The organism is Porphyromonas sp. oral taxon 275, assembly GCF_018127745.1.
In the GTDB taxonomy this organism is placed as follows: Bacteria; Bacteroidota; Bacteroidia; order Bacteroidales; family Porphyromonadaceae; genus Porphyromonas.
The window spans coordinates 1,152,967-1,210,637 of record NZ_CP072333.1; the positions used below are offsets into that span (position 1 = coordinate 1,152,967).

A 57,671-nucleotide genomic window follows, 5' to 3' on the forward strand; every position below is an offset into this window, starting at 1 on the left:
CGCTCCCACCCGACGCGGGGTAGCCAGCGCCTCCACTCAGGAGGCCTACGATCTGGCGGGCTCCAACTTCTACAACCCCAACATCGGCCGCCAGGCAGGGGCGTGGCGCAATGCCCGTGTCCGAGACAGCCACGAGCCTATCGTGCAGCTCAGCCACTACTTCAACGACCTGCAGCGCCGCCTGCAGATCTCGACGACGATGAGCTACCGCTTCGGCTACAACAGCTACAGCGCCCTCAACTGGTACAACGCCCCCGACCCACGCCCCGACTACTACCGCTACCTACCCTCCTACTTCACGCGCATGGCTACCCCTGGGAGCCAAGACGCCGAGGCAGCAGCACGCTACGCCGAGCTCTGGCACAGCGATCCCAATACGCGCTATATCGACTGGGATCGTATGTATGCTATCAATAGGGGGAATATGGCGACCGTACGCAATGCCGCAGGTGAGGCATTGGCCACAGGACGTCGTGCTCTGTACATGGTAGAGGATAGGCACACCGATCAGCGGGAGTTCGCCTGGGCCAGCACGATGGCTTGGCAGCCGCTCAAGCAGCTGGAGCTCAACGGCGGCCTCAGCTACCGACACAACCGCACGGAGAACTTCGCCGTCGTCGGGGATCTCCTCGGGGCAGACTTCGTCTATGACGTGGACAAGTTCGCCGAGCGCGACTTCGGCGGTGACGCCTCCAAGAGCCAGGTCGACCTCAATCACCCCGACCGCATCGTGCAGCGCGGGGATCGCTTCGGGCACGACTACGAGGCGCAGACGAGTCGCTTCGTAGCCTGGGGGCAGGCCACCTATAAGCTCAGCAAGCTGGATGTCTACGGTGCTCTGGGCTATACCCACACGGCGATGCAGCGCGACGGGAAGCAGCGCCGCGGGCTCTTCCCCGACAACTCCTACGGCCTCTCTGACCGCGTGAAGTTCAATGACCTCACGGCCAAGGCTGGGGCTATCTACAAGCTCAACGGGCACCACTACCTGCAGGCCAACCTCGCCTACGTGGAGCAGGCGCCGACCTTCCGCAACGTCTTCATCTCGCCTCGCACACGCAATAGCTACGTGGAGAACCCTCAGTCCGAGCGTATCCTCAGCGCTGAGGCCAGCTATCAGGTACGCCTGCCGTGGCTGCGCGGACGCCTGACAGGCTTCTACGCGCAGATCGCTGACCACACGCAGGCGATGAACTTCTACGACGACAGCCAGGCCTCCTTCTCCAACTACATCCTCACCGGGATCAACACACGCCACCTCGGGATGGAGCTCGGGCTCGAGGCTAAGCTCAGCCCCACGCTGACGGCCAACGCCGCCCTCGCCCTCGGCCAGTACCAGTACGCCAGCAACCCCAGCTACGTGCAGACCATCGACAACTCGGAGAAGATCGTAGACCGTGACGTCATCTACTGGAAGGGGCTACAGGTCGGCGGCACGCCACAGACGGCAGCCACCGTAGGGCTCACCTACTACGCCCCCTGGTACGCCAACTTCGGGATCAACGCCAACTACTTCGGGCGCAACTACGTGAGCATGGCCCCCGCGCTGCGCACCGACCGAGCTCGTTCCGCCCTCGACCAGGCCTACATCCACCCCGAGCGTCTACGTGACGGCTTTACCGTCGACCTCTTCGCAAGCTACTCGTGGCGGATCAAGTACGGCACCTTCCTGCGCTTCAACCTCTCGGTGAGCAACGTGCTGAACAACAAGCAGCTCCCCAGCGGAGGCTTCGAGCAGCTGCGCGTGCGTACCCAGCGCGACGAGAGCGGCCAGCAGATCCCCTTCCGTCCCTTCGACTCGAAGCTGAGCTACGTCTATGGGACGACCTTCTTCCTCAACACCACGCTCCAGTTCTAATAGCCACCTACCGACATGACGCTTCATCATCTATATAGCCTACCGCTCATGGGACTGCTCCTCGTGGGGGCTGTGAGCTGCACGAAGTATAACGAGCCCGACCCGCCCAGCTTCGCCACCGAGCGCAGCGCGGACGAGCTCCCACGCCCTACGCACACCATCGCGCAGCTCAAGGAGCTCTACACGCAGGGCGGACTGACCCTCCAGCGCCCCATCGTCGTCGAGGCTATCGTCGCCTCGGACGACACCGAGGGGAATGTCTACCGCAGCTGCTACATCCAGGACTCCACGGGCGGCATGGAGCTGAAGTTCGCCCTCGGCAACCTCAGCACCATCTATCCGCAGGGAGCCCGTGTACGCCTGCTGTGCCAGGACCTACAGCTCGGCGCCTATGGCGGGCAGGTAGGCCTCGGTTACCGCAGTACGGACGCGCGCTACGAGACGGCCTTCCTCCCCGAGAAGTTCGTCCAGCAGCATCTCTTCATCGTCGGACGCAGCGAGCTACAGCCTCGTGAGCTAAGCCTCTCCGAGCTCAGCATGAGCTATGCTGGGACACTGGTCCGGGTTAAGGACGTACAGTTCGCCGCCTCCGAGCTAGGGCAGACCTACGCCTCCCCCGAGCAGCGTGCTAGCCTAGCGCAGGTCAATCGTACGCTCACCGACCGCACGGGGGCGCAGCTCGTCGTACGCACCAGTAGCTATGCCCGCTTTGCTGGCAAGCAGCTGCCCAAGGGCTCGGGCTCGGTGACGGGCATCCTGAGCTACTTCCGCACCACGCCCCAGCTCATCATCCTCCGCGAGCAGGATGTCCAGCTTACCGACGCTCGCTTCTAGTTCCTAGCCTTCATTCATCACCTCGAACTAATGACTAAGCATAAGTACAGTCGCTGGACGCTCCTCGCCGCAGCCAGCCTTTGCCTTACCCTTGGGATCACCTCCTGTAAGGACAACGACGACGCCTACACCAAGCCTGAGTACAGCATCACCGCTCCTAAGGCTCAGAACAAGACCTTCGCCATCCCCGAGGCTGGCGGCACGGCTAGCCTCCAGCTGACGAGCAATCGCTCCTGGAAGGCCGTCACCACCGCCGACTGGATCAACATCAGCCCCAGCGCAGGCGGCGCGGGCAGCGCAGAGATCAAGATCCAGGTGCTGCCCAATGCGGGCGCCAACCGCTCCGCTCAGGTCGCCCTACAGCTGGGCGGCAAGTCCGAGCTCTATACCATCACGCAGACGGGCAGCGGTACGAGCAGCGAGACCATCAAGTCCGATGCCCAGGGCCTCACCGCCTTCATCAAGAAGTACGACACGGGCAGCGAAGTCACCGTGAGCGAGGACGTGAGCCTCAAGGCTGCCCTCGTCTCGGACATCGAGGCCAACAATCTGACCAACAACCGCAACATCGTCCTGCAGGCAGGCCCCCAGGGCATCACGGTGCGCCTGGCCAAGCCAGCCAACAAGGCTTGGAAGCCTGGTACCGTCTTCGTCGTCAAGGCTAAGGGGGGTAAGGTGCAGCGCTTCAACGGCGGCTCGCTGCAGCTCGACCTCAGCGCCGTCACCGACGCCTCCGCAGTCACGGCCAGCGAGAGCCTCGAGACGGTCGAGCCCGTCCAGCTCAGCCTCTCCGATATCTACTCGGGCAAATATGACAACATCCTCGTAGCCGTGGATGGTGTACAGTTCGCCGCCACAGGCAAGGCGCTGAACCCTAATAAGCCCAGCGGCACGCGCGCCCCAGCCAGCTACTACCACCGCCTCAGCGACTGCGTCACCGAGCTACCTCAGGCAGTCGACGGGCTATCGGTCGCCATCTCGGGCTATGCCCCCGAGGCACTACGCACCCAGGCGAGCCCCGAGAGCAACGGCCGTGTCGTAGGCATCCTACAGATCAATACGCTCAAGACCCAGACGCCCGCCGAGCAGCCCAAGAAGACCTACAACCTCTGGCCCCGCACGGCAGCGGATCTCTCCGGGCTCACGGGCAAGCGCTGCAGCGAGTCGAGCACCCAGCCTAAGCCCACTCCTACGCCCGATCCTGGGCAGGGGACGCAGCAGGCGCTTAGCCTCAAGGACTTCATCGCCAAGTACCCCGCCTCCAGCACCAAGCACCAGATCACCGAGGACCTCAGCTTCGAGGCCACCCTCATCACCCAGCTCAGCGAGGGCAACAGCACGGCGCTGAACCTCACCCTGCAGAGTGGCGACCAGGGGATCATCGTACGCCTAGGGAAGGACCTCCCCGCGAGCCTCAAGGCTGGGACGGTATATAAGGTCAAGGCTAAGGGTGCGAGCATCGGCCTCTATAACGGCTCCCTACAGCTCGAGTTCGCCAAGGACACGGGCGCAGAGGCTGTCCTCGAGGACACAGGCCGCACACAGCAGATCCGCCCCAAGAGGCTGACGCTCGCCGAGGTCTATGCAGGCACCTACGACAACATCCTCGTAGAGCTCAGCGGCGTGCAGTTCAGCCAGCATGGCAAGGCGCTGAACCCCAACAAGCCCAACAATAAGGGCTCCATCCCCAGCTACTTCGCCACCCGCATCGAGGACTGCGCCACGAGCCTGCCCGCAGGCATCAGCGGTCTGAGCCTAGCCATCTCGGGTAAGGCCTCCTTCAAGGGTGAGACCACGAGCGACAAGGCAGGCACCATCATCGGTATCCTCAGCCGCTCCTTCCGCACGACCAAGACAGGCGAGGTCAAGGAGTTCAACCTCTGGCCTCGTAGCCTGAGCGACATCCGATTCGACGCTCAGCGCTGCACTAAGTAAATCAGTAAGCTCTACTAAGCAATGAAGACGCTACGCCAGCTCCTGGGACTACTCCCCCTCAGCCTCGTGCTGGGGGGCGTACTCGCGGGCTGTACGACCGAGCGCCAGGATAGGCCTCGTGACCTCGCAGCCTCCGCTCCGCACCTCAGCCTCGCCTCCACGCGCCTACGCACCAAGCTCCTAGGGTCGGAGGCCTCCAGCTTCTTCGCCCATCTGCAGAGCCCCGCCGCCTGGCGCCTCGAGCTCCAGCCCGAGAGCGCCCGCAGCTGGGTGAGCCTCTCGCAGACTACGGGTGAGGCCAATCCTGAGGGCCTCGGGATCAGCGTCTCCACCCAGAGCAATACGGGGGCTGAGCGTACGGCCCTGCTCATCGTACGTGCCGCGGGGCTAGCCGACACGCTGCAGCTGGTGCAGCAGGCCCAGACGACGCAGCCCGGGGGCACGACGGGGATCCACATCCTCGGCGATCCCACCCTGCTGGAGCTCCCCGCGCTGAGCAAGGGCGCGGAGAACTACTTCGTCACCCACTACGCCGAGGGGAGGGTCAACTACTCCCTAGAGTACGACACCCAGCTACGCCACGCGCGCTGGGTCGCCTTCTCCTTCGACGAGCAGAGCTCCCGCAAGGCTGTGAGCCGCAGCGGGGATGACGCCTGGGCCTGGGACCCACGTATCCCGGCCGAATTCTCGACGGCACGCCTCTTCAGAGGCAGTGGCTACGACCGCGGCCACCTGGTGGCCTCGGAGGACCGAGTGTCCAGCCGTGAGGCCAACCGCCAGACCTTCTACTACTCCAATATGAGCCCGCAGATAGGCGCGGGCTTCAACCAAAGCTATTGGAGCAAGATCGAGGAGCTGGTACGAGGCTGGGGGCGCAATAGCAAGCTGCGGGATGTGCTCTATGTCGTCAAGGGGGGTACGATACGCCCCGACCAAGTAGAGTCCTACAAGGCCAATAATGTGCTGCTCATCCCCAAGTACTATTGGGTAGCACTGCTCCGCCAGCAGGGATCGAGCTACCACGCCATCGGCCTCTGGGTCGAGCACAAGAAGTACAGCAATAGCCCAGCCTTCCGCAGCCTCGCGATCTCGATCGAGGAGCTCGAGAAGCGTACGGGGCTCAACTTCTTCCACCGTCTGCCCGACGGCGTTGAGACGGAGGTCGAGCACGAGAGCCCCAGTTCGCCCGCCATCCTCAGCCTCTGGCCTGGTCTCTAGCCTCGCCTAGGGCAGTCCCTCTATACGAAGAGCATCGCAGGATCCTCGGGAGCCTAGCTCCTAGCCTGCGATGCTCTTCGCTTATTCTCCCCTCATCCTTATCCCAAGACACTAAGACCCCATACAAGCATGCAAGTCGATCAGATGATCATTGGGCTGGAGCGTATGCGCTTCTACGCCTACCACGGCGTCGCCCCGCAGGAGCGCGAGGTGGGCAACTACTTCACCCTAGAGTGCCGCGTCGAGGCCGAGGTCTCGGCGGCGATGCAGCACGACGCCCTCAGCGAGACCATCAGCTACGCCGAGCTCTACGAGGTCATCGCCGAGGAGATGGCCCAGCCCTCGCTGCTGCTGGAGCATGTCGTGGGCAGGATCGCCGCGGCGCTCTTCGATCGCTTCCCGCGGATCAGTACCCTCGAGCTCTCGCTACGCAAGGATAATCCCCCCTTCCCGGGGCAGCTGGACTCGGCGAGCTTCTCCATACGGGCTCGCAGATAGGCTGAGCGACAGCACCACGCCCCACGAAGGGCAGGGATATGAAAAGAGCAGGGACGAGCGTCGGCGCGCTCGTCCCTGCTGCTTTCTGTGTGTCTGGATGGAAGGTGGTCCCACTTGGGCTTGAACCAAGGACTCCCTGATTATGAGTCAGGTGCTCTAACCGACTGAGCTATAGGACCTGAGAAATGGATGCTCCGAGGGAGCCTACCATTAACTTCGCTGCAAAGATAGCGATATTATCAAGACGCTCAAAATGCCCTAGAATAGGCTCCTTATGCCCTCCCCTAGCTGTCTTGAGGGCATTCGGAGCCGCCTTCGACCCGCCGTTTGCTCATCCTAGCGGCAGGATGCTCCCCTAGCTTCCCCCTTACGCTCTACCGAAGCGAAGCACAATCCAAACTAGATATAGGAAGGATGCCTTGAAGGTCGACCGAGAGGGTGTCAGCCTAGGGTCAACTAGCCTTATGAGCATCCTACGCAAGCAGCTAGGAAAAGCCCCAGCGGGGCGACCCCTGCAAAGCCCAGGGTGCGTAGCCCTGCAAGGGCAACCAAACCCTGGGTAGCTGGAATAAATAGGAATAGAGCCCTACAGGGGCAGCCCTCAAAAGCTTAGTTGAACCTTAGCTGCTCAGCAGCATACTCACTCCTGCCCGTTCTGAGGGTCGCCCCTGTAGGGCTCTTTACGCATGAGTATGCCTGACCCAGGGCTTCGTCACGCTTACAGCGTTCCCTCACCCTGGGCTTTGAAGGGGTCGCCTCGCTGGGGCTTGCCAAACTGTTTGTCCCTAACTGAGGCTTGAATATATACACGGTCGGAGCTCTAGTCGTCATCCCTGCTGCCCCCCCACTCTCTCCAACTCCTCGAGGCTAGTACTAGCGCTGAGCGCTGCCCTAAGGGGGAGGCAGGCTGAGGTATATCCGTCAAGGCGCTGGGGGATATCCCTCACGAGCCTGAGGGACGCCCGTCAGGAGGCTGAGGGATATCAGTCAGCGCCCCGATAGTTAGCTCCGCAGGCAGTCCTCCTCTAGAGGGACACTCCCCCCAAGCTGCCCAGGGGCTCTGAGGCAAGGCGCGTGGGGGGAAAGCCGTACCTTTGTAGCAGTAACGCTTTACCTAACTTAGACCTTGCCCTTCATGGCACGAATAGTAACCAAAACTGGCGACCGAGGTACGACAGGTATCTTCGGTGGCGAACGCGTCCCTAAGGATAATATACGTATCGAGGCTAACGGCACCCTCGACGAACTCAATGCCCACCTCGGGCTCATACGCTCCTACCTCGCCCTCGAGGACCCCCGCCACAGCTTCATCGGCCAGGTGCAGATGCAGATCATGCAGGCGATGAGCCTCGTGGCGACACGCAGCGAGCGCCGCGCAGAGAACCCTAATAACTTCGACCTCGCTTGGCTCAGCGCCCTCGAGGAGGAGACCGCCCGCCTGATGAGCGAGCTCAGTGAGAACGGCTTCTTCATCCTCCCAGGCGGTACCCCCCTCTCAGCTCAGATGCAGCTGGCGCGTACCGTAGCGCGCCGCGCAGAGCGCCGCCTGTGGACGCTCGACCGAGAGGACCCGCTGCCCGAGGGGCTCATCCCCTGGGTCAATCGCATGAGTGACTGGCTCTTCGTCCTGGCCAAGTGGGAGATGCAGCAGCAGAACTGGCCCGAGGAGCGCTGGCAGGCCTTCAGCTACAAGCGTAAGAAGAAGCCCACCCATGACTAAGCAGTGCCCCCTAGCCCCCCTAATGCTCGTCGGCACGGGGAGCGACGTCGGCAAGAGCGTACTGGCAGCGGGCTTCTGCCGTATCTTCCTCCAGGATGGTTACCACCCCGCACCCTTCAAGGCGCAGAACATGGCCCTCAACTCCTACGTCACCCCCGAGGGACTGGAGCTGGGACGCGCGCAGGCCGTGCAGGCTGAGGCCGCGGGCATTCCCTGCCATACGGATATGAACCCCCTGCTGCTCAAGCCCAGTTCAGACAAGACCTCCCAGGTCGTCCTCCACGGCCGTCCCATTGGGAACAAGGATGCCTACCAGTACTTTCGCACCGTAGGGCGTGGACACCTCCGCCAGGAGGTCTGCGCCGCCTATGACCGCCTCGCCGCGCGCTACAATCCTATAGTCCTCGAGGGCGCTGGGAGCATCTCCGAGCTCAACCTCCGTGACTCGGATCTGGTGAATATGCCCATGGCGCAGCACGCTGGGGCACGGACGATCCTCGTGGCCGACATCGACCGCGGGGGCGTCTTCGCATCGGTCTACGGCTCGGTGATGCTGCAGCAGCCCGAGCACCGAGCCCTGCTATCGGGGGTGATAATCAATAAGTTCCGCGGCGACATCCGCCTCTTCGAGGAGGGACGCCGCCTGATCGAGGAGCTCTGCGGACTGCCCGTACTCGGGGTCGTCCCCTACCTGACGGACGTCCATATCGAGGAGGAGGACTCCGTAGCCCTCTCCAAGCGTGCCCTACAGGCTCAGCAGGGCAAGGTCAATATCGCCGTCGTCCTGCTACGCTACATCTCGAACTATACCGACTTCGCCCGCCTAGAGCAGGACGAGCGCGTGCACCTCTTCTACACCAATAATGTAGAGGAGCTGCAGGAGGCTGACATCATCATCGTCCCGGGGAGCAAGAGCACCCTGGCTGACCTCTACGAGCTGCGGCGCAACGGCGTGGCGCAGGCCATCATCCGGGCCCACCGAGCAGGCAAGACCATCCTCGGCATCTGCGGCGGCTACCAGATCCTTGGGCTGGAGGTCTCCGACCCTGAGGGCGTGGAGGGCGACATCGCACGCCTCCCCGGGCTGGGGCTGCTGCCGATACGTACAGAGATGGCGGGGGAGAAGGTGACGACACAGGCACAGTTCACCCTCCTCGGGGACGAAACTCCCTGCACGGGCTACGAGATCCACATGGGACGCACCACACGGGAGGGCGAGACCGAGGCCCAGCCCCTGGTGCGTATGGCCGACGGCCGCGAGGAGGGCTGCGCGACGAGCCAGCACTGCATGGGCACCTACCTCCACGGCATCCTAGATAATGCCGTCTTCATCGAGCGCCTGCTCGCCCCCTTCGCCGAGCGTATCGCCACGGGTGCTCAGCCCCTAGACTACGAGGCCTTCAAGCAGGAGCAGTACGACCGACTGGCGGCGCACCTGCGTCAGCACGTAGACCTCGAGCGTATCTACCAAATACTCGGACGATGACAGACGGACACGGCGACGACCTCTACCGCTACACGGGGATCAAGGCTAACTTCAGCTCCAATGTCACCAGCCTCACCGACCCGACGCCTCTGAGACGCTATCTAGCGGAGCATATCGACTGCATCGGCAGCTACCCCGAGCCTAGAGCGCAGAGCCTAGGGCGAGCCCTGGCGAACTACCACGGCCTCGCCGAGAGCGAGCTGCTGGTCACCAGCGGAGCGACCGAGGCCATCTACCTCGTAGCTCAGGCGCATCGTAGGGCACGTGCCTACCTCCCCCCCAGCCCGACCTTCAGCGAGTATGCCGATGCCTCCCAGCTCTACGGGCTGGAGCTGGAGCGCCTCCAGAGGCTGGAGCCTCCTCAGGATGCACGCGGCATCTACTGGCTCTGCAACCCGAATAATCCCACGGGCGAGGTCTACCCCCTCGAGCGGCTCGAGCAGCTCTTCGCCACCCACCCCGCGCTACTCTTCGTCCTCGACAGCTCCTACAGCTACTTCACCGAGACCGAGCTCCCCGATCCGCGGGCCATACTCGCCTGCTACCCCAATGTGCTCTTCATCGCCTCACTGACCAAGCGCTTCGCCATGCCAGGCCTACGCCTCGGCTACCTGATGGGACAAACGGAGGAGATCGCCGCGCTGGCGCGCTACCGCCAGCCCTGGGGCGTCGGGGCTATGGCGCTCCAGGCGGGGCAGTGGATCGTCGGCGGAGGCTTCCCCGAGCTCCTCGACCGCGACATGCTGTGGAGCGAGACCGCGCGGCTACGCTCCGCCCTCTCCGCCCTCCCAGGCCTGCGTGTCGGGGAGACGGCCACCCACTTCTTCCTCCTCGAGCTGGAGCTGTGGGACGAGGGGCGCCTCCTCTCAGCCACAGAGCTCAAGGAGCGCCTCGCCCTAGACTACGGACTGCTGGTGCGGGACTGCACCAACTTCGGCTACCAGCGCCCCACGCTGCGTATCGCCACGCAGCGCCCTGAGCAGAGCGAGCTCCTCATCGCTGCCCTCAGCGAGCTGAGCGCCCGCTATGCCTTAGCTCGCTGAGGCGCTTCGGGGAGGACGTTCTTAGCTTTTTCCCTATCTTTATAAGTGCATTAGACAACACGCTCACACACCTAATACTTTAGACCGATGAGAAAATATGCTATCCTCGGGGCCTGTGCGCTGACGCTGGCAGCACTCACGCCCGAGCGCGCCGCAGCCTGCTCCGACCTGATTGTCGGCAAGAAGGCCTCCGCCGACGGCTCCATCATGGTCAGCTACTCCGCTGACTCGCACACCCTCTATGGCGACCTCGTCCACTACCCCGCCAAGAGCTGGGGCAAGGGGCTCATGCTCGAGGTACACGAGTGGGACACGGGCAAACCCCTCGGCTTCATCCCCCAGGCACCCATCACCTACAATGTCGTAGGCAATATGAACGAGCACCAGGTGGCCATCACCGAGAGTACCTGGGGCGGGCGCAAGGAGCTCTCCGACCCCAAGGGCATCATGGACTACGGCAGCCTAATCTACATCGCCCTGCAGCGTAGCCAGTCTGCCCGTGAGGCCATCCGCGTCATGACCGGTCTGGTACGAGACTACGGCTACTACAGCTCGGGCGAATCCTTCACTATCGCGGACAAGAACGAGGTCTGGGTGCTGGAGATGATCGGTAAGGGCCCGAAGAAGAAGGGCGCCACCTGGGTAGCTATCCGCATCCCCGATGACGCCATCAGCGCACACGCCAATCAGGCCCGCATCCACAAGATCCCCTTCGGCGACAAGGAAAACTGCATGTACGAGAAGGACGTCGTCAACCTCGCTCGCGAATACGGCTGGTTCAAGGGCAAGGATAAGGACTTCGACTTCCAGAAGGCCTATAATCCCTACGACTTCAGTGGGCTGCGCGCCTGCGAGGCTCGTGTGTGGAGCTTCTTCCGCGAGTTCGACAAGAGCATGGACAAGTACACCAAGCTCGTCAAGGGCGACGTCAACGAGGAGCCCATGCCTCTGTACATCATCCCTGAGCGTAAGGTGACGCTGGCCGACGTACGCAAGGGGATGCGCAATCACTACGAGGGTACGCCGCTCTCCATGACGCAGGACCCCGGGGCTGGCGCCTACCGCGTACCCTACCGCTGGCGTCCTATGACCTTCAACGTCAACGGGCAAGAGTACGTCAACGAGCGTGCCATCGCCACGCAGCAGACGGGCTTCGTCCTGATCGCCCAGCTGCGTAGCTGGCTGCCCGACGCTGTCGGCGGTATCCTGTGGTTCGGTGTCGACGATGCCAACACCGCCGTCCTGACGCCTATGTACGCCTCCATCACCAGCATCCCCGAGTGCTATCGCCGTGGCAACGGCAGCATGACGGAGTTCAGCTGGACGAGTGCCTTCTGGATACACAACTGGGTCGCGAACATGGCCTACCACAAGTACGAGCCCATGATCGCCGATATCCGCCCCGTGCAGCAGCAGCTGGAGAAGGGCTTCGACGAGCTGGTCAAGACGACCGACGCCAAGGCGCTGGAGCTGCTGAAGGCTAATCCTCAGCAGGCCATCAGCTACCTCACCGAGGTCTGCGCCAAGACAGCCAACGGCACGACGGAGCGCTGGAAGAAGCTCGGTGAGTACCTCATGGTCAAGTACATGGACGGCAACGTGAAGAAGGAGAAGGACGGTAAGTTCGAGGAGAACGGCTACGGTCAGATCGTCATGCCCTCCTTCCCAGGCTACGACAAGGACTACTACGAGCGCATCGCCACCAGCAACGAGGCAGGCCGCCTCGAGGTGCCGAAGGACAAGAAGTAGCCCGTCCTCGCCGCGCTCCGAGCAGCTAGCTAGGCAGGCCACAGCAGGCTTAGCAAGGCACTCCGAGCAGCCACTAGCCGCACACGGCACCGCTAGCCGAGTGCCACGACAAACCCACTCAGCAGCTCGCTGAGCCACACAGACAGCCTCCCGCGACTCCCCCGCGCCTCGGGCCCTACGGTCTCGAGCGCTCTCTAGGGAGCCTACGGGGGGCTGTCTGCATTGGGGGCCTCAAGCTCCCCACAAGACGCACAGATGAAGTATCAGACTAAGACCCTAGCCTCTGGGCTACGTATCATCCTCGCCGCTGAGGATAGCCCCGTCAGCTACCTCGGGATAGGCATCGCCGTCGGCAGCCGCCACGAGTCCCGCCTGCAGCACGGCCTGGCGCACGGCATCGAGCACATGCTCTTCAAGGGCACGCGCCTACGCTCGGCCACACAGATTATCCAGCGCATGGAGGCGGTGGGTGCAGAGCTCAATGCCTACACGACTAAGGAGGAGACGATGCTCTACGCCCTCTTCCCCTCGGCCTACCGCCAGCGGAGCCTCCGGGTGCTGCTCGACATCGCCCGTCACAGCCGCTTCCCCGAGGAGGAGTGGGCTAAGGAGCGCGAGGTCATCATCGACGAGCTGCACTCCTACGAGGATAGCCCGAGCGAACTGATCTTCGACGAGTTCGAGGACCAGGTCTTCCACGGCCATCCTCTCGGGCACGCTATCCTCGGGACGGAGCGCTCGGTCGGGCGGCTCACGACCGAGCTGCAGCGTAGCTTCTTTGCCCGCTACTACCGCCCCGAGCGTATGGTGCTCTTCGCTCAAGGGGCCTTCACGATGGAGGAGCTCACGGCCTTTGCCGAGGCGGCTTACCCAGGCGAGGCACTCCCCTACCGCAATAGTCCCGAGCAAGCCCAGCCGCTCCCCGAGCTCAGCCCACGGACGGTCATCCGCCGCAAGCAGACCTCCCAGAGCCACGTCCTCATCGGCCGCAGCGCCTACTCCCTCTACCACCCGCGCCGCCTCGAGCTGAGCTTACTGGCGAACATCCTCGGGGGCAACGGCATGAACGCACGCCTCAACATGGAGCTACGCGAGCGCCGTGGCCTCGTCTACCATGTCGAGTGCAACTATACGCCCTACAGCGATACGGGACTCTTCGCCGTGTACTTCGGCTCCTCACACCGTGCCGAGGCCGAGGCTATAGAGCTAGTGCTGGCGGAGCTGGAGCGTATGCGCCAGCAGCCTCTGAGCGAGCAGGAGCTGGCCGCCGCCCTGCGCCAGCTGCGCGGACAGCTGCTCATCAGCGCCGAGAGCAAGGAGCAGAGCTTCCTCGCTATGGGTAAGAGCTTCCTCCACCTGCACCGCTACGTCGAGGATGCCGAACTGCAGGAGCGCCTCGGGCAGATCACGACAGAGGGGCTGTACGAGGTCGCTGCGGAGCTCTTCGACACGAGCCAATTCCACCGCCTCATCTACCGCTAGCCCAGCGATACTAGGCTGAGAAACCCCGCCTCGCACTCGCCTCGCGAGGAGCAGAGCAATAAAGGGGAGTCCCCAGGGAGAAGCACGGATGCTTCTCCCTGGGGACTTCTTTACTCGTAGTAGGTTCGCTGTCGCCTGCGGGGCGGGTGTGGCGGGTGCCTCTAGTCAAGGATGAGCGCCACGTTGCTCGCCACGAGCTTGCCTTCCTCGGAGCGGTGGAGCTCAGCCTCCACACGGTCGCCCTCGATGAGCTGATCGAAGCGCAGGCCAGGCACAAGGCTCTTGTAGTGGAAGAAGGCATTCTCCCCTACCCCGACATCGATGAAGCCGAAGCCCTTCTTCAGCGCCTGGATCGTCCCCTCGGCATAGCCTGGCAGGGGCTCGGCAGCAGGCTCCTGAGCCCCTGCCTTCTCCTCAGGGAGCTCGATCTTACCTAGGACCTTGAGCTCTGTAGGTAGTAGTCCCTTGGCCTCCTCCTGCACACTGCTGCTCAGCGGGAGCTCAGGTTCCTTGGGTTCGAAGTGCTCCTCGGCGAACTCGGAAGACTCCTGCTGCTCGGGCTGCTCTTCGGTGAGGGGCTCCTCCACGGCCTCAGCCTCCGTAGGCTGGGCCTCGAGCTCGAGCTGCTGCCCCTCCTCGGGCTGCTGCTCTACCGTCATGAGGAGCTCGGTCTGCTCCGTAGCCTCGGCCTCCAGCTGGGGCTGGCTCAGAGCCTCACCCTCCTGCTGCTCGGCCTGTGCCTCCAGCTCCTTGCTCTCCGACTCCGTCACCTGACGTGCCTGCGGAGCATGGTAGCTGGACTTGCTACGAGACTCGCGCTGCGGACGATCCTCGGGGGCTCCCTTAGAGACGAAGAGGTCGTTGACACGGATGTCATTGTGGTGCCCGCGGCGATCGATGATGTTGTTCATCAGAATGGGATAGGTAGCCTCGTCGAGGAGGTCCGAGGAGGTATAGGTCGTCGCATCCTTCTTGCCCTCACCGAGGTGTTCCAGTTCCCAGCCGATGACCATGACGCGTATCCCGAGGGTGTGCAGCTTGCGCACCAGCGGGATGTAGTCCCCGTCGGCAGCCACCAGGACGACGACGTCCAGCTCGTCCTTCAGGGCGCGCTCGTAGGTCTCCAGCGCGAAGAGGACATCCACACCCTTCTCCTTCTTCTTCCCCTTAGCATTGCGCGACAGAGGCAGGTGGTGCATCAGGATGCCCTCGCTATTGAGGACGTCGTCAAAGAGACGCTCGTAGTAGAGGACATCGCCCGAGGCCTTGGCTGCCTCGCTCGCACTGAGTCGACCGCGGAAGTAATGGGCGTCCACGATCTTGCAGCGCTGCTCCGTCGTCCCCTCCTCATGAGCTACCTGCTCGCGGATGAAGCGGTGAAGACCTCGCACGCTCAGGCGGCTCTTGCGCTCGTGATGCTGGTAATAAAAGGTACTGACGTGCCAGAAGTAGTTGCCGTCATAGAAAATCCCGATACGGGTCAATGGTGATTGCTTATCCTTAAGCATGGCTGATCGATTTTTATAGTGAAAGAAAAGTAATGCAATACTGAGGCTGCGGAGCTCATAAAGGACCGCAGCCAAGACGCTAAACTAAGTCCTGCCCCGAGCGTAGGCGCAGCATCGCCTGCGGTACAGAGCGCGTGATGATGCCCTCGATAGCGGAGACGAGGCGATGGCGGACGAACTCGCGGTGCGTCACCAGCGTGACCCCACGCGTGGGGCGAGGGAGTGCAAAGCTACGTACCAGCTCACGGCGCGCAGCGTCCAGCTGCTCTACAGCGAGCTCAGGGATGAAGGTCACGCCCTGCCCCTGCTCGACGAAGTGCATGAAGGTCTCGAGGCTACCGCGGCTATAGTTGAGCTGCTGGCGCGGGTCGTACTTGAGGTGGCAGAACTTCGTCAGCTGGTCGCGGAAGCAATGCCCCTCGTCCAGCAGCCATAGATGGCGCTTCCCCACGAGCTCTGAGCTGCGTATATGCTCCTCGGCGAAGAGCTCCGAGCTCCTCGGCACATAGCCCATGAACTCCTCGTAGTAGAGGATGTGCTCGGTCAGCTGCTCCACCCCGGGACGCGAGGCGATCAGCGCCATGTCCACCTCCCCGAGCGTCAGCGCCTCGATGCACTCGCTGGTCTTCATCTCGACGAAGGTGATCTTGAGCTCGGGCACCTCCTGCTCCAGCAGCGGCATGATACGTGGCAGCAGATAGGGCGCGATGGTCGGGAGCACCGCCAGGCGCAGCGTACCCGTCACTGCATCGGCCTCCTCAAGGATCACCTGATGCATCTGGGCCGCCTGCATGAGGATGACCCCAGCCTGATCGAGGATACGCCGCCCCACGGGGGTCGGTACGATGGGCTGATGGCTGCGGTCGAAGATCTTCACCCCGAGCTCATCCTCCAGCTTCTGTATCATCGTGCTGAGGGTAGGCTGCGTGACCTTACAGGCGTCGGCCGCCTTACCGAAGTGACGGTGCTTATCTAGTGCCTGGATGTACTCGAGTTGCTGGAGATTCATGTGCTGCGCGTACTTAGTGATGCTATCTATACAAATATAGGCAATATGCTTGAAAAAAGTATAGCCCAGCGCCTAAAAGGTACTGAGCTATGCGCACAAAGTAGGGGAAGCTTCCTTAAGCTAGCTGAGGGACGGCGTTCATCCCTTGCTTCGGAAGGGGTCAAGCGAGCCGCTAGAAGGTCAGGTCAATGCCTGCATCCACCGTCGTATAGTCCTTCCGTATCGGGACGATGGGGGCGGTATCGTAGATCAGACGATAGGTACCCCGTAGCCCGATGGTTGGGGTAATGCGGTATCTGAGGTCGACAGCACCGCCGAAGCGCGCCTGCTTGAGGTAGCTATCGGGCGCTGCCTGATGGATCGCCGAGGCCGTCAGCTCCCAGTGCTCGCCCAGGCGGTGCCGCAGGCTCAGCGAGAGGTGGCTCTTGATCCTATTGCTATAGGCATATCTCGCAGCATGGGGCTCGGGAGCTGGATGCTCCCACTCCTCGTATTCGTAGAATAGCCCCAGCGTGGCGAACATCAGGCAGCTCGCGCTATGGACCAAGCGATAGCGCGACTGCAGCCCCGTGGAGAACTTGAAGCCCATCCCACGGCTAGCGGCCCACTGAGACTCCATGTAGGGATAGAGCTCAAAGGTGCGATCCAGCAGATAGCGGTACTCGGCATGCACGTGCCCCCCACTGACGAGGATGCGATCGCCGTAGGTGGAGAACTCCAGCTTGTTGATCAGGTTGAGCACACGGCTGCGTCGGATCAGCAGGTTGATATTGGCGGTGTTCTTCAGCGTAAGGACGTTCTCCTTCTCTGTCTGGAAGTTGAGGACCGGCAGGATCGTCCCTTGTATCGTCTTATTGCTGTCGAGGCTCATCGTCAGATTCTCGGAGAAGAGCATCTGAGCATACATTTGGACGGGAGCCAGGAGGACTATCAAGAAGTAAAGCAATCGTCTCATAGGGGGGGTACATTATATTAGCTAATTGACGGCACAAAAGTACGTAAAAGAGCTTTAAGTCCAAGAGGAATATCCTGAGCTTACAAGCCAAGGAGCAGGGCAAGAAAAGCCTTGCCGAGGCCTCTCCTAAGTCGAGGCGCCATCCCCTCCTCGTGGGGGTGAGGCTGAGGGATAGCAGTGACGAGGCTGAGGGACGTCCATAAAGCAGCTGAGGGATAGCAGTCAGCGTCCTGACTGCTATCCCTCAGCAGAGCCCACACGGGGCGGGCAGATAGATGAAGCCTTGGATGGAGGCCTAAGCCTCGCCTCCCTGAGCGGCCTTACAGAGCGCCTCGACGAGCGAGGGGATCGTTGCCTCGGGGGCGATGAGGCTCGTCGTGAGCCCTAGGCTCTGCGCCTTCTTAGCCGTCTGCGGCCCGAGGACAGCCAGGCGCACGCCCTCGAGGAGTGCCGTCTGCCCCTGAGCCTCGAGGAGGCTATGGAGGTGATCGATAGCGGAGGAGGAGCAGGCCGTCAGCCAGTCAGCCCCCGCGAAGCAGCGCTGCAGCTCCTCAGGGCGATAGGCGATGGGATGATTGGAATACAGCTCCACACGCTCTACCTGACTGCCCGCGGCCTCAAGGCTCGCGCTGAGCTCATGCTGTGCCAGCTCCGAGCAGGGGAAGAGTAGCTGCCTGCGCCCCTCAGTCTCGGGATAGGCCGCGAGGAAGTCCGCAGCGAATCCCTCCGCCGTGTAGACGCTCGGCATGAAGTCTGCACGCAGCCCGTGATGGCCTAGCGTCTCGGCCGTCATCGGCCCGACAACGGCCAGCCCTAGCCCAGCCAGCGCGCGGGCATCGCGCCCCGAGCGCTCCAGCGCAGCGAAGAAATACTGCACCGCGTTGGGCGAGGTAAAGAGCAGCCAATCGTAGCGCGACAGATCCGAGAGCACGGCTTCCAGCTGGGGACGCGCCTCCGTGCGCTCAGCGATCTCTATGCTCGGCAGCAGACGCACCTGGGCTCCCTGAGCGCGCAGGCCCTCGGCCAGGCCAGAGGCCTGCTGCTGGGCGCGCGTCACGATGATACGCTTGCCTTCTAGCGGCTTAGGCTGTCGCCCCGCGGCGAGGCTCAGGACTTCGCCCACGACGAAGAGCCCCGGGGCGAGGGCGCTATAGTCCTCCGTCGAGGCGGCAAAGGCCCCCAGCGTCTCGGAGCGTAGCTGCTGCTCGGGGCTGGTACCCTTGCTGAGGATAGCCGCAGGACGCTCGGCGGACATGCCCGCCCCGAGGAGCGCCGCGGAGATCTTCGCCACCTGACGCATCCCCATATAGAAGACGAGCGTCCCAGGGAGCTTCGCCAGACTCGTCCAGTCGAGCTCGGGCAGGCCCTCATCCTCCGTATAGGCCGTGATACAGGTGAAGGCTTGGCTCAGCCCTCTATGGGTAATAGGGATATCGAAGTAGGCAGGCGCCGCCAGTCCCGAGCTGATCCCAGGGACGATCTCGTAGGGGATGCCTGCGCTGCGTAGGGCGAGCATCTCCTCTCCCCCGCGGCCGAAGACGAAGGGATCGCCCCCCTTGAGCCGCACGATACAGCCGCCGCGCTGCTCGGCCAGCTCCACCAGCAGGGCGTTGATCTCACGCTGGTGCATGGAGTGCCCCGCGGCACGCTTCCCTGCGGGGATACGCTCTGCCCGATCGGGGATGAGGGCAAGGATCTCGGGCGAGACAAGGGCATCGTAGACGACGATATCGGCGCGGCTCAGCAGCTCATAGGCGCGGCGGGTCAAGAGACGCGGGTCGCCAGGGCCCGCACCCACTAGGTGTACTTGGGTCTTCTTCATAGGGCAAAGTCCTTTCTAAGTCGCTCGGCGAGCTCCAGCACATAGCTCTCGGCCTCGCTGCGAGGTAGGACACGACGCTCGCTGTAGTGCTGCTGGCCGTCCTCACTGGCGAAGAAGACCCGCAGCTCGGCCTCCTCGCCCGTAATATGACAGACGCAGCCCAGCGGCAGCGCACAGCCTCCGCCCAGCGCCTGGAGCAGTCGGCGCTCGAGGCCGACCTCCTCTGCCGTCACCGTATCGTGGATGGATCGGAGGAGCTCCAGCAGCTGCTCGTCGGACTGCCGTACGTGTACGGCGATGGCGGCTTGCCCTGGGGCGGGCACGATGAGCTCCTCGGGGATGGGCTGACGCGCCACCTCGAGGCCAAGGCGACTAAGGCCGGCCTCCGCTAGGAGAATAGCATCGTACTGCCCAGACTCGAGCTTCGCCAGGCGCGTATCTATGTTGCCGCGTATGGCCGCCGTACGTAGCTGGGGGTAGTGTACGGCCAGCTGGTAGGCGCGTCGACGGCTCGAGGTACCGATGAGGGCACCTACGGGGAGCGCTTCGAACGAAGGCGCCCCGATCAGACTGTCCACCGTCACCGCTCGGGGCAGGATAGCCCCGATGCAGGTGCCCTCGGCTGGGACGACGGGCAGATCCTTGAGGCTATGTACCGCCAGGTCGATCTTCCCCGTCCTGAGGGCGTGCTCCAGCTCCTTGGTGAAGAGCCCCTTGTCGCCCGAGGCGTCAAGGGCGAGCTGCTGGAGCCGATCGCCCTTAGTCTTGATGACCCGTAGCTCGATCTCCAGCTCGGGGTGCTGTGCGAGGAGGGCCTCACGCACCATCATGCTCTGCTGTAGGGCGAGCTGACTGCCGCGTGTGCCGAGGATGAGTGCTCTAGGCTTCGTCATGGAGCTTGTCCTGTATATGGGTGAAGATGTGATGTAGTGCCGAGGCATAGCGGCTGTGGCCCGCCTCTTCGCTGAGCTCGCGCAGGGCAGAGACGATGGCCGTAGTATAGGTGATGCGCAGGTGCTCATCCCAGTGGGCGACGAGCTGGCGATGCTCCTCAGGGAGTTCGCTGGGTAGACGGCTGAGCTCACGCATAAGGAGCTGCTGCGAGGTCTCCTGGATGCGACCGATGACCTTACGCACCTCGGAGGCTTCGCACCAGGTGATGTACTCCGAGATCATCGTATCGATGTAGGCCGAGAGGGCTGCGGCCGCCTCGGGGTCTTGGGCCTCTAGGAGCTGTGCCCCACGTAGGTCATCGATGGTGTAGAGCCTAATGGAGTGATCTTCGTCAATGGCAGGGTCGACATTGCGCGGGACGGCCATGTCGAAGAAGGTACGTCGTCCCGAGCTCTCGCCGAGGAGCTCCTCCGTGACGATAGGGCTCTGGGAGGAGGTCGCGACGAAGGTCACCGCAGCCCCCGCCAGGGCCTCTCGGAGCTGATCGCCCGAGAAGAGGCGCTCCAGGCCATGGCGCCGCGCGAAGACCTCCCCGCGCTCCTTCGTCCTATTGTAGAGGTGTATGTGGACCGCCCCGAGCTGCTGCAGGCGCTCGGTGATGACCTCGGCCATCTGCCCCGCCCCTAGGATGAGGATGGGGCGCTGCAGGTAGCCAGGATCACGCCTGGCGAGGAAGTCCACCGCGGCAGCCCCTGCCGAGATAGGCGTCGCCGAGACGAGGTACTGCGAGCGCACCCCCTTGGCCGTCTCGAAGGCCTTATGCATGAGGCGCGTCAGGAAGGAGGTCGTCTGCTCCTGGTCCTTGGCGCGACGGAAGGCGTCCTTGAGTTGCCCGAGGATCTGCGTCTCGCCCTGCACCATGGACTCGAGGCCCGAGGAGAGGCGGAAGAGGTGACGGATCGCCGCCTCGTGCTGCTGGGTGACGAAGATCCCCTCGTCCCCGCGGGTGCGTACCCGCTTGAAGTCATAGAGGCTGCGGATCAGCCGCTCCTCATGCTCGCGTGTGATAGCCTCGTCGCAGTCGTAGTAGACCTCGAGGCGATTGCAGGTCGAGAGGACGAGCCCCCCGAGTATGTAGCCCGCCCGCCGCCACTCGTCGATGAGGTAGCGCGCCTCCTCGGGCGAGAAGGCGAACTGCTCACGGCGCGAGAGCGAGGCGGTCTTGTGGTTGATACTGATTAAGCCTATCATCGTAGCCTTAGCTGTGCGAATAGTTTCTCTTTGCCAGCCTCGTAGGCCGCACGGGCCTCGGCGGCGGCCTCCCCCTCCTCTAGGCGGTGCGCGGCGCGGCGTAGCTCGCTGAGCTGCTGCAGCTCGCTGGCGAGGCCCTCGGGGAGCTGTGCGCCCCAGTGCGCCTTGAGCGCCTGCGTCAGCTCGGGTAGGCGGTAGTCGCTACGCAAGCTGAGGGTAAGCCCCTCGCGCTGCAGGGTAGCACCCAGCTGCACCGACCCTAGGAGTGGATCACTGAGGCAGGCATAGAGTCTGCCCGCTGCCTCCAGCTCGCGTGCCAGCTCTGCCTCACGTGCTCGATCACCGAGTGCCAGGAGAACGAGCTGCGCCCCTCTGAGGTCTTCGATCCCTCGGTAGCGCCCTTCCTCCCAGTTGCATAGCCCCGCGGCAACCGCCTCCGCCAGCTCGGGGCAGAGGCTCGGGGCGAGGATACGCAGCGGGATGCGGCGCTCCAGGAGGCTCTGAGCCTTGCGCCAAGCACCCTTGCCTCCCCCGACGACCAAGATAGGATAAGACGGGGCGTGCAGGAATACGGGCAGGCTGTACTCACTGTCCTTGCGCTCGCGCTCAGTGACAAAGGCAGCAGGGCGCGGAGCGGACTGCGCTACCTTGAAGGCCCAGGGCTGGGCGAGCCCTACCTGCTGCAGGAGCGCCTCGTCCTGCCAGAAGGCAGCGGCCGCACGGTGCGTACGTAGCTCGCCGCGCTCGAGGAGGATAACTTCCTCCGCCAGCTGATAGGCGAGCTCCATGTCGTGCGTGGAGACGATGAGGGTCTTGCCCGCTGCCCTCAGCTCCTCGAGGAGCCCGAGGACACGGCGCGTATAGACGGCGTCGAGGGCGGCCGTCGGCTCGTCCAGGAGGATGACCTCAGGATCGGTCGAGAGGACTGCGACGAGTGCGAGCCACTTGCGCTGCCCCTCGCTGAGCTCGTGTGGAGCACGGTGACGGAGTGGACGGAGCTCGTAGCGCTCTAGGAGCTCCTCGAGGCGCTGCTCGAGGGCAGCTTCGGCGAGGCCTAGCTTGCGCAGGCCGTAGCGCAGCTCGTCCTCCACGGAGGGGGTGAAAAGCTGGTAGTTGGAGTTCTGCAGCACGAGGGCGATGCGTCGGCGCAGGAGGCTGCGCTCCTTGGATGGGACGAGCTGCCCCTCTAGGAGAAGCTCGCCCGACCAGCCCTCGAGGAGGCCCGAGAGCAGGAGGAAGAGCGTGGACTTCCCCGCGCCATTATGCCCCAAGAGGGCGATGCTCGCCCCTCGCTTGATCTCTAGGTCGAGGCTCTTGAGCGCCTCCTCGGCCTCCTCATAGCGGTAGCCGAGCCCGCGCAGCTCGAGCACAAGCGGCGTCGTAGAGGGTGCGGAGGGTGCTGCGGGCTCATCCTCATAGCCGCGGCTCTGCAGGCCTAGGTAGAGCTTGTCGGCCTCTACCTGCGAGAGGATGAAGGTGCGGGAGAGGAGCAGCGTGCTGTCGGCGATCTGCGCGGAGAGCCCGCCCTGATAGCCGAGGCGACTGAGCTGCGCGCGCCGTATCTGCGTCGTCGTCTCCTCGAGGACGAAGATATAGCGGTAGGTCAGCTCCACTAGCTCGATGAAGAGCTGCGGCACGCCGAGGCTGCGCAGCACGCTGTAGAGGCGGTAGAGGGGCAGGAGCTGCAGAAGCGCCAGCAGGATGAGGGCGGAGCTGAAGCTACGCAGCCCCGTGCTGAGGGCTTGCCTTAGCCCCGCATAGCCTATTCCCCAGCCGCCCCAGTCCCAGTAGAGCGTGCTCGCATCCCCACGCTCGAGAGCGATGGGGAGGATGGAGAGGGCGAGGACCAGGAGCAGGAGGCTGAGGCGCCGCGTCAGCTGCAGCCGCGAGCCGCGGTAGCAGGTATAGAGGGCGGCGAGGTAGCCCGCCAGAAGGAGGCAGCGTAGCCCCCAGTGCTCGAGGTAGAGCGTCAGCACGACGAGAGCAAGCGCCCCGAGGAGGAGTGCTTGCTCTAGCCTCAGGCTGGGACGCCAGGAGCAAAAGCGTGTATGACTCATGTAGCTACTCTAGGCCTCCTCCTGCTTACGACTATGTAGGTACTTCCTCAGCCCCCAGACGAAGAGCGCGATACCGATAGCGACCTGCAGGGCGAAGAGGTAGGCCTCACCGTCCCCGGGGTCGAAGCCCTCCCAGAAGGGCTGCTCCTGGAAGTGGGGCGCGATCTGCCCGATCATCTCCCCAGCCTGGTCGTCCGTCCCGGTGCCGATGTCGAAGAAGTTCGTCAGGATCGGCAGCGCCAAGCAGACGAGCCCGAGGACCCCGAGGAGGATCAGCTGCGGGCGGCGTACACCGCTACGTCTAGGCGCTGCTGGCGACTGCTGTAGGAGTAGGGACTGCCCACTCTGAGCTAGCAGCCCGATGACGAGCACCGTCATCACCCCCTCGAGGATGGAGAGCGGGACCTGCGTGATGGCGAAGATACCGAGGAACTTCCACGCCGCCCCGAGGATACCCCCGACGGGATCGGGATAGGCTAGTGCCAGCTGGAAGGAGGTAGCGATATAGGTCGCCATCGAGCCGCAGAAGGTAGCGACAAAGATGGTAAGGCGCTGCCCGAGTCCTAGACGACCGAGGCCGCGGTAGAGGGCGTAGGCGACGAAGGGCCCCGCGATGGAGAGGGAGAAGATATTCGCCCCGAGGGTGCTGATACCGCCGTGGGCCAGCAGTAGCGCCTGGAAGAGCAGGACGATCGTCCCCACCAGCGGCAGGGCCATGGGGCCAACAGCGAGTGTCCCAAAGGTCGTCCCCGTCAGGTGAGAGCTGCTCCCCGCGACGGAGGGCATCTTGAGCGCCGAGAGGATGAAGACAAAGGCGGCCGAGAGGGCGAAGGTGCTGCGCATGCGGGGCGTAGCCTTGATCTGCCGCGCTACGTAGCGGTAGCTGAGCAGGACAAAGGGCAGCGAGATGAGAAGCCACAGGAGGCACCACCTCAGCGGCAGGAAGCCCTCCATAATATGCATGGCCGAGGCTGGCTGCAGTGCGAGGACTGCTGCCAGCGCCAGTAGATAGATACGTCTAAGCATAGGCTAAGGCTGAGAGAGAGGACTAGTGCTGGTGCTGCTGGCGCTCGGCCTCTACGAGGTGATCGATCCAGATCTGACGGATGGAGGCGAAGTCCCCCAGCCCCTTGAGATGGCAGTTGCTATCCTCTATGGTATAGCCCAGCTGGCTGAAGCGTACGCGCCAGCTCTGTTCCTCGAGCGGCTCCTCGGGGTCGTAGTCGCCCAGCATATCATTCTGCGCGTGGTCTCCCGCCACGCTCATCAGCGGCAGGAAGTTGATGACACAGCCAGGGGGGCAAGTCGCGGCGAGCTGCTCGGCCACGTGCTCGAAGAGCAGCGAGCCATAGTCCACCGTCCCGACGAAGAAGCGGGGCGAGCGCGTCTGTAGGTACTCCGCTAGGCGATCATAGCGCCCATTGGCCTCGGGGTACTTGTCCGTATGATTGCCATGCCCCATCAGGACGACCGCTTCGCCTCGATCTAGACGCTCCTCAAAGAGGCTGTACAGGCAATCCCCTACCCGAGCGATGTCGTGGCTACTCCAGAGCAGGGGCACCCCTACCGTCGTCGGGATCTCGGGATAGTTGCGGCGGAACTGGGGGATGTACCTATCCTCGATGAAGGAGTACTCCAGCCCAGGGATGACGTGCAGGCTCTGGATGCTCACCTGGCGGTAGCCTGCGGCACCGATAGCCTCCAGCCACTTATCCGTGGTGTAGTACTGCTCCCCCGAGCGCTCGGCCCACTTGCGGATGCAGAACTTGGAGGTGAAGGCGAGGAAGATATCTCGGTCGGGGAAGTGCTCGGCGAAGCTCGCCTTGAGGCGCTCGAAGGTGGCGTGCGGCCCTGGCAGCGTGCTGCCGAAGGTCACGAGCAGGAGGGCCCTATCGTGCTGCTTGGTGAGGGACTGGGGCGTCGGGATGCGGTTTTGGTGGCATGCGTCCATAGATGTATAAGCAATCTAAATAGTTAGTCTGTAGGGCTATGCTCACGCAGTGAAGCCCACTAGATTGTCTCGCAAAGGTAGCCATAATAATCCTATCCGCTGGCGCCTGCCTCCTTCAGCCCCAAGGCCACAGGTCTAGGGTAAGCGCTACCCCATCCTAGGAAAGAGGGCGAAGACTAAGGCGCAGCGGCGCGCACCTTATAGGCGGGGGCATCCTGAGAGATACCAGTCAGCCTCTCGAGGGACGTCAGTGGCGAGGCTGAGGGACGTCAGTGAGCGGCACGAGGGATATCAGTAAGCGAGCTGGGATGCGCCTGTCTGCTCGCTGTGCCCCTTGACGCAAGCAATCCCTTAGCCCCATGTCGACGCAGGCCTCGAGTAGGGGCAGGACGGAGCTGGGGCTGGGCTGAGCGCTATAGATTGCGTACCTTTGCGGAGACAAACATTATCTCTAATTCAAAACCGTAAACTATGAAGACAAGTGTTACCACTACACTCGGACTCCTTAGTCTCGGCGCTACCCTCCTACTAGGCAGCCCCAAGGCACAGGCTCAGCAGCCCTTCCCTCAGCAGGCACAGCACCATGAGGATGGGGATCACCAGGGACGCGTCATCCTCGGCGGTAGCCTCTCGACTTGGGCTGCGAACGAGGGGAAGAAGCTCAGCTTCAGCTTTGCCCCCGAGGTCGGCTACCTCTTCAACGACACCTTCGGCGTGGGGCTGGTCGCAGGCTTCCACTACGAGCGCAACGACGGCATCAAGGAGCAGGCCTGGAGCCTTCGCCCCTTCGGTCGCTACTACTACATGCACCGCGAGCCCTTCAACCTCTACATCGACGGTGGCTTCGGCATCAGCAGCGCCGAGCAGCGTACGGGCTGGGAGGTCGGTCTGCGCCCTGGCGCCTGCATTGACCTCACCAAGGGCCTCTGCCTCTGCCTACGTCTCGGCTTCGCTGGCTACCGCAAGGACTTCATCGGCGGCGAAGAGCCCGGCCTGGGCACCTCGGGCTGGGGACTGCGCTTTTCCCCCGAGGAGCTGCAGATCGGCCTCGAGCTGGAGCTCTAGGCGACGCGAGTCCTAGCTAAATAAGAAGGGCGCCCCACAGCTTAGACTTAGCTGTGGGGCGCCCTTTTCCTTTGGCCTCAGCGGCAGTAGGACTAGTAGCGGCTAGCGACGACAGACCAGTCGACAATCGCCCAGATGTCCTTGATGTGGTCGGCGCGACGGTTCTGATAGCTGAGGTAGTAGGCGTGCTCCCATACGTCGACACCGAAGAGGGGACGCAGCCCATGTACTACGGGGTTGCTGCCGTTGGCTTCCTTCGTCAGGACGAGCTCGCCGTCTTCCTTGGCCGAGAGCCAAACCCAACCCGAGCCGAAGAGCGTCGTAGCGGCATTGAGGAACTCCTGCTGGAAGGCCTCGAAGCTGCCCCACTTAGCCTCAATCGCTGCCAGGAGCTTACCCGTAGGTGCACCACCAGCATTGGGGGCAAACTGGGTGAAGTAGAGGTTATGGTTGAGCGTCTGCCCAGCGTTGTTGAAGGTAGGGCCTTCGCTCTTGCGGACGATCTCCTCGAGTGAGGCGTCGGCCAGCTCCGTGCCCTCGATGAGGCTATTGAGCGTATTGACGTAACCTGCTAGGTGCTTGCCGTGGTGGAAAGCAATGGTCTCGGCACTGATGGCGGGCTCCAGAGCGTCAGCGGCATAGGGGAGCTGGATAAGTTCGAACTTCATCTGTGTAACTGTGATGTGGTGATGTGGATATAATGACTTCTGACGTTCCCCTAGCTATGGGGCTACGCTCTATTAACGCGCTGGGAGTGCTTATTGTTCAGCGGCTAAGCGGCTGTTGTAGTACCGTGGGTCGCCCGTGACCTCCTGCCCGACCCACTCGGGGAGCTCGACGAGCTCATCGGCAGAGGCGACCTCGAGCTCGGCGATCATCAGTCCCTCGTGGCGCCCAGAGAAGACATCGACCTCCCAGTTCTTACCCTTGTAGGGGACGATGTAGCGAGTCTTGGTCAGGCGACGGCGGCCGCAGAGCTCGAGGAGCTCCAGCGCCTCCTCCAGCGGGATCTCGTACTCGTACTCGGCACGCTGCAGTCCGCGAGGATCGGTAGGCCCCTTGATGGTGAGGTAGCCACGATCGCCCCAGCGGCGTACACGTACGGTGGGCTTGCCGGGGGAGAGGTAGCCCTGGTCGATCTTGATCGCGTCGGTAGCCTCACGGAGGAAGGCGTCCGAGCGCAGCAGGTATTTGTGCTCGATCTCTAGCATGATTGTTCTTAGCCTATAGTGACCTGGGTCGCCCCATAGCCGTACTCACGGAAGGAAGCATCCTGATGGCGGCAGCCGCGATAGCGCAGCCGTAGGGCCGACTCGATGGAGCGACGCAGTACACCGTCCCCCTTGCCGTGAATGAAGATCAGCCGGCGCCCCTTATGCGCCAGGTGCTGCTGCATCACACGGTCGAAGTAGGCGATCTGGTACTCGTGGATGTCGGCGCTGGACATCCCCGCAGTGGTCTCCAGCAGTTCGCTGGCGTGTAGATCGACGACGATAGGCTCGTCGGTCGCAGGCGCTGCGGCGGTAGCCTTAGCCTTCCGCTGGGCAGGTCCCTGCTGCGGGAAGGCCGTACGCAGGGCCTCCTCCAGCTGCTTGGGCTCGAGCTCGGCCTGCACCTGGAGCTTAGCCCCCGAGACCAGGGTGATGACGAGCGCGTCGTCCTCGAAGAACTTGTTCTCCTTGAAGCTATGCAGCTTGAAGAAGCGCGTCGCATCCAGCCGGTGACGCACTAGAAGCGGTGCCTGCAGGGGGAAGCGCCCGCGCTCGGCAAAGGGCGTGAACTGGAAGGCCAGCTGCTCCAGCTCGTTGAGATCCGACGGAGCGAGCTCCTCGAGGAAGTAGTCCCCACCGGCGGCGATCATGCCCGAGCTACGCAGGCTATAGTCCGTGCCCTCGGCACTGAGGTAGGTGAAGAAGAGCGTGTAGTCGCTCTCGTTGACCAGATAGGCCTCATAGCTGGTACGCCCTAGGGCGCTGCGCTCGACGGGGAGGAAGGCCAGATATACATTTAGCTCGGGCGAGATGGCACGCTTCGTCGCATCCCCCAGGCGCTGCGGCTGGCTGTAGCCTCCACGCTCGGGACGCTCGGGGCTAGCTGCAGGGCGCTCGGTAGCCTTCTTGGGCTCGAGCTTGTCCTGGATGAGCTTCGGCGGACGCGGAGCGGGGACGAAGCTATCTTCCCCAGTGACTACGACGCATTCCTTGAGCGGCGTCGGGATCTCGAAGCCATCCTCGTCCTCGACCCAAGCGGTATCAAAGGTGATGCGCGCCACGCGCCCACCACCCACGGCATTGAGGAAGCGCACCTCGTCACCGATGCGCACGTTATTGGGATTGTGATTCATCCTTGATACAAGTTATTAGAGAGACAGGAGGGAGGTAATACGCTCCCAGCCTAGGCGCTGCAGCAGCATCACCACTAGGAGGCTCAGCAGGATGAGCCCGCGCAGGATGCGTGCCGTGCGTCGCGAGCACGAGCCCATACCCCGCGCCAAGGTCATCGCCAGCGAGACCAAGGCCATAGGGAGCAGCACAGGGAGGCTGCGCGGGAAGACGAGGCAGAGCAGGATAAAGATCCAGCCGTCATGCTGCAGCGAGAGGATCATATCGCGATGCCGTACGCTCTCCCGATAGTAGCGGCCTCGGTAGCCGCCCCAGCCTAGGAGTAGGAGCAGCCCCAGCAGCCCAAGGTAAGGGATCTGGCTAGGCAGCAGCTGCACCATCCCTATAGGAAGAAAGCTCTGCACCTGGCGCTCTAGATAGCCCAGCCAGGCAGTCAGTACCTCCGGACTCAGGACGAGGAGCAGTGCCCCCACGAGCCAAGGCGTGAGGAGGTAGCCAAAGAGCATCGCCAGCAGCCCACGCAGCGAAAACGAGCGCAGCGTGTAGAAGGAGGCCAAGAGCACCAGCAGTAGGCTCGCATAGTCTAGACGCAGCAGCGTGAGCCCCCCGAGGAGGCAGCCGCTGTAGAAGGTATTCTGCGTGCGCTGAGGGTCCTGATAGGCGTCGAAGCTGAGGTAGCGCAGCAGGAGGTAGAGGTCGAGCACCAGCGCCGCCGTGAGGCTGAGCCTAGGGAAGGCCAGCGCCCAAGTCCCGAGGAGCAGACACGCCAGACGCCGCTCGACCTTGCTCAGCAGAAGGAAGCTCTCCCCCAAGGTCCACAGCAGCACGCAGGCTACCAAGATCGACAGGAGCAGCACGAGGCGTGCACTCCCCTCCCCAAGCTGTGGGAGCGGTACCGAGGCTGCATCCACTAGGGGCTGCGCATAGGGCAGCCCTAGGTAAAGCAGAAGGAAGAGCCCGCCATAGAGCAGTACTTCGCTCCAGCCGAGCGCTAGCGTCCGCGCGGAGGTCTTCGTCATAAGATCATCGGGAGAGTAGTAATAGGCCGAAGTCTATGAGTGCCCCTCCTAGGAAGAGCTACACTCATAGACTTCGGCTCGAAGCATAGGGCTACTGTAGGGCTAGTAGGTCCTGACCTATATCACGGCGTAGGGTCTTGCCCTCGTAGTTCACCTGATCGACGAGGCGGTAGCAGGCAGCGAGCGCCTCCTCGAGCGTCGACCCGAGGCAGCTAGCCGTCAGCACGCGTCCGCCCGAGCTCACCAGATGGCCCGAGCTATCACGCGAGGTACCTGCATGGAAGAGGGCGGAGTCGAAGGTCGGCTCGTGGGGATAGCTGATACGCATACCCTTAGGATAGGCCTCCGGGTAGCCTGGAGCTACCATGACGACCGTGGCAGCGTACTTCGCAGACTCCTCGAGGCGGTAGTCCCCGAGCTCCCCGCGAGCCATACGCTCCAGCAGATCGACGAAGTCCGAATCAATGCGCAGCATCACGGACTCCGTCTCGGGGTCGCCCATGCGGCAGTTGTACTCGATGACGTAGGGCTCTCCGCCGACATTCATCAGACCGATGAAGATGAAGCCGCGGTAATCAATGCCCTCGGCCTGCAGGCCTGCGATCGTGGGACGGATGACCCGCTCCTCGACGCGCTGCATGAAGGCAGCATCGGCAAAGGCCACTGGGGAGACAGAGCCCATACCGCCCGTATTGGGCCCGGTATCGCCCTCCCCGATACGCTTATAGTCCTTAGCCACGGGGAGCAGACGCCAGTCCTTGCCGTCCGTCGCGACGAAGACCGAGCATTCGATCCCCGTCAGGTACTCCTCGATCACCACGCGCGAGCTGGCCTCGCCGAAGCGTCCCGAGAGGAGCATCTGCAGCTCGCGCTGCGCCTCCTCGAGACTAGAGCTGATGATGACACCCTTGCCTGCCGCCAGGCCGTTGGCCTTGAGCACATAGGGAGGCTCGAGCGAGCGGAGGTAGTCTATGGCCGCCGCATAGCTGCCGCTATCGAAGCTGCGATAGGCTGCCGTAGGGATCCCGTGGCGCTCCATGAAGCCTTTACTGAACTCCTTGCTTCCCTCGAGACGCGCCCCTGCAGCGTCAGGCCCCACGATGAGCAGCTGCTCCAGCTGAGGCTGGCGGTGTAGGAAGTCGACGATGCCCCCGACGAGCGGCACCTCGGGGCCGACCACTACGAGGTGAATCTTGTACTGACGCACCAGTGCTGCGATGGCTTCGAAGTCCTGGACGCTGACCTCTGGGAAGCAGCGGCCATAGTTGGCCATCCCAGGGTTGCCCGGTGCGATAAAGAGCTCAGTGAGGCGTGGACTGCGAGCAATGCGCCAGGCCAGGGCATGCTCACGACCACCAGATCCTAATAGAAGTATATTCATATGATGTAGCTAGGTCTACGGGAAGCGGGGCTATAGATGATCACGGAAATAGCGGGTGATGGTCTCATTGAGGTGCACACGATCCCGACCACGCACGTTGTGCTCATGCTCGGGGTAGATCATGTAGTCAGGATAGGTACCCGCCTTGACACAGGCCTCGACAAAGAGCTGCGTGTGCTGCCATACCACGACGGGGTCGATGGTGCCGTGGATCAGCAAGAGGCGTCCCTTGAGGTCACCAGCACGCAGGGCGAGGTTGGCTGCCTTGTAGCCCTCGGGGTTCTCCTGCGGGCTATCCATATAGCGCTCGCCATACATCACCTCGTAGCGGCTCCAGTCGATGACGGCTCCGCCCGCGACACCCACCTTGAAGGTCTCGGGGTGCGTCAGCATGAGGTTCGTCGTCATGAAGCCCCCATAGCTCCAGCCGTAGACGCCAAGACGATCGGCATCGACCCAGGGCTGACTCTTGAGGAACTCCACCCCCTTCATCTGGTCGGCCATCTCGTTGACGCCGAGCTGGCGATGTATGACCTGCTCGAAGTCTGCGCCACGAGCTGCCGAGCCGCGGCCATCCACGGTGAAGACTACGTAGCCGAGGGTCGCCATATAGAGGTCCCAGCCCGCGCTGCCCGCATGCCAGCGGTTCTGCACCAGCTGTGCGTGCGGTCCATTATATACGTAGACGATGGTGGGGTACTTCTTCTTCGGGTCGAAGCCGAGGGGCTTGATGAGCTTGTAGTGCAGGGATGTCTTGCCGTCGGCAGCCGTGATCATACCCATGGTGATCTCGGGCATCTGGTAGTCAGCCTCGGGATCCACGGAGGTCTTGAGCTGCTTGACCCGCTTCCCCGTCTTCACCGAGACAATCCGCCATTGGCGCATATCCTTGAGCGACTCGAAGGTGTCGATGAGGTAGTTGCCGTCGGGCGAGAGCTGCGCCTGATGCCAGCCGAGCTCTAGGGTCAGGAGCGTCTGCCGCTGGCCGTCGAGGCCGATGCGATAGACATTGCGGTTCGTCGGGCTCTGCTGCGTCGAGCTATAGACGAGGGTCTCACCTCCATCGGCAAAGCCGAGGAAATCCACGACCTCCCAATCCCCCCGTGTGATCTGCCCGAGGAGCTTGCCCTCCGTCGTGTAGCGGTAGAGGTGCATATAGCCGTCACGTCGGCTCTGCCAGATGAACTCCTTAGGTCGGCCAGGCACGAAGCGCAAGGGATGCTGAGGCTCTATGTACTTAGCGTTCTCCTCGACGAAGAGGGTACGCAGCACCTCGCCCGAGCTAGGCGCATAGGCCTTGAGCTCCATGCGCGTCTGCTCGCGGTTGACCTCCGCAATGTAGATCTCCTTGCTATCAGGTGCCCAAGAGATGTTGGTGAGGTACTTATCTCGTGGCATCCCCGTCTTCATGTAGCTCAGCTTACCTGTCTTGAGCTCGTAAACGCCTAGGGTCACTTCGTGGCTCGGCATACCAGCCATAGGATAATAGAGATCCTGACGGGTTGCCTTACGAGCATTGATATGGACGAGCGGATAGGGCGCGATCATCTGCTGATCCATACGATAGAAGGCGAGGTACTCGCCGTCGGGACTCCAAAAGAGTCCGCCACTAATCCCGAACTCATTCTGATGTACCGTCTGTCCGTAGACGATGGTAGGACTCCCGTCGGTGGTGAGCTGCTTGAGTTGCCCGCCCTCGGCGAGGTAGACGTTATTGCCCTTGACGACCGCTGCATGCTTGGCCGTAGGATCGAGAAGGAAGGCTTGCTCGCCCTTAGTATCCTGATCGAAGGTCGAGACGAGCTGACGACGCTTTAGGTCTAGGACGTAGTGCTTCTTAGCGTAAGTCAGCTGAAGGAGCCCCTTATCCTTACCGACCAACTGGAAGGGCAGGAAGAACTTAGCAGGGTGCTCCTTAGCATCCTCGCCAAGGAGGCTAAGGAGTTCGCTCTGGCTCATCAAGAGCTTAGGCGCCTTAGCCCCCCCGACCTCGGCATGCATGAGCCCCTCGGAGTCGATGTAGATATAGTCCTTGCCGAACCATTGAAGCCCTCGGATAGTCTCGGGGCGTAGCTGGTCTGGGCTACCAGAGGTAAGCTCAGCGAGTGTGGGGACCTTGCGCTGCGCCTGTGCGTGCAGCGGGGTGGAGGCGATAAGCACAGCCATGGAGAGAAGCGGTACTAGCGATCGAATATTCATCGGGTAATAGCTCTAGTGTGGTGTGTATGTAGTTTGATCTAGGTCAAAGGGTGGAGAAACTAGGCTAGCGTGTGGGGGCGGAAGGGGGCTGCACATAGGTCGCAGAGCACTTGCGCGTCTCATCGACACGACAGCTCACGAGCTCAATCCCCGTCCCCGCGAGTTGCTGCGGGCCGACGACACGCACAAGGTACTCGGCGATCTGCTCGGCAGTGGGATTGAAGGGGACGACGCGTATATCCTCGGGGACAAGGCGCTGCAGCTCGGGCAGAAGGGGATCCTCAGACCAGAGGAGCGTACGATGATCCCAGTGCAGCTCTAGCCACTGACAGAGGCGGCTATTGATCTCGGAGAAGTCGATGACACGCCCTAGACTGTCCAGCTCGGAGGATGCGCAGACAAAGTGTATGCGATAGTTATGCCCATGCAGGTGCTTACACTTGGACTCATGCCCTACGACACGATGCCCCATACAGATGTCATGATAGCGCTCGGCTGTGATCATTCCTAATAGCTCTTTTCGTTCTTCTTACTAGCGTACTACACAAAGATACGGCGAATTCCCATAAAGACACAGCGCCACAAGACCTTGCCCTTAGCGCTACCCTATCCACTAGATCGAGCATAGCGATAGGATCTGTTAGCCCTTCCCTAGAATAAGCATGCCAGGGAGAAAAGCGGCGTACCTCAGCCCTTCCTTTCCAGCGCGAGAAATTAATGGCCGAAGCAAGGCGACTGCCTTTGGCTAGACTTGAGAGGGATATCCCTCAGCCAGCTGACTGATAAGCCTCACACCCGCGACCGACGCCCCTCAGAGCGCCGACTGATATCCCTCAGGGAAGCTCTCCCCTACCCCTAAGCTCGCCCAAGCATAATCCAGCCTTCGCATACCACAAGGGAACGGAGGGATCAAGGATAGCCTCATACCTCCACTCTAAGCCTAGTCTCTAAACGCAGATCGGGGACATCCAGATAACTGGATGTCCCCGATCTTATTCTTGACCTTTCGGTGCGATGCTACTTATTCAGCGCTCATCAGCACGACGCGGTTCCATACGTTCTCAGCGTAAGGCTGTACCGTGTCACCCTTCCAGTCAATCTTCAGGCGATCGCGAGAGATGCCATACTTCTTGACGAGGATATCAGCGACAGCTTCAGCACGACGCTTGGAGAGCTTGTAGTTGTAGTCAGGCGTACCCGTCTTGCGGTCAGCGAAGCCTACGAGCGTGATGGTCTCCGTGTTGTTCTTAGCGTACTCAGCGATGTTGTAGACGTTGACCATCTGGTTGCGGTCTACCACTGCGCTGTTGAGGCGGAAGTAGATCACGTTACCGACGACCTTAGCAGCTGCAGCAGGTGCAGGCACGATGTCTGGGCAGCTTTCAGGACGCTTAGCCAGCTCGGCATTCTCAGCACGCAGCTTGTTGATCTGACCATTGAGGTCGCTGATCAGAGCAGGGTCATTAGGCGTAATAGGATCGAACTCCTTCTTACCCAGGTGGAAGGTGAGCGAAGCACCAGCCTGAGCGTAGTAGTCCGAGTGGTTGTTAGCCACTGCCTGAGCCCCTGGGAGACGGAAGTTAGCACCCGAGACCTGACCTTCGATGTTGAAGTCTACGACGCGGCTGAGACGGAACTTCAGCTGAGCACCCCCGAGGAGGACAGGACGGAAGGCATTGTTCTTATACTCTACACCACCAGCCGTGATCGTCGTGTTGTAGCCGAAACCAATCCCTACGAAGGGGATCAGGTGGAAGACACGGTTCTCACGATAGGGCGTGAAGTAGTTAACCACATCCAGCATGAAGTCTGCATGAGCCCAGCCGTAGGTAGCCTTGTGACGGAGGTAGCCGTTATGCGTTGCAGCTACGCGACCAAAAGGACCGTAAGGCTTGGAGAAGTCATAGAGCTGACCACCCTGGAGCTGCACACGCATCCCGAAGGAAGGCGTCATCCAGCGACCTACTGCGATATTGGGGTTGACGAGGCTGATGCGATCAGAGAAGGAAGCGTGCTTGTTCTCACCTGCGAGGTTGATGACAGCAGCATCCCCTACTTCGATGAACCAGTGAGCCGTGGCCTTATCCTTAGCGAAAACCGTGCGCGAGCTACGGCTCTGTACTTCCTGAGCCTGAAGGCTACCAGCAGCCACGAGGCTTGCTAGTGCAAGCGTAATAACTTTCGTATTCATTGCTATTCTTTGTGTCGTGTTACTGTGAGTTACTTAGAGCGGATGACGACGACACGATTCCAGCCGAGCTCTGCTGCGCTGTAAGGTGCTTCACCAGCTTCCTTCCACTCAACCGTGATCTTATCAGAGGATACACCGTACTTGTCGGTCAGCAGCTGAGCGACGGCACGAGCACGCTTTTCAGCGAGGCCCTTGAAGCGGCTTTCGTTCTTAGCTACATAGCCCGTCACGACGATCTCACCTTCGTTCTTAGCGAACTCAGAGGCATCGAAGACCGTGATCAGCTGATCCTTGGAGACAACAGCCTTACCCTGCTCGAAGAGGATGGACTTATCCGTAACGAAGCGGTCAGCTGCGGGAGCTGCGGGCTGAGCGAGCTCGAGGTCGGGGCAGCTTTCGGGGCGCTTAGCCAGCTCTGCATTCTCAGCACGGAGCTTGGAGATCTGACCCTGGAGACCGTCGATGTAGTTCTGATCCAGAGGCTCAACAGGGGTGAAGCCCTGACGACCGACGTGGAAGGTAAGACCAGCCAGAGCCGTCAGACGACGGGAGTTGTAGAGCTGATCAGCGGGATAGTTGGAGCGAAGCGCGAGGTTGTTGTAGGTAGCTTCACCTTCGAGGAAGATGTCTACACGCTTAGCCACATGGAAAGCGAGCTGGATACCAGCGTTCCCAGTCAGCGCATGTACGTTAGGCATACCCTTGACGCTGTTGTGGAACTTGTACTCATACCCAAGACCAACGTAAGGGATCAGGTGGAAGAGACGATCCTCACGGTAGCTGGAGAAGTAGTTAACGACATCGAACATGAAGTCGTAGTGACCACCTACATAGTAGTTATCGTTGCGATAGCTACCTGGAGCAGGATGGAAGGTGTAGGTCTCACCGCCAACGAGCTTAAGACGGTTGGCATAATAAGGCGTGTGCCACTTACCTAGTGAAAGAGCCGCTGCGAAGGAAAGACGATCCTTGTAAGGAGTAGAGCGGTTCTCCCCCCTGAACATAGCTGCTGCGCCCCCTGCGAGAGAGACGAAGTAGTTAGTCCCAGGCTTGTGAGTGAATGCTACCGTGTGTGCAGGTGCATCCGTCGACGTGTGCTGCGTCTGAGCATTAGCAGAGAGGCCTACGAGACCCGCTAATACAAGCAGCGAAGACTTGAGATTCATAATACTGTATTCTTATAAGCTGATTATCTTGACTCTTTATTTTCGGCAAAGATAGCATTTTTCTTTACATTCGGCCATATCCTGCGAGCAAATCCGTTGACACTTTGCTCATCCCAGCGTTCACTCATATCCTCTAGCCTCGCTCCAAAGTTAAGCACAAGTAATCAAATGCTAAGCATTTACACTAGACCACCAAGGAGCACGCAGGAACACGACTCAATTGTGACACATCCGACATCCTTGAGTCGACGCAAACTAGGATTAGGCAAAAGCCAAGCCCTAGAGGCAATAAACAGCGGCATCCTAAGCCCGCCAAATAGCACGAGCAAAGCGAGGCCACGCTGACTGATACCCATGAGCTCGCTGACTGACGGCTCTCAGCGCCGTGACCGATATCCCTCAGTCCGCCGACTGATAAGGATAAGGCAGAGCAAAGATATCCATAAATAGCATAAGGGCATAATAAAGCGCTTCGCCCCCTTTACAAGGTACGAAGCGACAAGGCATATCACAGCGCAGCTCTTCTCTGCTAGAGCAAAGACGGCGCAGGGAGGAGAGCTAAAGAAAAGAGGGCAGAGAAAGCGGGCGCTGCTCCTGCTCGGAGCGGGCGCTAAGCTCGATCACCGCACTCCAAAGCGCAGCATCGTAGACACTGATATCTAGGGGAAGCCCCTCGCGCAGGCAATGAATGAGCCGAGCATCCATCGCATAGTTCATCACGTTGGGTACGCCCTTAGCATCCCCTTCGGCCACAAACGAAGCCAAGGGCGAGCGCGGCCGAGCGTGCAGCTCCTCAAGGAGCGCCTCCCCCATCAAGGCCTGCGCCCAGGCTCGCTGCTGCAGGATAGGCAGGGGATACTTGGACATATAGCCCTCCGTACCGACAAGGGACTGCAGGCGCGAATAGGGGCGCGGGCTGTGCAGGTCTAGCTGTAAGAGCGCCGTACGGCCTCGCTCCGTCTGCAAGAGTACGGTGCTGTGGCGTTGCGTCAAGGGGAGCCCTGGAGTCGAGGCACAAGCGTAGAGGCTCGTGAAGCGATCCCCTCTATAGATGCCGAGCAGCTGCGCCATAGGCCCGAGGCCATGGGTAGGATAGGCGTTGCCCCCTGCAAAGGGATAGCGCTCCCCCATCCAGTGGTAAAGCTGATGATCTCGGGGTAGCTCGGTAGGGTCTTGCCCCTGTAGGTTGTGGATATAGGCGCCCTCAGCATGCTTCAGTTCACCAAAGTCGCCCGCCTCAACTCGGGCGAGCATCTCCAGATGGAAGGGGTCGTAGCAGCAGTTCTCCAGGAGGAAGCAATGACGCTGCGTGCGCTCCGCCGTATGGACCAGCCGCCAGCAGTCCTCCAGCGTGAGGGCTGCGGGCACCTCTAGGGCAACATGCCGCCCCTGCTCCATGGCAGCACAGGCGAGCGTGGCATGCGAATACCAGTCCGTGCAGATCAGCACCAGGTCGACCTCATCCGAGGCGAGCGCCAGCTGACTATCCTGAGTAGCGAGGGCTACCCGCTCCCGACCGCTTCGCTCGAGGATGAGCTGTGCCTCCTCTAGATGCTCCAGGCTATGATCCACCAGAGCTGTAAAGCGGACGCCATCTACATAGCGGTAGCGCTCTAGGGTCTTCTGCCCGCGACTACCGAGGCCGATGAGGGCGATACGCACGCACTCTAGGGCTGGAGCACGGAGATGGAGGACAGACTGCGACATAGCGGACGGATCGTGTGAGGGGTCTATACAGACTTAGCTGCTACTTACGAGGATAAAGCGTCGCCTCAAGGATCTTCGTCTCCCCTCCCTCACTGAAGAGCTGGAGCGTGCTGTAGGGCGCGCGCGGGAAGACAAGATTGGTCATAGCGATGCGCCCATCGGCGACGAAGAGCTCCGCAATACTGCGATCGAGGAAGAGGCGCAGCTCGTAGTTCGGCCCCGAGACGAGGCTAAGCGGCGCCCAAGTCGCGAGGGCAAAGTCATTATGGTAGTTCAGCGCCTCGTCCTTGCGCCAGTCGCCGCTCTCCCGCTCGTGGGACTTAGCCTTCAGTCCGAAGTCCACCAGTCCGCTCTGCGTACGATCCATGACGACGCGGCCCCGCTCTAGGTCTAGGTAGACGGGGAGGCGATCTCCCTTGGCATTACTCAGCATGAGGCCACAGCGCTGCACACCCGGCTGAGGTGCCAGGCGGAGGACGAGCTCGTAGCGATCACCGAGCGGGGCGAGCTGGTCAGAGAGGAGAAGGCTGTCGCGCGTCGCATCCGCCCGCTTGAGGTCCTGAGCTTGGCCGCGACGCTCGAGCAGCTCACGAGCAGGCCGAGCTCCGACGTAGCTACGACCTCCCGAGGTGAAGAGGAAGAGCTCTCGAGGGAAGCCCATAGCCCCACGGGTCGTGCGGAAGGGCGTCACATCGGCGTACTGCCAGTTGCTCACCCAGGGTAAGCCGAGCACCCGATCGCGCAGCCCCGAGAAGGTAACGAAGGCGTAATGGTCCTTACCGAAGTCCAGCCAGCGCGTGACCTCGGGCGTGCTATCGGGGACAAAGCGCTCGCCGTCGAAGTCACCCACGAAGTACTCCGTAGCACTACCACCGAAGGCTCCCCCAGGATTGATGTTGACGATCATCACCCAGCGACTGCGCCCCGTGTGCGGGTCGCGTAGCTCGAAGAAGTCCGGGCACTCGAACTGATTGGGACGCGCCCCATAGCCCTCCCCGAAGGCACTGACATAGTCCCAGTGCTTGAGGTCGGCCGAGCGGTAGAAGCGCATCTCCTTGTCCGCCGAGACGATCATATACCAGCTGCGACGCGGCGTGTACCAGAAGACCTTAGGATCACGAAAGTCCTGCACCCCGTCAGCAGCCGTGAGGATGGGATTACCCTGATACTTCGTGTAGCTCTGCCCTCCATCGGTGCTGTAGGCAAGGCACTGCGCCTGCCACTGCTTCTCCCCGACGAACTGATGCGCCGTATAGAAGGCAAGGAGTGCTCCCTTACCGAAGCCCGCCACCCCAAGCGTATCGCAGATAGCACTGCCTGAGAAGATATGCCCCAGCGTGTCACGCCTGAGTGCGGGCTGATGCTCCTGCCAGTGAAGGAAGTCCGTGGTCGTGGCGTGCCCCCAGTGCATGTTGCCCCACTTAGCCCCGTAGGGGTTGTACTGATAGTAGAGGTGGTACTTGCCCTCATGGTAGATGAGGCCGTTGGGGTCATTCATCCAGCCGTAGCACGGAGCGAAGTGGTCGGGGGCGCGGTAGCTGTCGGCAGGCTGCTCGGGTAGGCTATCGCTGAGGCTTAGCCTTTGCCAGCAGAGCGCCTCCTTGCTTAGGCCGACGACCTCGACCTCGGCAGCACGCCCCGCTGGGAGCTCTAGGGGCACGTAGTAGTCGACCCGCGTCACCGCTAGGCGTACATCCATATAGGGCATCTTGAGGCTATCGTCCCGCAGGCGCAGCAGCACCTCGGGCTGCTCCTCCTCGATGGGGAGCAAGAGGTAGCGCTTGGGCTGGGGGATATGGATCAGCGTGGTGCTGTCGTCGGGATGGCTCAGCATAAAGCCCGAGCTAGACTGGGAGCAAGCGCTCATAAGGAATAGGCAGAGGAGCGAGAGGAGGGAAAGGAGCAGCTTCACGATCTAAGGGGGCTAGAAGTCAAGATGCGGCTAGGGCTAAAGGACACGCGGGAGATCGGAGCTCCCCAAGAGGAAGGCACGCACCGCCGCGAGCTGCTCCAGAGCCATCTCCCGGCGGGTACTCGTCGTCGCCGTCCCCGTGTGGGGCGTCATGGCGACCTGCGGGAGCACGGAGAGCCCTGCGGAGGCACAGTCCTGCTGCTCGAAGACGTCCAGCCCAGCCCCAGCGATACACCCCACGGTGAGCGCCTCGACGAGCGCAGCCTCATCGACAACCGCGCCGCGTGAGGTATTGATGAGGACGGCATCGGGACGCATCTTCGCCAGCGCCCGAGCATCTATGAGGTGATGCGTCTCCGCACTGTAGGGGGTATGCACACTGAGGACACGGCAGCGAGCGAGGAGCTCGTCCATCGGTAGGTAGCTGATCCCTTCGGCCTCTTCCTCCGCTACGCTCAGGCGATGACGCTTGTAGTAGTAGACCTTCATCCCAAAGGCTCGGGCTCGGCGCGCGACAGCTGCCCCGATATTGCCATAGCCTAGGATGCCGAGCGTCTCCCCTTCGAGGTCAAAGCCCAGATAATCCATGCGGCCTATTCGGGGCTTGACCCCAGGCGTGCGGCGTATGAGGCCGTCAAGCTCGACGACACGGCGGGAGCAAGCCAGTAGCAGTGCGAAGGTGAGCTCGGCTGTAGCTGCGATCACCGCCCGTGGCGTATTCGTCACCACGATGCCGCGGGCTCGGGCTGCGTCGAGGTCTATATTATCGTAGCCGACCCCATAGTTGGCGATGAGGCGAAGCCGTGGTGCCAGGGCCATCAGTTCGCCCCCGAAGGGACGCCCAAAGACCGTACAGACGACCTCGGCCTCAGGCAGGAGCTGACGAAGCTCCTCGTCGCTGAAGTCGCGGCCTCCTGGGGGGCGTATCACCCGATGGGTCTCCTCGAGCCCGTCTAGGCTATCTAGCGGCAGGTCGAAGCAGTAAAGTATGGTCGCCATAGCACACTGGTGTGACTGATATTATTTTGCGGATAAAGGTAAGGATAATCCGCCAATCGGCCGAGCTATAGCACTCCTTAGAAAGCGGGAGATTCAGCTTGCCCGTATGCCCTATCCTTCCCCTGACTTCTCTTCCCCTCAGAGCATAGATATCTACAGGGCCTCCTTGCAGCGAGCCTAGACTTGCTTGCACTCGCTGTCCTCCTTGGGTAAGAGCGCCATGTAATTGAGGATTACAGCTACATTTGACTTGTGTATTTCAGGTTTATGCTCTGCCAGCTCTCGGTAGATCTGTAGCGCCTCTTCGCAGCAAGCTCGAGCTTGCTGGCCTTCATTGCACTCGACAAGCAGAGTTCCTAAATCATATAAGGTGAAGGCCAAGTCTTCTCGAAACCAGTCCTTACCCTTACCGATCAAGGCTCGGAGTTCCTCTATCGCCTTTTCGTAGTGGATTTGGGCCTTATCGTAGTTCTTTGTACGCCTAAGGAAAGCAGCATAATCGAGGTGCTCCTGCCGATCTGGGTTCAAGGCCATCAGACGCTCGTAGAATCCACCGACCTCCTCTAAGGAGAACTGGAGTTGAGCCGCCCTGATCAGTGACCAGAGGAGCAACTTCTCTCGTTCCTGCACTTCCTCTTGGTACATTTCGTAGAAGGCTGTCAGGCTTAGCCAGCTATCCTCGACGAGCACATCCTTAGCAGCCTCAATAGGCTGTGCGATATAGCTAAATCCATCCCCTCTCCACATCTCAGCTTCTTGGCCTAGAGCGTCGGCGAACTCAAAGCGGAGCCGCACAATATCTTGGATCAGGCTCTTGGCTTCCTCCGAGGGGATGCGTCCCTTACGTAGCAGCTCCTCGAGGGCTGCCTCCGTAGACTCTTGCCCTTCGTCGAAGGAAAGCTCCTTGAGGAGTGCTTGGATGTCCTGCGAAGTCATCTTGAGGCTTTCCTTCCGATCCATCCAGCCGTGGAATACCTCATCTAGCCTATAAATATCGCTGTAGGAGGGTTCAGTATCCTTATCTTCTACCATTGTTCTAAAGGGAGCCATTATATACTAATTACAAGGGTTCGATACCTCAAAGGTAATATCTTCCCCCTAATGAGGAGTGAGAGCATACATCTAGGACAAGTAGCTTCCCACCCCGCACTCCCGAGCCAACCGATAGGCCAAGCCAAGAGAACAAGGCCTATCAGCACAGGACACGATCATGGGGTAAAGGGAGCTAAGGGGTATCAGTCAGCTCGCCAAGGGACGTCAGTCAGGAGCGCGAGGGATAGCAGTCAGCTAGCTGAGGGATATCCCCGCGCGAAGCTGGAAGGAAGCTATCGCCTCGTGCTAACTTCCTCGCGCATTCCGCTCGGAGGACTTCGGACAAGCCTTGCAGCCGTCTATGCTTGGGCAACCCATCCGAGCAAGGACAGGCGCAGCGCAAAGCAAGGGCACCCTGCGCTATTATAGGCTAAGCTCTCGCAAAGGGTTAGCCCCTTTCCGCCCGGCCTACATTATGCGGCACTGCCAGAAGCTAGATACATAAGAAAGGCCTCGCCCCTGAGCCGTACAGCTCAGGGGCGAGGCCGTATTGTATGAGGACTGGTGCGGGGGCGCTAGTCGAGGACGTGACGCTCGGCATGATAGGAGGAGCGCACCAGCGGGCCACTCTCGATATGCCTTAGGCCCTTCTCCAGCCCAAGCGTACGCAGACGGGCGAACTGCTTCGGGTGGATGTACTCCACGACGGGCAGATGGCGGCGCGTGGGCTGTAGGTACTGTCCTATCGTCATGATGGAGACACCGCGGGCACGCGCATCGTCCATCAGCTCCAGCACCTCATCCTCCGTCTCCCCGAGGCCAAGCATGATGCCCGTCTTGGCAGGGATGCCACTGGCGGCGATGCGCTCGAGCACGCTCAGCGAGGTCTCGTAGGTCGCGACATGGCGCACCTCGGGCGTGAGGCGGCGGATGGTCTCGAGGTTATGAGATATGATCTTGGGCTGGCAGGCGATGATCTTGTCCACGAGGTCCAGGTGACCATTGAAGTCAGGGATCAGCACCTCGATGGTGACCTCGGGCGTCGTGCGCTTGATCGCCTCGATGGTCTCCACCCAGTGCTGCGCTCCGTAGTCAGGCAGGTCGTCGCGGTCTACGCTGGTGATGACGGCGTGGCGCAGCTCCATCTTCTTGATGCTCTGGGCAACCTTAAGCGGCTCGAGGGGGTCAAGCGCTGCGGGGTTCTTGCCCGAGAGCGTGTTGCAGAAGCGGCAGGCACGCGTACAGACCGCGCCTCCGATCATGAAGGTAGCGGTACCGGCGCTCCAGCATTCGCCTTGGTTGGGGCAGCGTCCGCTGTGGCAGATGGTGTTCAGCCCATGCCCCTCGATGGTCTGCTTGGTGTCGGTGAAGGTAGCGTTGTCGCCGAGGCGTATCTTGAGCCACTCGGGCTTGCGTACACGCACTACATTGCGTGCCTTGGGTGCTGCGGTCTCTTGTTGCATCGTCTAAGTAAAGGCCAGGGGACGGAGCGTGCCGCCCCGCTGGGAGTCTAGGTGCGTACTACAGGTGAGCCTTGAGGTAGGAGATCATCTTCTTATAAAGATGGTCGCGCGTCTTGCCCCCGTAGATGCTGTGATTCTTGTCCGTGTAGATCGCCATGTCGAAGGGCAGGTCCGCCTGGACGAAGCGCTCGGCGACGTCCATGGCATTCTGGACATGCACGTTGTCGTCGGCACTCCCATGTATAAGCAGCAGACGGCTGCGAAGGTTCGCTGCGACCTCGAGGACGGACGAGGCCTTGTAGCCCTCGGGGTTCTCACGGGGCGTACGCATGTAGCGCTCCGTATAGATGGTGTCGTAGTAGCTCCAGTCCGTGACGGGGGCGACGGCGATCCCGAGCTTGAAGGTCGTACCGCCGTGGCAGAGGCTCATGAGCGTGTTGTACCCGCCGAAGCTCCAGCCCCATAGCGCTATGCGGCTACCGTCGACGTAGGGCAGCTGGCTGAGGCTCTTGGCAGCAGCGATCTGGTCGGCGCTCTCCTTCACTCCGAGGCGCAGGTAGGTGCACTTGCGCCACTCCTCCCCACGAGCCCCGGTGCCGCGCCCATCGACGCAGGCCACGATGAAGCCCTCGGCAGCGAGCACCTGCTCCCAGCCGTAGCCATAGCTGTCGAGTACCTGCTGCGAGTCGGGCCCGCTATACTGCACCATCAGCACGGGGTACTTCTTGCTGGCGTCGAAGCCTAGGGGCTTGACGATCCAGGCATTGAGTGACTGCCCCTCGGCATTGCGGACGGTGATAAACTCCTTAGGGGAGATGCGGTAGCCAGCGAGCTTGGAGCGCAGGGCGGCATTATCCTCGAGCATGCGCAGAGGCTTAGGCTTACCCGTAGCGTAGACGGCTGTCACGGTCGGGGTATGCGCGTTGTGGAAGGTGCTGATGTAGTAGGCGAAGTTCTGACTGAAGATGGCGTTATTCGTCCCCTCACCCCCATCGAGGCGCGTCTTGACCCCCTTGGGATCGATACGATAGACCGAGCGGCGCATGGGCGAGGCGTCGGCTGCCTGGTAGTACATATTGCCCGCGGCGTCGGCGCCATAGAAGTCCATCACGTCGTACTTACCCGAGGTGATCTGGCGCTGCAGTACGCCCTTGTCGCTATAGCTATAGAGGTGGCGGTAGCCGTCGCGCTCGCTGATGTAGACGAAGCCTCCTGGGACGAAGTGGCAGTGCTGGAGGAAGCGGCTATCCACGTAGGCCTTGTTGCGCTCCTCCAGGATGAGCTTCGGCAGGAGCGTCTTGTCATTGACGTAGTAGAGGCGGAAGTGGTTCTGCTGACGGTTGAGGCTAAAGACTGCGAGGTTGCCATCTCGCCCTACGAACTCGATGCGGGGGATGTAGTAGGGCTTGCTGTCGCCGAAGTTCAGCTGCTTCTTGGAGCGGTCCCCTACATTATATATATGTACCGAGACCTCCGAGTTGGGCGTCCCTGCCTTGGGATACTTGTAGGTATATAAGCTCGGGTACTGACGTGCCCCGTACATGGGCATGCTGTACTCCTCGACCTTGCTCTCGTCGGTACGCACGTAGGCTAGGTAGTTATTGTCCTCGCTCCAGGTGAGGAGCTTCGTTACCTCGAATTCCTCCTCATAGACCCAGTCCGTCGTGCCGTTCATCACCTTGTTGCGCGCGGCGTCACTGGTGACGGCGACCTCGGTGTCGTACTCGAACTTCTTGATGAAGATATTCCCCTCGCGTACGAAGGCGACCATACGCCCGTCGGGGCTAAAGGTCGGGATCATCACCTTGCCTCGGTGCTCACTCAGCGGCTCTACCCTATTGCGGCGCACATCATAGTGGTAGGCCTCTGCCGTCCAGGAGCGACGATAGACGGCCTTCTTGTCACGCAGCAGGAGGATGTGATGCCCCTGGGGCTCGAGGATATAGTCATCGAAGGTCTTGAACTCACACTCCCTAGCCTTATCTACACTGAAGAGCGTATCCACCAGCTGCCCCGTAGCGAAGCTGTAGCGCAGGATAGCCTTGTGCGCCTTATCCATCATCGTGTAGTGGAGGCCGTCGCTCATGGAGCGCATACCTCGGCCTGCGGAGCGCGAGGCGAAGGCTCCCGAATTGATCTCCTCAATGGTCATCGTACGCCCCCCCTGCTGTGCGGCCAGCGCTGTCGTCAGCGATAGGCCGAATAGCCCCAGGGCAAGTAGTGTTCCTTTCTTCATTAGGCTAGCTGCATTAGTAAGTATTGTCTCTAAGGCAAAGATACGAAAAAGCCTAGGAGCGACTCAGCGAAGGAACGCCCCTAGGCTATAGGCGATGGCGCTGACGAGCGGCCTAAGGTCTACCTATATATAGTAGGAATGCTTGGGCTCAGTGCCATAGTCAGCCTCCTCGCAAGGGATGGTCAGAGCGGCTCAGAGCTGCAGCACCGCCCAGAGGCGCGGCGTACGGTCGGTGTGGGAGCGGGCATAGGCCAGCACCGTATAGTGGTGCTCCGTCTGATAGTGGTCGCCCATCAAGGTCGCCGTCTCGAGCCGATCACTGCCCTCGGGGCGGTAGACGAACTGATACTCCTGATAACCTTGCTTCAGAGGAAGGGCTAGCTGGTAGCTGCGTGTAGCCGCATCATAGCGCAGCTCACGGCGCTCCAGCGGCATGTAGCGGAAGGCCTCTCCCTCGAGGTAGACCTGTCCCGCTAGCGGCTCGGGACACTGAAGGCGGAAGCGGAGCTCGTGGTAGTCCCCCTCGGTGGCAAGATCCCCTCGGAGCGTGGAGAGTAGCTGCAGCCCCTGCCGCTGCTCCTCATAGCTGAAGGGCTGCCCCCCGCGCGGTTGACGGGGATGAAGCTCTAGACCTAGCAGCCCCGAGGCAGAGCGGTAGCTAGCAGCTACCCCCTGGAAAGGCCCGCGATCCGAGCGATGCTCTACGCGGTAGTAGCCACTCCCAGCGGCGAAGCGTGCCGCGGCACTCCCTCGATAGCTCAGCCCGTCTGCTCCCTCGTCAGAGGGCGGACCAAGACGCTGGGCTGTCTCCCAGCGGCCGTCCTGGATGACAAAGAGCTGGAGGCCCTTCCCCAGCGCCGCTCGATCCGCTAGACCGAGCCCTCGCAGCTCGACCTCGACCTGCTGCAGGCCTCCGCGCAGCTCCCCCCAGGCATCGGGCGTCACACGCCCCTCCAGCCGCAGGTGCTGCTCATAGACCGAGAGAGGCACGCGCAGCAGGCTACGTTCCCCCGACTCATCGAGGATCTCAAGGAGATAGTTGCCCGAGCGGCGGAAGAGCTCCGCCCCGAGGGCGAGCTCGTAGTGCTGATAGGGCTGCAGCGTACCGACACTAGGGCGTGGCGGGGGCAGCTGATCGCTGTCCGCCCCGCTGAGGTACTCGGAGGCGTATAGCTCCGACGCCCTCCAGTCGGGCTCACAGAGGCGAAGGCGATAGCTCAGCAGCGGCGCCCCCTGCCCCCCGAGGAGGTCAAAGGAGAGCTGCAGCATCTCGCTCGAGCCTAGCCGCAGCAGGCAGAGCTGAGGAGAACTGTGTGGCGGCTGCCCCTCGAGCCCGCAGGTCACCGCCCCCACCTCGGGGGCAGCCCAAGCGGGAGCCTCAGGGGGCACCCCAGCCGAGAGGAGCGAGGGAGAGAGGAGCAGCAGCCCGAGGAGCACACTCCGTAGCGTCCCGAAGGAGATCATCCGCCGCTAGCCTGCGTACTCCTGCATCTTGCAGAGGTACTTGCCTACGATGTCGAACTCTAGATTGACCTCCGTCCCCGGCTGGATGTACTTGAAGTTGGTATGCTCATGCGTATAGGGGATGATGGCCACGCCGAAGGAGGTCTTCTCCGAGTCACAGACCGTGAGGCTCACCCCATTGACCGTGATGGAGCCCTTCTCCACCGTCATGTAGCCCTTGCGAGCGAGCGCTGCATCGGTGGCGTGCTCGAAGCGGTAGAGCCAGCTACCATCAGCCTCCGTGACGGAGACACAGCGCGCCTTCATATCCACGTGCCCCTGCACGATGTGCCCATCGAGGCGACCACCGAGCTGCATGCTGCGCTCGAGGTTGACATGGTCGCCGAGCTGGAGGCTCCCGAGGTTGGAGCGGTCGAGGGTCTCCTGAATGGCCGTGACGGTATAGCGCCCTTCGTCAAGCGCGACGACAGTGAGGCAGACGCCATTATGCGCCACGCTCTGATCGATCTTGAGCTCGCTGGCGAAGGGACAAGCGATGGTCAGATGGAGGTTCTCTCCCTCACGTACTAGCCCGACGACTTCGCCGCAGGCCTCTACAATACCTGAAAACATATGCTGAGTCTATATAAAGATGTATAGCCCGCCTCCATGGAGCCGACCGAGGCTCTCGAGGCTGGGCTATACAAAGGTAGTACATTAGGCACTATAGCGCCCACGAGGGCGTGCCCCTATGGTGGGGATGCCGCGGGGGCGACGAAGGGGGCGGCTACTTGGCGTTCTCGGCCTTGTAGTACACGCGCAGCTCCTCGAGGTCACGCTCTAGCTGCTTGCGCACCTTGGCGTAGGAGGGATCGTCGAAGACGTTGTGCAGCTCGTTGGGGTCTTTCTTCAGGTCGTAGAGCTCCCACTTGTCGATGTCGCCGTAGAAGTGCATGAGCTTGTAGCGCGTGTTGCGGATCCCGTAGTGGCGGCGTACGGCATGCTCCCCAGGGTACTCGTAGAAGTGGTAGTAGAGCGCCTTACGTCCGAGGTCGGGCTCCTTGCCATTCTTCAGGAGCAGCTTGCGCAGCGAGGTCCCCTGGATGTCCTCAGGGATAGGCAGGCCAGCCATATCGAGGAAGGTAGGCGCGTAGTCGATGTTCTGCACCATCGTCGTCACGTCTCCGCGCTTGTCGTAGCCCTTAGGTAGACGCATCACCAGCGGAGTGCGCAGCGACTCCTCGTACATGAAGCGCTTGTCGAACCACCCGTGCTCGCCCATGTAGAAGCCCTGGTCGGAGGTGTAGACGATGAGCGTGTTCTCGAGGAGATCATGCTCCTTGAGGTACTGCAGGACACGGCCGATGTTGCGGTCAAGCGAATTGATGACCTTGGCGTAGTCACGCATGTAGCGGTTGTACTTCCATACCGCCAGCTCGCGCCCCTGCGGTGGGTTGGCGAAGAAGGCACGGGACATAGGCTCGTAGAGGCTATCGAACTTCGCCTTGACATCCGACTGGAGATCGCCGTAGATGTCCCTGATGTAGTAGCGTCCGAGGCCCGAGGGCTTGGGGTTGGTACGCATCTTCAGGTCATAGGTGATATCCATGTCCTTGAGGATATTCATCTGCTGCGCCGCTGCGGCAGGACGCCCCGCGTAGTCGTCATCGAAGGTCTCGGGCGTGGGGAAGGTCCTATCCTCATAGGCATTGAGGTCGACGGTATCAGCCATCCAGCAGCGGTGAGCCGCCTTGTGATGGATGAAGAGGGCGAAGGGCTTCGTCTTGTCGCGCTGCTCCAGCCAGTCGAGGCTCATGTCGGTGATGATATTGGTGACGTAGCCATGATAGCGTACGCGCTCCGTCTCCTTGGCATCCTGTCCGTCTGGGAGGCTGTAGCCCTTATTGAGGTGCATGCCCTTAGGCACGATGAAGTAGGGGTTGTAGTAGTCGCCCTGCCCTGGGAGGATCGCCCAGTGGTCGAAGCCCTGAGGGATGCCGTCGAGGTGGATCTTGCCTATCATCGCCGTCTGGTAGCCACCGGCACGCAGCAGCTTGGGCAGGGTCTGCTGGCTCTGGTCGAACTGGTGCGAGGTCTCGTTGTTGATCTTGCCATTCATGTGGCTGTGCTTCCCCGTGAGCATGCAGGCACGGCTGGGCCCCGAGATGGAGTTTGCCACGAAGCTCTCGGTGAAGCGCACGCCCTCACGCGCGATCGCGTCTATATTAGGAGTGGAGATGTAGCGCTTGTCGTAGGCGCTGATCATCTGATAGGCGTGGTCGTCCGACATGATGTAGACGATGTTGAGGGGGCGTGTGGCTGGTGCGGCCTTGGCTGCAGGGTGCTGCGCCTGAGCTACTCCTCCTACGGCGGCGAGGGTGCCCGCTACGCAGAGGATCTTCCGACTGTCCATGTAGTAGTCTTTTCTGGTGGGTGCTTATAAAGTTAGGTACGGAGGCGCGACCTCCGAGACAAAGGTAAGGATAATTGGCTGATAGGCGAAGCTCTGCCGCGAGGAAGGAGCTGCGCCCTCAGCCCCTGTAGCTCAGCTGACCTCGATCACCCTTCAAAGTCCCTCACGCCCCAGGTCACGCCGCTGGATCGCCGACTCCCAAGCCTCCCCCTATACACACGAGCGAAGCCCCTCTCCTTAGGCTAGGCCTAGGGGCATCCCGTCCTGTGCACGGTCAGGTGCCAGGGGTAATGAAGCCGAAGCCGTGGAGCGACAAAGCCAAGCGCCTCAAGGGACAGAGCTCAGACCCTAGGGGGACGAAGCTGACAGCCTAGGGGGAGGGAGAAAAGTAATATTATATTCCACCAAATGTTATATAACATCTCGCCGAATATTATATAAGAATCAGCAGGATATTATATAAGAATTGCCGAGATATTATATAAGAAATCTTGCACCCCCATAGGGAGGAGCTCGCCCACTCACTAGGGAGAGCACCCTTCTGCCTAGACGAAGCGCCCAGCGAGCGCCGCGCGAGCAGGCAGCTCCACTACAGGCTGAGCGCATAGATTTGCGTATCTTTGCGCCCAGCAGATGTGTATTCTGGAGTCCTCAATGATCATGATTAGAAGATCGTACCCCGTCGGTGCCCTCCTTGCGCTAGTCGCCTTCACCCCTCTAGCAGCCCAAAATGGCGAGTCCCCGAGCCGCGGACAAGGCCTCAACGTCCATGTGCTGGACAGCCTCCTCACCCAGGACGACCCGAGCTACTTCACCCCCCGCACGAGCCTTAGCCCCGAGCTGGAGCAGCGTCTACAAGCTGCCCCCAGCCTAGGTCAGCTCCTCTTGAGCTACTACCGTCAGGGAGGCTTGCCCCCGACGAACTATTATTCGCCCCTAGTGGCGCAGCTGCTGCTCCCCCGCCCCTGGGCCTCGGTGAGCCGTACGCCCCTGGGCCTCAGCTCCCAGCCCCAGCCGTCTGCAGCCCTCAGCATCCTCGCCCCCACAGAGGAGCAGCTGACGCGCCTCACGGGCTCCCCCAGCCCCTTCGACCTCACGAGCCCCCAGCTCAGCCCAGGCTACGGCCTTGGCCTCGCCCTACGCCGTGACTATCTCCGTCAGCTGGAGCTACGCCACCCCGAGTACTTCGCCAGTAGCAGCCCCGCCTCCACCCTTGCCCTAGCACGCCCGAGCGACTCGACCTCTGAGCGCCTCCTAGAGAGCTACACCAAGGAGAGCAAGCTGAAGAAGATCGACCTCCCCCAGCAGCGCAACTACGGCGACCTGCAGGAGCGCCACTGGCTCCCTGGGCTGGAGAGCAGCATCCAGTTCTCGCAGAACCAAGTCTCGGAGAACTGGTACAAGGGCGGTGCATCCAACCTCAACGTCTACATGCGCAACTACTTCTCCCTACGCTACATCACCGAGCGCGTGCTGTGGAACAATGAGCTGGAGAGCAAGCTAAGCATCTACAACGCCGAGAAGGACAGCGTGCACCGCTACCGCATCGCCGATGACCTACTGCGCCTACGTAGCAACTACGGCCTGCGCGCGTGGAACAAGGTCTACTACACCCTAGACGCAGAGCTACGCACGCAGCTCCTGCAGTCCCACCGAGAGAATAGAGAGAGCGTGCAGTCGGACTTCCTCGCCCCCTTCACCATCAATGTCGGGCTGGGGATGAAGTACGACTATTCGATGAAGTCCCAGAAGGTCTACGGCCGTGCCTTCAACTTCGCCATCAACGTCGCCCCCATCTCCTACACCTACCGCGGTACGCGCCGCCAGGATATCGAGCTAGCACGTCACGGCCTCTCGCCTGAGGAGCCCTGGTACCAACGTATCGGCTCGACCGTGCACTCTACCTGGCAGTGGAAGGTCAATATGAACCTCACCTGGACCTCCCGCCTCTACTTCAACACCTCCTATAAGAATGTAGAGGCCGAGTGGGAGAACACGCTGGACATGGCGCTCACCCGCTACTTCTCCACGCGCTTCAACCTCAACCTACGCTACGACGATGCCGTACGCCCCTACCCTGGCTGGCATCGCTACCTGCAGTACAACGAGCTCTTGAGCTTCGGCTTCAACTACCGCCTCTGATCCCCTCATCCCCTCACGCCCTCCGCAGCACGGATAGCTCCCATGACGCTTAGCCTTACCCTAGACTACTACACCCGCTGGGGCGAATCCCTAGCCCTACAGCTCGAGACCGCACAAGGCCAGTCACTCCACCCGCTACACACTACGGACGGGCGCCTCTGGCAGCTGGTGCTCGAGCTCGCGAGCACCAGCCTGCGCTATCACTTCGTACTGCTCGGCTCCGAGGGTGAGGTCCTGCGCCGTGAGGCCGAGGACCATCTGCTGGAGCTCGAGGGGAAAGAGGGCAGCAAGCTCTGCCTACGCAGCTGCTGGCGTGACCGCCCCAGCGAGCGAATGCGCTACAGCCGTGCCATCCGCGTGCTGGCCTCCGAGCCCGCCCCTAGCCCCTTAGTCTCAGCCGAGGCCGACCGTCCGCTTGTGACCTTCGTCGTCGAGGCTCCTGCCCTCGCCCCCACGACCGAGCTCTGCCTCGCAGGTAGTGCCGCAGCTCTCGGAGGCTGGCAGCCCGAGGCTGCCCTCCCCCTCCAGTACCTCGGCAAGGGACGTTGGGGCCTTAGCCTTGACCCGAGCCTCATCACCTCCGAGGCGGGCGCGCCCTCTGCCTACAAGTACCTTCTGCGCTCCGCGCTCGACGCTCCGCTCTGGGAGGAGGGCCCCGACCGACAGCTCCCGCTCGCCGACCTCACCGCAGCCAAGCCCCTCTACCTCGAGGACGGGCTGCTACGCATCCCCCTCGAGGCCCCTCGGCTGGCGGGCTGCGTCGTCCCCCTCTTCTCGCTCCGCAGCCCCAGTGACTGGGGCGTGGGCGATATGCAGGCGCTGCACGAAGCGATAGATGCGGTGGCCGAGCTGGATATGCACGCGCTGCAGCTGCTGCCGATGAATGACACCACCTTCTACCGCGACGCACGCGACTCCTACCCCTACAATGCTATCTCCGTCGACGCGCTGCACCCCATCTACCTCAGCATCGAGCGCCTTCCCCGCCTAGCGGATAGCGCCCTAGAGTCAGAGCTCCGTGAAGAGGCCACCCGCCTACGTGCCCTCCCCGCGCTGGACTACCCCGCCGTGCTGCAGCTCAAGGAGCGCTACCTCCGAGCCCTCTTCGCCGAGCGTGCAGCGGCCGACCTTACCAGCCCTAGCTATCAGGACTTCGCTCGGCGCAGCGCCCGTTGGCTGGAGGCCTACAGCTACTACAGCCTCTTGCGCGACCGACACCCGGGGCTGCCGCCCAGCGCCTGGACGGGCTATGAGCGCTACGATGCCGAGCGGCTACACTCTGCCCTCAGCACCGAGCAAGCGGAGCTCGATTACTACAAGTGGCTGCAGTACCTGCTGGACGAGCAGCTCCGTACCGTGCGGCAGCATGCCGAGGAGCGCGGCGTCTTCCTCAAGGGAGACCTCCCCATAGGCGTCGCTCCCCACGGGCTGGACGTATGGCTAGCGCCCGAATACTTCCACCTCGAGGAGTCGGCAGGCGCTCCGCCCGACGACTTCGCCGCCGACGGGCAGAACTGGGGCTTCCCCACCTACGACTGGGAGCGTATGCAGCGCGACGGCTACCGCTGGTGGCAGCAGCGCCTCGAGGGGCTGGAGCAGTATTTCCACGCCTTCCGCATCGACCACGTACTGGGCTTCTTCCGCATCTGGGAGATCCCGCGCTCGCAGCGCTCGGGCTTGCTCGGGCACTTCCACCCTGCTCTGCCCTACAGCCTCGAGGAGTGGCGTGGGCTCCTGCCGACGCCCTATCCCATCGAGCTGCTCACAGCGCCGCTTCTACATCGCAGCGACCTTGAGAAGGCGCTCGGAGGAGAGCGGCTGCAGCACTTCCTCTCCTCGGGGAAGCTCCTACCCACAAGCCTCAGCGAATACTACACCCTCTCCAGCGGTGAGCAGCAGGCCTTTGACGAGGAAGGGCTGGAGCTACTTCTACCGCTCTGCACCGAGACGGCGCTCATCGCCGACCCCTACCGTCCAGGGCACTACCACCCACGTATCAGCTGGGAGCGCAGCCGCCTCTGGCAGCACTGGAGCCCCGAGCTGCAGGCTGCCTGGGCTAGCCTCAGCCACGAGTACTACTATCAGAGGCACAACGCGCTCTTCCAGCACACGGCCCTGGAGCGCCTCTCGGGGCTCATCCGACATACCGACATGCTGCTCTGCGCCGAGGACCTCGGGATGATCCCCGCCACGGTGCCCGCCGTCCTCCAGGAGCTGCAGATCGCCTCCCTCGAACTGGAGCGCATGCCCAAGGTCCTTACCGCCTCGGGCTGGATATCCCCCGCGCACTTCCCCTGCCACTCGGTCGCAACGACCTCCACCCACGACATGCCGCCCCTGCGCGCCTGGTGGCATAGCCTCGGCGCAGACCGCCAGACAGCCTATCTCCAGGAGGAGCTCGGGCTCAGTCCCCTAGAGCTAGCCGAGCTCGATGAGGCAGGCATCTACCGCGCCATCGTCGAGGCACACCTCGCCTCCCCCGCCCAGCTCGCCCTCCTGCCGCTAGCCGACTGGACGGCCACCGACGAGCGTCTCTGGCTCCAGCGCCCCGAGGAGGAGCAGATCAATCACCCCGAGGACCCTCACCAGTACTGGCGCTACCGCTTCCCCATCGCCCTCAGCGAGCTGGTCTCCCAGCAGCCTGACTGGTGCAGCTACATCCGTCACATCATCCACTCAGCATCACGTATCCCCACGCTATGATGGAGCGCATATACGCCTTAGCCGAGGCCGACATCGACACCTTCGTTGGCACGAATAGGGCGAACCTCATCACCCTCTCCAACCTCTTCCCTAAGACGAAGCTACGCCTGCACCAGAACGTGCTGAAGATCCTCGGCGAAGACCAGGCCGTCGAGGAGCTCATGCATGTGCTCAGCGCCCTAGAGCAGCTCTGCAGCGAGTACAACCAGCTCACCGAGGCACAGATCATCGAGACCGTACGCCGCCTACGTAGTGGGCAGGAGGGCGGCGGGCAGCCCAGCGCCAGCGACGTCATCATCTACGGCATCCATGGCAAGGCCATACAGGCCCGCGGCAGGGCGCAGCAGCGCCTCGTCTCGGACTTCGGCAGCTGTGACCTCTGCTTCGCCACAGGGGCGGCAGGCTCGGGGAAGACCTTCATCGCCATCTGCCTGGCAGTAAAGGCACTCAAGGCTAAGCAGGTGCGCCGCATTATCCTCTCGCGCCCTGCCGTAGAGGCTGGGGAGAAGCTCGGCTTCCTCCCTGGGGAAATGAAGGATAAGCTCGATCCCTACCTCCAGCCGCTCTACGACGCCCTCGGCGAACTGATCCCAGCGCCCAAGCTCAAGGATCTGATGGATACGGGCGTCATACAGATCGCGCCCCTTGCCTTCATGCGCGGACGTACCCTCAGCGACGCCGTCGTCATCCTCGACGAGGCGCAGAACACCACCCCGCAGCAGATGAAGATGTTCCTCACCCGCCTCGGGATGAACTCCAAGATGGTCATCACGGGCGACTTCACCCAGGTTGACCTCCCGCGCGGCGTCCCCTCGGGACTTCGCGACGCCCTAGACAAGCTCGAGGGCATACGCGGCATCGGCTTCGTCCACTTCGGCAAGCAGGACATCGTGCGCCATCCCCTCGTCTCGGCCATCGTAGAGCGCTACGACGAGCGCGAGCGCGAGGCCGAGCAGTTCTAGACGGCTCCCAGCTAGACATTCACCTATCACCGCATTCATATACACACATCTCTTATGGCACAGACACTCGTACGTACAGACTTCCACTTCCCAGGCCAGGACAAGGTCTACCACGGCAAGGTGCGTGACGTGTACTTCCTCGACGGGGAGCGCATCGCCATGATTGCCACCGACCGCATCTCCGCCTTCGACGTCGTCCTCCCCAAGGGCATCCCCTACAAGGGGCAGGTGCTCAATCAGATCGCGACCTACTTCCTCAAGGCTACCAAGGACATCGTCCCCAACTGGCTCCTCTCTACGCCCGACCCCATGGTCTCGCTCGGGCACCGCTGCGAGCCCTTCCGCGTCGAGATGGTGATCCGTGGCTACCTCACGGGATCAGCCTGGCGCGCCTACAAGGCAGGCGAGCGCACGCTCTGTGGCATCCAGCTGCCCGAGGGTATGCGTGAGAACGAAGCCTTCCCCGAGCCCATCATCACCCCCACGACCAAGGAGGACGAGGGCCACGACGAGAATATCTCCCGCGAGGAGATCATCCGTACGGGGCTCGTCAGCGAGGAGGACTACAAGCAGCTCGAGGCCTACACCTACGCGCTCTTCCGCCGCGGGCAAGAGATGGCACGCGAGCGTGGCCTGATCCTCGTAGATACGAAGTATGAGTTCGGCAAGAAGGACGGCAAGATCTACCTCATCGACGAGATCCACACGCCCGACTCCTCGCGCTACTTCTACGCTGAGGGCTACGAAGAGCGCTTCGCCCGCGGCGAGGAGCAGAAGCAGCTCTCCAAGGAGTTCGTCCGTCAGTGGCTCATCGCCCAGGGCTTCCAGGGGCGTGAGGGCGAAGTCATCCCCGAGATGACGCCCGAGTACTGTCAGAGCGTGAGCGAGCGCTACATCGAGCTCTACGAACTGGTCACGGGCCGTCCCTTCGTCAAGGAGGATACGACGCAGCTGGCCGCACGCATCGAGCGCAACGTGCTAGCAGCGCTCAAGTAAGCCCCCTCCCCGATAAGACAGCCAAGCTCCACGCCTAGCCCCTTCTATTCTTAGAGGCGGGCTGAGCGTGGAGCTTGCTCTTTGATCTCGACAATCTGCCCCACGAACACGACTATGCGCCAAAGACTCACCCTCATCACCCTAGGCGTACGCGACTTCGCCCGAGCCCTAGCCTTCTACGAAGGCCTCGGCTGGAAGAAGTCCGCAGCCAGCCAGGAGCACTACGCCCTCTTCCCCCTCGGAGGCATTGTCCTCGGGCTCTATCCGCTCCACGCACTGGAGGCCGACACGACGCTCCGCCATCAGGCGAGCGACTTCGCCGGCCTTACGATCAGCTACAATGCGACCTCTCCCGAGGAGGTCGATACCGTCCTGAAGAAGGCCGAGCGCCTCGGGGCAAGCATCGTCAAGCCCGCCCAAAAGGTCTTCTGGGGCGGCTACAGCGGCTACTTCAAGGACCTCGACGGCTACCTCTTCGAGGTCGCCTACAATCCCTTCTGGCAGCTCGACAGCGAGGGTAAGCTCCTCCTCTAGCCCCACCCCTCAGGGCTCTAGGACCCTCCGCTACCCATCCTAAAAGTTCCCCGACACACAGCCTGGGAGCGCCTATCCAAGTCCTCCCAGCAGAGGGCACACAAAGTCTCAGCAAAGGGAATTCCGTGTCGCAGCCAAGCGACCTCCTCGTCCCAGCTCCGTGAGGGATATCCGTCAGCCTCCTGACCGATATCCCTCACGCACGTCATGGACGTCCCTCAGCGCGCTGACCGATATCCCTCACGCCCCCTCCCCTTATACTCGGACTTAGCCGAAGGCTTGCCCTTGCCTCGTCTCCGCTAGAGGCGGTTAAGCACTAGGGACAGCAGGCCGCCTTAGTCTAATTGAGCACCCAGCACGCCCTCAGTTCGCCTGCTTGCCCCTAAAGGCAAGAAAAACAGACCCTTCACAAAGCGCGTAGCTGCGGACATGAGCCGCAGCAAGGGCAGCAATATTTGGCGGGAATATAATTTTGACGTATCTTTACAGTGTGTTT

General features: G+C 61.8%; 43 protein-coding genes and 1 tRNA gene (1 of these 44 running past the window's edge). 16 read left to right on the top strand and 28 right to left on the bottom strand.

Annotation, left to right across the window (positions count from 1 at the left end; genetic code table 11):
• The 5 genes from J4862_RS04600 to folB all read left to right on the top strand — a co-directional run.
• A protein-coding gene (locus J4862_RS04600) for a carboxypeptidase regulatory-like domain-containing protein (protein ID WP_211787961.1) crosses the window boundary here: on the top strand, positions 1-1,858 show its 3' portion. 908 nt of this gene lie to the left of the window's left edge; the window shows 1,858 of its 2,766 coding nt (coding positions 909-2,766); its start codon lies beyond the left edge, outside the window; the stop codon is at positions 1,856-1,858.
• A gap of 15 nt (positions 1,859-1,873) precedes the next feature.
• Positions 1,874-2,692 (top strand): DUF5689 domain-containing protein, encoded by an 819-nt coding sequence (locus J4862_RS04605; RefSeq protein ID WP_211787962.1) that lies wholly within the window; start codon positions 1,874-1,876, stop codon positions 2,690-2,692.
• Between the two features lie 30 nt (positions 2,693-2,722).
• Positions 2,723-4,627, top strand: a complete 1,905-nt coding sequence (locus J4862_RS04610; protein ID WP_211787963.1) for a DUF5689 domain-containing protein — start codon at positions 2,723-2,725, stop codon at positions 4,625-4,627.
• A 21-nt stretch (positions 4,628-4,648) separates the two neighbouring features.
• A complete protein-coding gene (locus tag J4862_RS04615; protein ID WP_211787964.1) occupies positions 4,649-5,845 on the top strand; it encodes a DNA/RNA non-specific endonuclease in 1,197 nt (398 codons plus the stop codon).
• Positions 5,846-5,974: 129 nt separating this feature from the next.
• The gene (folB, locus tag J4862_RS04620; RefSeq protein ID WP_211787965.1) at positions 5,975-6,343 is read left to right on the top strand and encodes a dihydroneopterin aldolase; all 369 of its coding nucleotides are present in this window, start codon (positions 5,975-5,977) and stop codon (positions 6,341-6,343) included.
• Positions 6,344-6,448: 105 nt separating this feature from the next.
• On the opposite strand, the gene J4862_RS04625 is transcribed toward folB, so the two are convergent.
• Positions 6,449-6,522: transfer RNA gene (locus J4862_RS04625), tRNA-Ile, on the bottom strand.
• A 956-nt stretch (positions 6,523-7,478) separates the two neighbouring features.
• Here J4862_RS04625 and J4862_RS04630 point away from each other — a divergent pair.
• The 5 genes from J4862_RS04630 (at position 7,479) to J4862_RS04650 (ending at position 13,823) form a co-directional block, all read left to right on the top strand.
• Positions 7,479-8,063: a cob(I)yrinic acid a,c-diamide adenosyltransferase gene (locus J4862_RS04630; protein WP_211787966.1), complete on the top strand. Its 585-nt coding sequence runs from the start codon at positions 7,479-7,481 to the stop codon at positions 8,061-8,063.
• A complete protein-coding gene (locus J4862_RS04635) occupies positions 8,056-9,549 on the top strand; it encodes a cobyric acid synthase (RefSeq protein ID WP_211787967.1) in 1,494 nt (497 codons plus the stop codon). The genes J4862_RS04630 and J4862_RS04635 overlap by 8 nt, the downstream gene beginning before the upstream one ends.
• Positions 9,546-10,592: an aminotransferase class I/II-fold pyridoxal phosphate-dependent enzyme gene (locus J4862_RS04640; RefSeq protein ID WP_211787968.1), complete on the top strand. Its 1,047-nt coding sequence runs from the start codon at positions 9,546-9,548 to the stop codon at positions 10,590-10,592. Before J4862_RS04635 ends, J4862_RS04640 begins: the two co-directional genes overlap by 4 nt.
• An 87-nt stretch (positions 10,593-10,679) precedes the next feature.
• Complete coding sequence (locus tag J4862_RS04645) at positions 10,680-12,341, top strand: dipeptidase (RefSeq protein ID WP_211787969.1); 1,662 nt, start codon at positions 10,680-10,682, stop codon at positions 12,339-12,341.
• A 255-nt stretch (positions 12,342-12,596) separates the two neighbouring features.
• Positions 12,597-13,823: a pitrilysin family protein gene (locus J4862_RS04650; protein ID WP_211787970.1), complete on the top strand. Its 1,227-nt coding sequence runs from the start codon at positions 12,597-12,599 to the stop codon at positions 13,821-13,823.
• A gap of 161 nt (positions 13,824-13,984) precedes the next feature.
• Here the strand turns inward: J4862_RS04650 and J4862_RS04655 are convergent, their stop codons facing one another.
• From J4862_RS04655 to J4862_RS04695, 9 genes are all read right to left on the bottom strand, one after another.
• Entirely contained in the window at positions 13,985-15,331 is a 1,347-nt protein-coding gene (locus J4862_RS04655) for an NYN domain-containing protein (protein WP_211787971.1), read from the bottom strand.
• Between the two features lie 79 nt (positions 15,332-15,410).
• Positions 15,411-16,340, bottom strand: a complete 930-nt coding sequence (locus J4862_RS04660; RefSeq protein ID WP_211787972.1) for a hydrogen peroxide-inducible genes activator — start codon at positions 16,338-16,340, stop codon at positions 15,411-15,413.
• A gap of 172 nt (positions 16,341-16,512) precedes the next feature.
• Positions 16,513-17,295, bottom strand: a complete 783-nt coding sequence (locus J4862_RS04665) for a hypothetical protein (protein ID WP_211787973.1) — start codon at positions 17,293-17,295, stop codon at positions 16,513-16,515.
• A 295-nt stretch (positions 17,296-17,590) separates the two neighbouring features.
• Positions 17,591-19,117, bottom strand: coding sequence for a uroporphyrinogen-III C-methyltransferase (gene cobA / locus J4862_RS04670; RefSeq protein WP_211787974.1), 1,527 nt, complete (start codon positions 19,115-19,117; stop codon positions 17,591-17,593).
• Positions 19,114-20,010 (bottom strand): hydroxymethylbilane synthase, encoded by an 897-nt coding sequence (gene hemC / locus J4862_RS04675; protein WP_211787975.1) that lies wholly within the window; start codon positions 20,008-20,010, stop codon positions 19,114-19,116. The genes cobA and hemC overlap by 4 nt, the downstream gene beginning before the upstream one ends.
• Positions 19,997-21,262 (bottom strand): glutamyl-tRNA reductase, encoded by a 1,266-nt coding sequence (gene hemA / locus J4862_RS04680; protein ID WP_211787976.1) that lies wholly within the window; start codon positions 21,260-21,262, stop codon positions 19,997-19,999. The genes hemC and hemA overlap by 14 nt, the downstream gene beginning before the upstream one ends.
• A complete protein-coding gene (locus tag J4862_RS04685; protein WP_211787977.1) occupies positions 21,259-23,319 on the bottom strand; it encodes an ATP-binding cassette domain-containing protein in 2,061 nt (686 codons plus the stop codon). The genes hemA and J4862_RS04685 overlap by 4 nt, the downstream gene beginning before the upstream one ends.
• A 9-nt stretch (positions 23,320-23,328) precedes the next feature.
• Complete coding sequence (locus tag J4862_RS04690) at positions 23,329-24,345, bottom strand: energy-coupling factor ABC transporter permease (protein ID WP_211787978.1); 1,017 nt, start codon at positions 24,343-24,345, stop codon at positions 23,329-23,331.
• A gap of 22 nt (positions 24,346-24,367) precedes the next feature.
• Positions 24,368-25,270, bottom strand: coding sequence for a sirohydrochlorin cobaltochelatase (locus J4862_RS04695; RefSeq protein ID WP_211787979.1), 903 nt, complete (start codon positions 25,268-25,270; stop codon positions 24,368-24,370).
• 471 nt (positions 25,271-25,741) lie between these two features.
• Here J4862_RS04695 and J4862_RS04700 point away from each other — a divergent pair, with 471 nt between their 5' ends.
• A complete protein-coding gene (locus J4862_RS04700; RefSeq protein WP_211787980.1) occupies positions 25,742-26,335 on the top strand; it encodes a hypothetical protein in 594 nt (197 codons plus the stop codon).
• A 92-nt stretch (positions 26,336-26,427) separates the two neighbouring features.
• On the opposite strand, the gene J4862_RS04705 is transcribed toward J4862_RS04700, so the two are convergent.
• The 18 genes from J4862_RS04705 to J4862_RS04790 form a co-directional block, all read right to left on the bottom strand.
• The gene (locus J4862_RS04705; RefSeq protein WP_211787981.1) at positions 26,428-27,003 is read right to left on the bottom strand and encodes a superoxide dismutase; all 576 of its coding nucleotides are present in this window, start codon (positions 27,001-27,003) and stop codon (positions 26,428-26,430) included.
• Between the two features lie 90 nt (positions 27,004-27,093).
• Entirely contained in the window at positions 27,094-27,546 is a 453-nt protein-coding gene (locus J4862_RS04710) for a CYTH domain-containing protein (protein ID WP_211787982.1), read from the bottom strand.
• An 8-nt stretch (positions 27,547-27,554) separates the two neighbouring features.
• Positions 27,555-28,679: a DUF2027 domain-containing protein gene (locus J4862_RS04715; protein ID WP_211787983.1), complete on the bottom strand. Its 1,125-nt coding sequence runs from the start codon at positions 28,677-28,679 to the stop codon at positions 27,555-27,557.
• Between the two features lie 15 nt (positions 28,680-28,694).
• On the bottom strand, positions 28,695-29,696 hold the full coding sequence (locus tag J4862_RS04720; protein WP_211787984.1) for a hypothetical protein: 1,002 nt from the start codon (positions 29,694-29,696) through the stop codon (positions 28,695-28,697).
• 91 nt (positions 29,697-29,787) lie between these two features.
• Positions 29,788-31,077 carry a phosphoribosylamine--glycine ligase gene (gene purD / locus J4862_RS04725; protein ID WP_211787985.1) on the bottom strand — a complete coding sequence of 430 codons (1,290 nt, stop codon included), beginning with the start codon at positions 31,075-31,077 and terminating at the stop codon, positions 29,788-29,790.
• Positions 31,078-31,107: 30 nt separating this feature from the next.
• Positions 31,108-33,276 (bottom strand): DPP IV N-terminal domain-containing protein, encoded by a 2,169-nt coding sequence (locus J4862_RS04730; RefSeq protein WP_211787986.1) that lies wholly within the window; start codon positions 33,274-33,276, stop codon positions 31,108-31,110.
• 64 nt (positions 33,277-33,340) lie between these two features.
• The gene (locus J4862_RS04735) at positions 33,341-33,781 is read right to left on the bottom strand and encodes a 6-carboxytetrahydropterin synthase (protein WP_211787987.1); all 441 of its coding nucleotides are present in this window, start codon (positions 33,779-33,781) and stop codon (positions 33,341-33,343) included.
• Positions 33,782-34,297: 516 nt separating this feature from the next.
• Positions 34,298-35,467 (bottom strand): OmpA family protein, encoded by a 1,170-nt coding sequence (locus tag J4862_RS04740; protein ID WP_211787988.1) that lies wholly within the window; start codon positions 35,465-35,467, stop codon positions 34,298-34,300.
• A 29-nt stretch (positions 35,468-35,496) separates the two neighbouring features.
• Complete coding sequence (locus J4862_RS04745) at positions 35,497-36,633, bottom strand: OmpA family protein (RefSeq protein ID WP_211787989.1); 1,137 nt, start codon at positions 36,631-36,633, stop codon at positions 35,497-35,499.
• Between the two features lie 558 nt (positions 36,634-37,191).
• Complete coding sequence (locus J4862_RS04750) at positions 37,192-38,340, bottom strand: Gfo/Idh/MocA family protein (RefSeq protein WP_211787990.1); 1,149 nt, start codon at positions 38,338-38,340, stop codon at positions 37,192-37,194.
• A 40-nt stretch (positions 38,341-38,380) separates the two neighbouring features.
• Positions 38,381-40,174 (bottom strand): GH32 C-terminal domain-containing protein, encoded by a 1,794-nt coding sequence (locus J4862_RS04755; protein ID WP_249107392.1) that lies wholly within the window; start codon positions 40,172-40,174, stop codon positions 38,381-38,383.
• A 114-nt stretch (positions 40,175-40,288) separates the two neighbouring features.
• The gene (locus J4862_RS04760) at positions 40,289-41,251 is read right to left on the bottom strand and encodes an NAD(P)-dependent oxidoreductase (RefSeq protein WP_211787992.1); all 963 of its coding nucleotides are present in this window, start codon (positions 41,249-41,251) and stop codon (positions 40,289-40,291) included.
• Between the two features lie 177 nt (positions 41,252-41,428).
• Positions 41,429-42,283 (bottom strand): tetratricopeptide repeat protein, encoded by an 855-nt coding sequence (locus J4862_RS04765; protein WP_211787993.1) that lies wholly within the window; start codon positions 42,281-42,283, stop codon positions 41,429-41,431.
• Positions 42,284-42,858: 575 nt separating this feature from the next.
• Positions 42,859-43,746: a lipoyl synthase gene (gene lipA, locus J4862_RS04770; protein WP_211787994.1), complete on the bottom strand. Its 888-nt coding sequence runs from the start codon at positions 43,744-43,746 to the stop codon at positions 42,859-42,861.
• A 58-nt stretch (positions 43,747-43,804) separates the two neighbouring features.
• A complete protein-coding gene (locus J4862_RS04775; protein WP_211787995.1) occupies positions 43,805-45,982 on the bottom strand; it encodes a S9 family peptidase in 2,178 nt (725 codons plus the stop codon).
• A gap of 192 nt (positions 45,983-46,174) precedes the next feature.
• Positions 46,175-47,446, bottom strand: coding sequence for a type IX secretion system plug protein domain-containing protein (locus tag J4862_RS04780; protein ID WP_211787996.1), 1,272 nt, complete (start codon positions 47,444-47,446; stop codon positions 46,175-46,177).
• 6 nt (positions 47,447-47,452) lie between these two features.
• Positions 47,453-48,058 carry a riboflavin synthase gene (locus tag J4862_RS04785; protein WP_211787997.1) on the bottom strand — a complete coding sequence of 202 codons (606 nt, stop codon included), beginning with the start codon at positions 48,056-48,058 and terminating at the stop codon, positions 47,453-47,455.
• Between the two features lie 154 nt (positions 48,059-48,212).
• Positions 48,213-49,838, bottom strand: a complete 1,626-nt coding sequence (locus J4862_RS04790) for a sulfatase (protein ID WP_211787998.1) — start codon at positions 49,836-49,838, stop codon at positions 48,213-48,215.
• A gap of 660 nt (positions 49,839-50,498) precedes the next feature.
• Here J4862_RS04790 and J4862_RS04795 point away from each other — a divergent pair.
• The 5 genes from J4862_RS04795 (at position 50,499) to J4862_RS04815 (ending at position 57,175) form a co-directional block, all read left to right on the top strand.
• A complete protein-coding gene (locus J4862_RS04795; RefSeq protein WP_249107393.1) occupies positions 50,499-51,980 on the top strand; it encodes a DUF3078 domain-containing protein in 1,482 nt (493 codons plus the stop codon).
• Between the two features lie 42 nt (positions 51,981-52,022).
• Positions 52,023-54,683 carry a 4-alpha-glucanotransferase gene (locus J4862_RS04800; RefSeq protein ID WP_211788000.1) on the top strand — a complete coding sequence of 887 codons (2,661 nt, stop codon included), beginning with the start codon at positions 52,023-52,025 and terminating at the stop codon, positions 54,681-54,683.
• A complete protein-coding gene (locus J4862_RS04805; protein ID WP_211788001.1) occupies positions 54,680-55,645 on the top strand; it encodes a PhoH family protein in 966 nt (321 codons plus the stop codon). The genes J4862_RS04800 and J4862_RS04805 overlap by 4 nt, the downstream gene beginning before the upstream one ends.
• A gap of 54 nt (positions 55,646-55,699) precedes the next feature.
• Complete coding sequence (locus tag J4862_RS04810; protein WP_211788002.1) at positions 55,700-56,641, top strand: phosphoribosylaminoimidazolesuccinocarboxamide synthase; 942 nt, start codon at positions 55,700-55,702, stop codon at positions 56,639-56,641.
• Between the two features lie 114 nt (positions 56,642-56,755).
• A complete protein-coding gene (locus J4862_RS04815) occupies positions 56,756-57,175 on the top strand; it encodes a VOC family protein (protein WP_211788003.1) in 420 nt (139 codons plus the stop codon).
• The last annotated feature ends 496 nt before the right edge of the window (positions 57,176-57,671 follow it).

What these genes read in the sequence shown, in the direction of transcription:
- J4862_RS04745 (WP_211787989.1), bottom strand. Translation starts at nt 36,633, where the DNA reads ATGAATCTCAAGTCTTCGCTGCTTGTATTAGCGGGTCTCGTAGGCCTC.
- J4862_RS04715 (WP_211787983.1), bottom strand. Translation starts at nt 28,679, where the DNA reads ATGAATCACAATCCCAATAACGTGCGCATCGGTGACGAGGTGCGCTTC.
- J4862_RS04815 (WP_211788003.1), top strand. Translation starts at nt 56,756, where the DNA reads ATGCGCCAAAGACTCACCCTCATCACCCTAGGCGTACGCGACTTCGCC.
- J4862_RS04665 (WP_211787973.1), bottom strand. Translation starts at nt 17,295, where the DNA reads ATGAGACGATTGCTTTACTTCTTGATAGTCCTCCTGGCTCCCGTCCAA.
- J4862_RS04605 (WP_211787962.1), top strand. Translation starts at nt 1,874, where the DNA reads ATGACGCTTCATCATCTATATAGCCTACCGCTCATGGGACTGCTCCTC.
- J4862_RS04730 (WP_211787986.1), bottom strand. Translation starts at nt 33,276, where the DNA reads ATGAATATTCGATCGCTAGTACCGCTTCTCTCCATGGCTGTGCTTATC.
- J4862_RS04695 (WP_211787979.1), bottom strand. Translation starts at nt 25,270, where the DNA reads ATGGACGCATGCCACCAAAACCGCATCCCGACGCCCCAGTCCCTCACC.
- J4862_RS04810 (WP_211788002.1), top strand. Translation starts at nt 55,700, where the DNA reads ATGGCACAGACACTCGTACGTACAGACTTCCACTTCCCAGGCCAGGAC.
- J4862_RS04635 (WP_211787967.1), top strand. Translation starts at nt 8,056, where the DNA reads ATGACTAAGCAGTGCCCCCTAGCCCCCCTAATGCTCGTCGGCACGGGG.
- cobA (WP_211787974.1), bottom strand. Translation starts at nt 19,117, where the DNA reads ATGAAGAAGACCCAAGTACACCTAGTGGGTGCGGGCCCTGGCGACCCG.
- J4862_RS04630 (WP_211787966.1), top strand. Translation starts at nt 7,479, where the DNA reads ATGGCACGAATAGTAACCAAAACTGGCGACCGAGGTACGACAGGTATC.
- J4862_RS04765 (WP_211787993.1), bottom strand. Translation starts at nt 42,283, where the DNA reads ATGGTAGAAGATAAGGATACTGAACCCTCCTACAGCGATATTTATAGG.
- J4862_RS04700 (WP_211787980.1), top strand. Translation starts at nt 25,742, where the DNA reads ATGAAGACAAGTGTTACCACTACACTCGGACTCCTTAGTCTCGGCGCT.
- J4862_RS04720 (WP_211787984.1), bottom strand. Translation starts at nt 29,696, where the DNA reads ATGACGAAGACCTCCGCGCGGACGCTAGCGCTCGGCTGGAGCGAAGTA.
- J4862_RS04760 (WP_211787992.1), bottom strand. Translation starts at nt 41,251, where the DNA reads ATGGCGACCATACTTTACTGCTTCGACCTGCCGCTAGATAGCCTAGAC.
- J4862_RS04645 (WP_211787969.1), top strand. Translation starts at nt 10,680, where the DNA reads ATGAGAAAATATGCTATCCTCGGGGCCTGTGCGCTGACGCTGGCAGCA.
- J4862_RS04790 (WP_211787998.1), bottom strand. Translation starts at nt 49,838, where the DNA reads ATGGACAGTCGGAAGATCCTCTGCGTAGCGGGCACCCTCGCCGCCGTA.
- J4862_RS04690 (WP_211787978.1), bottom strand. Translation starts at nt 24,345, where the DNA reads ATGCTTAGACGTATCTATCTACTGGCGCTGGCAGCAGTCCTCGCACTG.
- J4862_RS04750 (WP_211787990.1), bottom strand. Translation starts at nt 38,340, where the DNA reads ATGTCGCAGTCTGTCCTCCATCTCCGTGCTCCAGCCCTAGAGTGCGTG.
- J4862_RS04740 (WP_211787988.1), bottom strand. Translation starts at nt 35,467, where the DNA reads ATGAATACGAAAGTTATTACGCTTGCACTAGCAAGCCTCGTGGCTGCT.
- lipA (WP_211787994.1), bottom strand. Translation starts at nt 43,746, where the DNA reads ATGCAACAAGAGACCGCAGCACCCAAGGCACGCAATGTAGTGCGTGTA.
- J4862_RS04735 (WP_211787987.1), bottom strand. Translation starts at nt 33,781, where the DNA reads ATGATCACAGCCGAGCGCTATCATGACATCTGTATGGGGCATCGTGTC.
- J4862_RS04775 (WP_211787995.1), bottom strand. Translation starts at nt 45,982, where the DNA reads ATGAAGAAAGGAACACTACTTGCCCTGGGGCTATTCGGCCTATCGCTG.
- J4862_RS04710 (WP_211787982.1), bottom strand. Translation starts at nt 27,546, where the DNA reads ATGCTAGAGATCGAGCACAAATACCTGCTGCGCTCGGACGCCTTCCTC.
- J4862_RS04800 (WP_211788000.1), top strand. Translation starts at nt 52,023, where the DNA reads ATGACGCTTAGCCTTACCCTAGACTACTACACCCGCTGGGGCGAATCC.
- J4862_RS04705 (WP_211787981.1), bottom strand. Translation starts at nt 27,003, where the DNA reads ATGAAGTTCGAACTTATCCAGCTCCCCTATGCCGCTGACGCTCTGGAG.
- J4862_RS04650 (WP_211787970.1), top strand. Translation starts at nt 12,597, where the DNA reads ATGAAGTATCAGACTAAGACCCTAGCCTCTGGGCTACGTATCATCCTC.
- folB (WP_211787965.1), top strand. Translation starts at nt 5,975, where the DNA reads ATGCAAGTCGATCAGATGATCATTGGGCTGGAGCGTATGCGCTTCTAC.
- J4862_RS04780 (WP_211787996.1), bottom strand. Translation starts at nt 47,446, where the DNA reads ATGATCTCCTTCGGGACGCTACGGAGTGTGCTCCTCGGGCTGCTGCTC.
- J4862_RS04640 (WP_211787968.1), top strand. Translation starts at nt 9,546, where the DNA reads ATGACAGACGGACACGGCGACGACCTCTACCGCTACACGGGGATCAAG.
- J4862_RS04660 (WP_211787972.1), bottom strand. Translation starts at nt 16,340, where the DNA reads ATGAATCTCCAGCAACTCGAGTACATCCAGGCACTAGATAAGCACCGT.
- J4862_RS04610 (WP_211787963.1), top strand. Translation starts at nt 2,723, where the DNA reads ATGACTAAGCATAAGTACAGTCGCTGGACGCTCCTCGCCGCAGCCAGC.
- J4862_RS04755 (WP_249107392.1), bottom strand. Translation starts at nt 40,174, where the DNA reads ATGCTGAGCCATCCCGACGACAGCACCACGCTGATCCATATCCCCCAG.
- J4862_RS04795 (WP_249107393.1), top strand. Translation starts at nt 50,499, where the DNA reads ATGATTAGAAGATCGTACCCCGTCGGTGCCCTCCTTGCGCTAGTCGCC.
- J4862_RS04805 (WP_211788001.1), top strand. Translation starts at nt 54,680, where the DNA reads ATGATGGAGCGCATATACGCCTTAGCCGAGGCCGACATCGACACCTTC.
- J4862_RS04655 (WP_211787971.1), bottom strand. Translation starts at nt 15,331, where the DNA reads ATGCTTAAGGATAAGCAATCACCATTGACCCGTATCGGGATTTTCTAT.
- purD (WP_211787985.1), bottom strand. Translation starts at nt 31,077, where the DNA reads ATGAATATACTTCTATTAGGATCTGGTGGTCGTGAGCATGCCCTGGCC.
- hemC (WP_211787975.1), bottom strand. Translation starts at nt 20,010, where the DNA reads ATGACGAAGCCTAGAGCACTCATCCTCGGCACACGCGGCAGTCAGCTC.
- J4862_RS04615 (WP_211787964.1), top strand. Translation starts at nt 4,649, where the DNA reads ATGAAGACGCTACGCCAGCTCCTGGGACTACTCCCCCTCAGCCTCGTG.
- hemA (WP_211787976.1), bottom strand. Translation starts at nt 21,262, where the DNA reads ATGATAGGCTTAATCAGTATCAACCACAAGACCGCCTCGCTCTCGCGC.
- J4862_RS04785 (WP_211787997.1), bottom strand. Translation starts at nt 48,058, where the DNA reads ATGTTTTCAGGTATTGTAGAGGCCTGCGGCGAAGTCGTCGGGCTAGTA.
- J4862_RS04685 (WP_211787977.1), bottom strand. Translation starts at nt 23,319, where the DNA reads ATGAGTCATACACGCTTTTGCTCCTGGCGTCCCAGCCTGAGGCTAGAG.